The following is a 56,683-nucleotide window of genomic DNA, read 5'->3' on the forward strand; positions in this document are numbered from 1 at the left end:
GGGTCAGTGCCAGAACGCCGCCGAACGGATCAAGCAACAGAACAAGCCCCGCAAGCGCGTTCAGAACACCGATGGCCAACAGCCAGAAGAACCCTTTCCACGCCTTTTCCGCAAATGCCTGAATCGCTGTGACGATGCCTCCGCCCAGCAGGGCCACGCCGACAAAGGCTTCGACAGCGAGCGTGGACATCAGCGGGAAGGCTACGGCGCACAGCCCTACACAGAGCATGGCGACGCCGAGCACAATCAGCCAGACCGGTCGAGGCTGCCAACCGGCGACCTCTTCCATGAGCGCGGGTTTCGGCACGGTTTCATTAACTGAATCAGTCATGTCGACCTCCAGGATCAGGGTCAGGCGACCGACTTGTCGAGATGATCGCGATAGGCGGCAACGGCGGCGTGCAAGGCTTCCCAATGGTTCTTCGCCTGATCATGCGCGTCCGTCACAGCGTCTTCGCCTTCTTTCTGGATGCGATCGGCAAGGTCAGTGACCTTGTCTTTTGCTTCCTGCAGATCGGATTGCAGCTTTGTCACCTGCTCCTGGGTCCACTTGTCGGTCGCGTCGCCCGCGTCCTTGACCTTCTGTTCGAACGATTTCAGCTCGTCCTCGACACGGGTATAGTCGTCTTTGGCTTTCTGTACGAATTCGGAAAATGTTGTCATGGTTCAGTCCTTTCATGGGTCATATGTTTGCTGGGCTCTTTTGAGCGCCATGGCCCAGACCCTCGCAGATCCACGGCCCGCATCCGAGTGAGTCACGGTTAAACCGCCGGGTTGTCTTGTGACGCGGCCCGTCATCGGACAAAGTTGAGCGACGGAGGGAAACATGCTTGCCGAAGTAAGCTCTGCCATCGATCCAAGCGCTATTCAGGAACAGTTGAAGCGCGTCCTCGTCAGTCCGCATTTCGCGGATACCACGCGCCTGAACCGCTTTCTGTCGCATATTGTCGGCGAAGCGCTGGCCGGCCGGTCCGAGACGCTGAAAGGCTATGCAATCGGCATTGATGTGTTCGACAAGCCCGAGGATTTCGACCCAACAGTCGACACGATCGTCCGGGTTCAGGCAAATAAATTGCGCAGCCGGCTGGATCTCTACTACGCTCAGGAAGGGCGCGAAGACCCGGTTCGAATTCATATTCCCAAGGGGTCCTACGCGCCGGTTTTTGAGATCGCATTTGACCCCGAACGCCGGACCGATGCCGAAACGCCCCCGGTAGCAACCGGCCGGGTTGCTGTTGCGGTGATGCCCTTTGACAACCTGAGCGGAGACCCGTCTCAGGAGTATCTGGCGGATGGCTTTACCGAAGAGGTCATCTCGGCGATCGCCCGGTTTCGCGAGGTGAGCGTGCTGTCTCGGCACGTCACCTTTCGCTTTCGCGGGCGCGGCCGCGATCCGCGCGCAGTCGGAAGCGAACTGGATGTGCAGTATCTGGTTGAAGGCAGCGTGCGTCATTGGGGCAATAAGCTTCGCGTGACCGCCCAGCTGACTGACGCGGAAACCGGCCAACAGGTTTCCGCCGACACCTATGACCGCGACCTGAGCGCGGACAGCCTGTTTGAAATTCAGGACGACATCGCCGCCCGGATCGCCACGGAAATCGCGGAACCCCACGGAGTGATCCATCGAACAGGTGCAGTGCAGCGCAGGGCACAGACGCACACGCTGGATGCTTATCAGTGCAGGTTGCTGGCCAGCGAATATTGGCGTGAACCCACGGCCGAAAAACACAAGAAGGTTCGCGACCTGCTGGAGCGCGCGGTTGAGATCGATCCCGAATATGCCGGGGCCTGGGGGATGCTTGCGATTGTCTACGGGGACGAAGTGCGCGGCGGTTTCAATTTTCACAAGTCCCCCCCGCCCTTTGATCGCGCGCTGGAGGCCGCACAGCGGTCGGTCGCTCTGGATCCGCTGAACGCAACCGGCCAGCACGCGTTGTTTTTGACCCATTTTCATCGTGGAGAGTTCGAAAGCTTTGAAGAAGCGGCCGCTAAAGCATTGCGGGCCAATCCGAATTATCCAGACATGTTGGCCGATCTGGCGGCCTGCTTTGCGTTGCGCGGCGATCTGGAACAGGCCGCGAGACTGAGCGCCCGGGCGATCGAGCTGAGCCCCAACCCGCCCGGCTGGTACCACGCAAGCACGTTCCTGATCTGTTTCATGAAAGATGATTACAGCGGCGCGCGTTCAGCGGCGCGCAAAGTCGGTGGTGGCATGTGGAATGGTTCTGAAGTGCTTGAGCTTATGTGCATCCCTTACACGGAACCGGAGGGACTGTTGCGTTAATCGCCCAATCTGGCCAAGGTCGATCTTTTGAGGTCGATCATGCGCCGGAAATCACCATTCAAGCATCACCGTTTTCCAAGCGAAATCATCCTTTGCGCGGTGCGGTGGTATCTGCGCTACCCGCTATCCTATCAGGATGTCGTTGATTTGCTCGCAGAGCGCGGGATCACCATTGATCGGTCGACCGTGTATCGCTGGGTTCAGAAGTTTGGTCCGGAGATTACCAAACGGGCCGAGAAACACTTGCGCCGGGCCAGCGTGGACTGGCATGTCGATGAAACCTATGTCCGCGTCGGCGGCAAGTGGCGCTACCTCTGGCGTGCCATCGACGCAAACGGGCAAATGATCGACTTCCGTCTGACCGCACGACGGGATGCGAAGGCGGCAAAGGCCTTTCTGAACAAGGCGATTGAGCGGGTGCGCCTGCATCGACCGGTCGTCATTGTGACAGACAAAGCCCCGACCTACGCCCGGGTCATTCGCGAGATCAACCATCGCTACGATCCGCATTTCGACAGCATCCGGCACATCGACAGAAAGTGGCGCAACAATCTGATCGAGAGCGATCATGCGGCCATGAAACGCCTCCTTGGCTATCGTCAGAGCTTTCGATCCTTGCGATCGGCCAAGGCAACCCTGAGCGGGATCGAGACGATTCGGACCATAAAACGCGGCCACGTCCATCACAAACAAGCAGGGGTCATAGGCGAGATCCAGTTCATCAGCCAACTTTTCGCGGCCGCGTGATAAACTACCCTTGCGCGGCTTAAACCGGGCTAAGCAGATTAACGCAACAGTCCCCTCTATCGTATCCTGAGCAAATTGGCGCACACCATCAAAACAAACGGCCCAACTGGGTCGGAACTGTAAGGCCCGCGTGGTGCGCGCGTCATCATAGAAGTTACAGCTGCTCAATGTGCCCCGCGTTTAATGTGCAATATTTATGTCTTTTGCACGTTACTTTTATTGCGCCATCAAAGCTTCTTTATATCTGATAAGCTATTCTTATCATGAGTATTGTGATGAGGTTGTGCGTGCTGAACAACCGTCATGTCACCCGTGTTCTCGCGTCACAAATTGCAGCTGTAATCTCGAGCCGGAATCGAGGCCCCCACCGTGACCTGAACTTACGAACCCGGACAAGACGCCGTGAAGTTGGGCCCCGACAACACTCTGCGAAACCAACTATTCCAGAACCAACGTCAATGACTGACACCACACGCCTCGGCCTCAAGCCCCTGCCCCGCCGGTTACGGGCCACTGTTTCAAGGCAAGAAGACATATGGGCAGGAATCCTCTGCTGAGAACGCCCAGGCTTTTGCGATAAGACAAAGGCGCCGGAGTCGACCGGCGCCTTTTTTCGGACCTTCAGACCAGACCTTACCCGTGGGTAAGATCGTCTTCCTCGGGAAGAGCGTCGATCAAAGCAGCAATCGCCGCCTCAAGTTTGCTGCGATCAACACGCGTGAAGTCCAAATCATATCTCAACTCAATTCGACCACTGGATGCCGAGCACTTGGCGATCCCTGCCCGCCCTGACACCTGAAACGTAGTCTTTGCACGTCGAGGTTTATCAGAGCTTTCAACCGGAGCCTTCTTTGCCACGCTTGTTTCCGGCGCGCCCAGAAAAGTCCTGAGAATAGCAACCTCCCGCGCTCCGTCACGGTCAGGCTCGCTCATGACCGCGGCACTCACCTGGCGCGCCAAACCTGGCGTTGCATCCAGTTTGCGCTTCAGCTCTACGCCCACGTTGCGCGGAATGTCGTTCGGATGTTTCAGAACCTTGTCCAACATCATCAGCAAACTGGCAAATGACCTAATGTAACTCCGCTTTGTGTAACTGGCGGATTTGAACAGCGTGGAAACCGCCTTGTCTACATCCGGGCAATCATTTGCCGGGTCTTCGGCATACGCGCGTGCCAGAGCACCCATTTCCGCAAACGAGATATCCTTGCGGATCAGGTTCTCATCCACCATCCGCCGGTAGCTGCTGTCGAGATCGCCCGCCTCGGAAATACCCGCTGGAATTCCGGCATAGGACTCATCGCCCGTTTCCTCATACAAAGCCCGATAAGCAGACAGGCGTCGCATCCCCTGGATCAATTCAAATCGTCCATCTGAGCGACGCTCAAGACGGATAGGGTTGGACAATCCGATTTCCTGAATTGACGCCTTTAACTCGTCCAGTTCCGGATCCGGTCCTGGCTTGCGATCCCGCGTCAACTTTTCAAACAGAATGTCATCCAATGCCACGCGTTCAGTCACCAGACCTTCGGAACGCAGGCGCACGAGTTCATGCGCAAGACGATCGTTTTCTGCGCGAATGGATTCTTCCGTCGATTGCTGGTCGCGCAGTGCATCGGCATTTTCCGAAATGGCCGCAGCCATCGGGCCCCGCCGCTTTTCAAGAACCTTGTCCGGAACCTTACCGACAGGAATGTCATCCATTGCAGGCAGGTCGATATCAAACATTCTTCGCTTGCGGCTCATGCGTCATCCTCCAGCTTGTCCCAGGCAGACAGCATCACACCTCGGAATTCCTCATAAACATTGTCAAATGTCGAACGGGCCCGACGCCAGGTTTCGCGGGTCATTTCGCGATAATCCATTTCGTACACCGAGCTCAGAAAGCGGCCGGATTGTTCGACCGCGCGGGTCATTTCAACCGGGTGCTGGGCGACGTGGTCTCCGAAGACTTTCTGAAACGCGTCGAACATCGCCAGATGCAACGCGTTTCCCGGCTCGTACCTTGTAAGCAGGAACCGCAGTTCGCAGAAGGTTTTGGGAAGACCAATCTTACCCGTGGGTAAGGTTTTGTCGAACCCGTAGGCCAGGTCCTCTAAAGCTTCTGCCAGCTGGCCGATAAAGGACGTGGTCGAGTCATATTCCCAGTACCCGGGGCCAGACGGAATGTACAACATGTCCGCCGCGAACACCGCGTTCATGGACTGATACCCAATGGCTGGCGGGCAATCGAACAGGATCAGGTCATAAGCGTCGTCGGGGATTTGATCCAGATACCGGGACACTGCGGCAAAGAAAGACCATTCAGGGTTCAGGTGGCGATACTGTGCCGAGGCAAATTCGACGAAGGCCGCGTTCGCACAGGATGGGATCGCATCGATGGTGGACCAAGACGTCCGCCTGATGAAATCGCTGATCCGCAGATCCCCAAGCCCCATATCGGTGATCGCCGGGGGCAATTCCCGACGGGGGAGGGCGGTGCCGGACTCGGCCGCGGCGGGCCGGTTGTTCATGCGCTCGGTCTCGCGGATCAGGTCACGCGCCATGATCCCCCAGACAGTATAATCCTCTGCGACATCGGTCAGGCCCATTGAATGGCTCAGCGTGGCCTGCGGGTCGAAGTCAACGACAAGTACACGGTACCCATCAAGCGCGGCAGCATGCGCAAGATGCAACGCCACCGTTGACTTGCCCGCCCCGCCCTTGAAGTTCGCCACGGCCGCGCGAATGGCCCGCTTGCCCTCGGGACGCGGCGGCATGAGGGACTTGCGATTCACCTTGAGCCGACGGCGCAACTCATTCACTTCCTCCAGGCTGAACCAGCGCTGCCGCCCTTCGGGCTCAACCTCGCCTCCGGGCAGCGACGGATCAGCGGCCAGCTTTCCGCGAAAGGTTGACTGGTTGACCCGGAAGATCAGCTCGGACACCTCCCAGCTCGAAAACCGGCGGAGTGTCTTCTCCATCTCGGGGCTAAAGGTCTGCTGGCGAATCCACCCCTGGAGTTTGAGAGATTGATTGCGCAATGCATTCAGGTCTTCGTGCGTGTACATGCCTCATGTCTCTTTGTTTGGAACGTAAATTTCTGTTCGTTTCTTATTTACGCCCGATTTGCGCTTTACGCAAAAGAAAATATGATGAAACTCAAATCTTACCCACGGGTAAGAAAACAAGGCCCTGCAAGGCCATCGCCGATTCGGCGGCGGGCAAGATGAAGGGCGACGATTCGCAACACGCCCTCAACCGTATTTAGGGGGGCATTCTTCCTGGATCTGCGATATATAGGGGGACATAACAAGCCAATAAGGGGTCATCCAAGACGTCCCCCTTCACCAATACTTCACCAGATTTCTTTTATTTTTTGATCTGGATTGGCGCAATTTTCTGACCTGTTTCAGACTCTTCTTGACAGAATCGAAGCTTTGGACGCTAATTAGGCCAAGATGACGAAAAGCGTTGGCAAACAGCGCGAGATCGGCGGGACACACCCGTCTGAGGCAGACAGAGCGGTGAGAACGGGTATGCAGCTGGCTAAACCGGTCGGGCGAAATGCGGCGGCCTTAAAATACGATATACTATCTGCGCTCACCATATATGCGTTGTCAGGCGACAAGCATCGGCAACGCAGCGTACTGCGTATCATCGCATTGATTACGACACGATATAACTGGCGAAACAACGAATTATCGATTGGACGCGAAGAAATTTCGCGTCTTTGGTCAGTGAATGAAAGGACTGTAAAGCGCGAAATGGCCAGATTTCGCGCATTAGGTTGGGTAACGGTCAAACGGCCTGCTGCACGGGGTCGGGTCGCGGTCTATGAAATCGACCTCAAACAGATCATGATCGATACGCAAGAGGTCTGGCCGATCATAGGTTCCGATTTCCAGGCCCGGATGAGCGAGGATTCCGAACCCATTACAAATGTCGTGCCTTTCGCGGCCAAACCCCCGGGGCCAGAAATCGACACCCCCGAAGCAAAGCCCGAGGATGTCTGGTCGCAGGTTCAATCAATTCTTCACGGGCGCGATCCCGAGTTGTGGGCAAGTTGGTTCCAGCATCTGTCCGAGTCGGAAAGGGCAGGGGGGCGCGTCATTCTGGTTGCCCCCTCGCGGTTCATGGCTGATTACATTGCACAGAAATGGACGGCACGATTGCTGGCCGCCTATAGCCGCGTCGATCCCAGTATCAGAACGGTTCACGTAAACGCAGCCGATTGAGGCTGTCAGGTGCGCAGCACGGCCGAGCAAAGGATGCATCATGATCAACCGAAATTTTCAACCATTTCGGGTCGAACAGTTCCTGTCCGAAACGGAACACGGAGTGGTCTTCAATTTCTCGGAAAGCGGTGTTCATCCCATGTCGTTGCAGGGGTTGATAGAGCTGGCCGGGATTGATCTCGACGCTCTGCTGACAACGATGATCGACTATCCGCAAGTCAATGGAAAGCAATCCCTGCGCGACACCATCGCAGGCTTGTACCCGGGGGCCTCGGCAGATGGGGTATTGGTCACGGTCGGTGCAACCGAAGCGAACACGCTGGTGGCCAACACCTTGTTGGAACCCGGCGACAATGTTGTGTGTTTCCGGCCGACCTATGAACAGATTTCAGGAAATGCCGCCAATCTCGGCAACGAAGTGCGTTGGGTCAACCTGATCGAATCCGCAGGGTGGGGCATTGATGCAGAAGCGCTGGAGAGGGCCGTCGATGACAGGACCCGCATCATCCATGTGGTGAACCCGAACAATCCCACGGGGCGTATTCTGACCGAAGCGGATCGTGCCTTTATCGTATCGGCTGCCGAGCGCGTTGGCGCCTGGATCGTGTCGGACGAGGTTTATGCCGGAACCGAGCGCGAAGGTGACACCGAAACGCCTTCGTTCTGGGGAAGTACGGACAGGGTTCTTGTGGTGAACTCCATGTCCAAGGCCTATGGCCTTCCGGGGCTGAGGTTGGGATGGCTGGTTGGGCCCAAAAAAATCATTCAGCACTGCTGGCGGCGGCACGAATATGCCTCGATCACGGCATCGATGTTGTCGATGGAACTGGCGGACAAGGCGCTTGCCGAACCGGCGCGGTCCAAGTTGAAAGCCCGCGCGCGCCGTCTGATCCGCACGGGGTTTGACGTTCTGACGGAAGAACTGGCGCGGCATCAGGGGGTGTTTTCCGTTGTACCACCTCAGGCGTCGGCCATGTCGTTCGTGCGGTTCAATCTACCGATCACATCCGAGGAGTTCAGCATGCGCCTGTTGCGCGAGAAAGACGTGCTGGTCATTCCGGGGTCGCGGTTCGGGGTCGAGAACCATTTTCGGTTCAGCTCGGCCCTGCCCGAAGATCATCTGCGGGACGGGTTGGCAAAGTTGAATGATCTTACAGGAGACATTCTGAACGGAGGCTGAGAATTTGCCGCCGAACTGGTGCGAGTGGTTCGGTGACATTTCTTTTGCCTTTTTCATACGTGTCGATAGGCTTCGCAAATGGAAGATTCACCTGTGCTTTCCGTCGAAAAACCGCCGCTGGATCACCTGGTCGGGGCCGCGGTGAAAACGCATCGCGCGCTGGCCGGATTGACTCTGGCCGAACTGTCTCAGCGGTCCGGTGTGTCCACGGCGATGATTTCCAAGATCGAGCGCGGTCAGGTGTCTGCCTCACTGGCGACGCTTGAGGCCCTGGCCGGCGGAATCGGCGTTCCGCTGATCAACTTCTTTGCTGGCACGGTCGAACGCACGGATGTGTCATTTGTGGCTGCGGGTGAAGGTGTAACCGTGCAACGGTTGGGCACCGGTTTCGGGCACAGTTACAAGCTGATCGGTCGGGCGGAAGCGAAACATGTCAGTTTCGAGAGTTTCAGCGTTACATTGGAAGGTCCGCTGGACGAACGCCCGCTTTACCAACATCAGGGTGTCGAATTCATCCACGTCACCGCTGGCGAGATGGTCTATGGCTGTGGTGAAGCCGCTTATCACATGCGGCCGGGCGACAGTCTGAGTTTTGATTCAAACGCCACTCATGGGCCGTTGGAGTTGAAAACTGACAAGGTCAGCTTTGTCACCGTGGTTGCCAAGGCCGTTTCAGGAGACAATTGAAAAACGCCCGGCGACCGCGCCGGGCGTTTGGGAATTAAGGTGATCCGAGAAGAGTCAGAGACCCCATTTCTTGCGATTTTCTTCGAAGAACCCTTGTGCCTTTTTGACTTCGATCCAGTTGTTTACATAGTTGATCCACACCTGATCGGCCTGTGGCAGGATCATCGCGATGGGTGACGGCGAACGCGGGCCTGCGTTCTTCACGCGTACCACCGGAAATTTCGCCTCGAGGGTCGAGCCTTCGATGTTGGATGTAATGAAGACATCCGCGCGTCCTGCGATTACTTCCTGAAAACCGCGGGCCGGGGCCTCGACTACCTTGATATCTGCGTTCGGGAACCATTCGCGGACGCGTTTTTCGAATGTTGTGCCCAGGGTGGTCGCGACTTTTACTCCGGGCTGGTTGATCGAGTCATAACCGTCGAACTTGTCGGCCTTGTCCTTGGTCGTATAGGGGAAGAGTTCCACCGAAATATAGCTTTCGGAAAAACCTGCGACCTTCATGCGCGGCGGCGAAATCGATGCCGATCCGGTCAGGTGATACTTGCCTGCCACCACACCGTTGACCAATGTCTTCCAGTCGGTGGGGACATATTCGACCTCGACCCCCAGATCGGCGGCCAGCTCGTTCATGATGTCGATGTCGTACCCTTTGTAGCTGTTGGTTGCAGGGTCGCGGAGCGACATGGGATTCCAATCGCCCGTGGTGCCCACCTTGAGCACGCCGGAATCCAGCACCTCGTTCAGCGCAGATTGCGCCTGCGCAGCGCCTGACAAGACAAGTCCAAGCGCAGCGGCTGCCGCAGCTTTCCAAAAAGTGTTCATCGGTTTCTCCCGTTGGTGGCATTTCGACCTTGTGGCCGTATTCTTCATTGATTTAAGCCCAAAGGGAAAGATAACCTCAAGAAAATATTATACTGGGACTAAAAACAGGGGCAGTTCATCTTATGCCAGACGCCGCAATCGAACTTGTGGGCGTGAACAAGTGGTTCGACACGTTTCACGTACTCAAGGACATCAATCTGACGGTCAACAGCGGCGAAAAGGTGGTGATTTGCGGGCCTTCCGGGTCAGGAAAATCCACCGTTGTGCGATGTATCAACCAATTGGAAAAACATCAGAAAGGCACCATCCGCGTAGATGGGATCGAGTTGACGGATGACGAGAAATCCGTGGCCAGGATCCGGTCCGAGGTTGGAATGGTGTTCCAGCAGTTCAACCTGTTCCCGCATCTTACCGTATTGGAAAACCTGACTTTGGGCCCGATCAAGGCGCGCGGTCTCGGCCGCAAAGAGGCAGAGGAAAAAGCGCGTCACTATCTGGACCGGGTGCACATTCCAGATCAGGCCGACAAAAAGCCCATTCAGTTGTCGGGTGGTCAGCAGCAACGCGTCGCCATCGCCCGGTCGCTGTGCATGGAGCCGCGTGTGCTGTTGTTTGACGAGCCGACCTCGGCACTGGACCCCGAGATGATCTCGGAAGTGTTGGACGTGATGGTCGAGTTGGCCAATGAGGGGATGACCATGGTGGTTGTCACGCATGAGATGGGGTTTGCCCGAAAGGTGGCAGACAAGATGATCTTCATGGATGCCGGTGAAATCGTCGAAGAAGGTAACCCCGAACATTTCTTCACCAATCCTCAGTCCGATCGGTGTCGCAAATTCCTGTCCCAGATCCTGCAACACTGAGAGGGGCCGATGAAAAAAATCCTTCTGATAGCACCTCTGCTTCTGCTGGCAGGCTGTTCGTCGTCACAGACCTGGGGCTGGTACGTCATCAACCCAACGACCGACTCGGGCTGGACGAATGTGAAATTCCTGATTTCGGGCATGGGGTCGACCATTTTGATCTCGTTGATCGCGGCGGTGCTGTCGATCGTGGTCGGTCTGTTGGTGGCGCTGCCGGGCCTGTCGGAAAAGCGCGGCTGGCGACTTGTCAACCGGGTCTATGTGGAGTTCATCCGCGCCATCCCTCTGCTGCCGATGCTGTTTTGGGTGTTCTACGGCTTGCCCATCGTGTTTCAGTCGATGGGTCTGAACATCCCCATCGATCCCTTCTGGGGGGCAATCATTACGCTGGCGATTTCAGACAGCGCCTTTACGGCCGAGATCTATCGCGCAGGCATTCAATCCATTGCTCGTGGTCAGCGCGAGGCGGCGCAGACCATCGGGCTGAACTATGTGCAGACCATGCGCTATGTGATCCTGCCGCAGGCGATCCGGCGCATTCTGCCGCCTTTGGCAAACCAGTTCATCTACATCGTCAAGATGAGCGCCTTTGCCAGTGTCATCGGGATGCAGGAACTGACCCGCCGCGCGAATGAACTGGTGGTGACGGAATACCGCCCGTTGGAAATCTATACCCTGCTGATTTTCGAATACCTGATCCTGGTTTTGATCATCTCAGCCGGGGTGCGCTGGCTGGAGCGTCGCATGGGCGCGGACGAGCGCGGATAAGGAGTGAAGAAATGAACTGGAAAGATTTCATGGCCGAGACCGAGGCCAATATCGGAACCTTCTCGAAAGAAGTGCCGGAAACCGTGCGCGGCTTTGGCATCATGGGCAAGGCGGCCAAGACTGACGGAGCGCTGAGCGAGAAGACCAAGGAGTTCATGGCGCTCGGCATTGCGATCGCGACCCGCTGCGACAGCTGCATCGGATTCCACGTGCGTTCGCTGGTTCGGCTGGGCGCCACCCGCGAAGAAATGTGCGAGGCGTTGGCCATGGCCACCTATATGGGCGGCGGGCCGTCCTATGCCTACAGCGCCAAGGCGCTCAGGGCTTTTGATGAGTTTTCGGAGTAAGAAACATGCGTCCTGATCTGGCCGGAGCAGAGGGGTTTATTCGCAACAGCTGGTACGTCGCCGGACGGTCAGAGGATTTTGGCCGCAGCCTGAGCGCCGTGCGAATGCTGGGTGAAGAGATCGTTATCTATCGTGACACAGCGGGCAAAGCGATCGCGTTGGAGGACGCATGCCCGCATAGAAAGCTGCCGCTGTCTCGGGGCACCATCGAAGGGGATCATGTGGTTTGCGGCTATCACGGTCTGACATTCGGCTGCGACGGTGAATGTGTCAGCGCCCCGACACAGCTGGACAATCCTCCGCGCCGCGCCGCCGTGCATGCGTACCCGGCCGAAGACCGCTGGGGATTTCTTTGGCTCTGGATGGGGGACCCGGACAAAGCCAGCACAGACGATATCATCGACATCCCCAATTTCGACAACCCGTCTTGGGGCAAGACCCGGACCGGCGCGATGGAGATGGCGTGCCACTACCTTTACATTATCGACAACCTGCTGGATCCAAGCCATGTGGCCTGGGTGCATCTGACCTCGTTTGCCGGGGCGGGAACCGACAACCGCCCGCTGGATCTTGAAGAAACCGAAACCGGCGTCATTGTTTCGCGCTGGATCGCGGATGAACCCGCGCCGCCCTACTATGCGCCGATTCTGCCGTTTGGGCCAAGTTGCGACCGTAAACAGCATTACGAATGCCGTCTGCCATCCACTGCGATCAACATGTCCGTTTACACTCCATCAGGAGAAGGCGGGGCGGATCTGTCGATGTCACCCAATGCCTTTGTCAATATTTCGTACAACTTCATCACACCGGTCGATGCGGAAACATCGCGGTATTTCTGGTTCCAGCACCGCAACATGCACGCGGATGACACAGCCATGTCGCAGCGCATGTTCGAAGGCGCGGTCATGGCCTTCAACGAGGACAAAGAGGTTCTGGAACACGTTCAGACCGGCATGGCGCGGCGCAAGACCGGCTATATCAATCTCGGGTTGGACGCAGGCGCGATGCGGTTCCGCGCACGGGTTGCAAAGCTGATCGCGCAGCAGGCCGGCTGATTATCAGGCCGACAAGCGCCCGTTCGCGTCCTGGCCCACGTGTCGGGCCGGGTCGTCGAACACCGCTTTGATGCAGGGATATTGGTCGAGAATTTCAGCCCCACCGGGTAACAGTTCGGCCCGGAGAACACCGGCATCCCAGATTGCAACACCATCCACCCGGATCGTGGGGTCCAGCACGTTCAGCGAAATCTCACCCGGTGCATAATGCCCGCATGTGTGAAAGTGCAGCAGGCGCGGATTGCCAAAGGCCGACCCGCTCCAACGTTCGAAATTGCTTCGGGCCGGAGTCGTGTAGGCGCAGCCCGGGTGGATGCCTGCGTGCCAGGAATGCATGGTCAGGGGATCCAGGTTGAACATCCGACCGACTTTTTCGTAATGCATCTGCGCGCAATGCACGTCCATGGGATGGCCGTCAAAGCCGGTCAGGCGGTTGTTTTCGAACCGTATGGTCAGCGGTTCACGCAGATCACAGCCGTATGGTTCGTAGAATTTCGATCCGGTGCCGACCAGAAACCCGTCCTGAACCAGCACTCCGGAAAATCCCTGCGCGGGAACCGGGGCAAAGACCGACATCGGAAAACGCGCCACGCTGACATCCGCGGCACCTGCTGGAGGGAAGGCGGCGCCGGGGCCAGCGAAGTCGGTGCCCAGTGGGCAGGTTACGTGGATGTGCCGGGCACTGGCCAGCAGCCGGTTGACCGCGTTTTTCAGTTCAACGAACCCGGTGTAGTTGGCGCGCCCGAAACCCGAGGCCAGCATTCCGGCGTCCAGCGCATACGACATGATGGGCCGAACGTCCTGCATTCCCGCGTCGAAACGAATCTGATCGCCGGTGCGGGACAGAAACAAGGTGCGATCCGCCGTTTCCATCGCCGTTTTCAGATCCGCTGGCAGCGATGAACCCATGGGATCGAATTCGAGGGTTCGAACTGCGGTCTTGATCCGGTTCTGTCGGGCGCAGTCCACGATAGCCTCGGAGATCTCGGCATCGTAATACCCGTTGGCCGTATCTTCGCAGACCACAAGCAACTGGTCGCCAGCCGTCAGGCCGCCGCATCTGAACAACAGGTTTTCGGCACCCGCCATAAGCTCTGGACTGTGCATTCGCGTTGATCCTCAAAAAATCCCCCGCGCTGGTATTTTACATCTTTCACGTTTCTGTGATCCAGAAAAAATTTCATCTTAAGAAAAAAATTAACTGACATGCCTGTGGGCTTTGTACATAAGCTGAGCCCGAACAGGACAGGAGACACAGCAATGAGCGCTTGGATCGAGATGATCTCGGACGACAAGGCCAACGGCCGCCTGAAAGAGCTGCTGGACAAGGCCCGCACCCCTCATGGCACCGTGGACACGGTCATGCGTGTGCATTCATTGCGACCCGAAACGATGAACGGGCATGTGACGCTGTACCGTTCGGTCCTGCATTCCGATGACAACCGGTTGCCATTCTGTTTTCTCGAGGTTGTCGCCAGTTATACCTCGATCTTGAACGATTGCACCTATTCACTGACTCATCACTTCATGAACGTGCGCAACCTGCTGAAGGACCAGCCGCGCAGCGACCGGATTTTCGTCGCGCTCAAGGCGCATCGGCCCGAGGATGAATTCGAGGGCAAGGAACTGGCGTTGCTGCGCTATGCCGCAAAGCTGACGACGGATGTTGGCAAAATGGTCAAGTCCGACTTCGAAGCGCTCAAGATTGCAGGCTGTGAAGACGGAGAGATCCTGGAGGTCAATCAGGTCTGCGCCTATTTCAACTATTCAAACCGGTTGCTGAACGGGTTGGGTGCAACGACCGAGAATGATGTGATCGGCTACTATACCGGTGACGATTGACGGGTTGCGCCGGGTTTGGCCCCCCGTGCCGAAGAACATCGTTTCGAGCGGGTCAGCCGATTGTTTCGGGCTGTGGCGGTTTCACGCCCCACGTATTTTCTTCGGCTGTTTTGCGGATGATCGCGCCGATCTTCAACAGGTTTTCGCTGAGCGGGTTGGTCTTTCGCCAGATCAGACCAATCGTCCGTGTCGGCGGAGTGTCCTGAAACCGGGCAATGGACACATCCGCGGATCGGGTTTCCAGCCCGACCGCCATTTCCGGTATCAGGGTCACACCGATGCCGGCGCCGACCATCTGAACCAGTGTGGAAAGCGAACTGCCCTCCATGATGTGCTGCGGTTCGATATTGCGGATCGAACAGAAGGACAGGGCCTGATCCCTGAAGCAATGTCCCTCTTCCAGCAACAGCAGGCGCATGGTTCTGAGCTGCGAGGAACTTGGCATTGGCAGGTTGGCGTCCTGCGCCGGACGAACCAGCAGAAAATCTTCATTGAACAGCGAGAACTCTCGGAGGTTGGGTTCCGAGACGGGCAGGGCAACGACACCGAAGTCCAGTTTCGAATCCAGAATTTCACCGATCAACGTCTTGGTTATCGTTTCCTTGGGTTCGATGGTCAGTTGTGGGAAACGCTGCGACAAAGCTTTGATGATCGAGGGCAGCAAATAGGGTGCGACCGTGGGTATGACCCCGATTCTGATGCGGCCGGACAATGGGCCTGAGGGAGATTGCACCAATTTCCCCAAATCCTCGACCCGGGTCAGGATTTCGCGGCCATGTTTCAGCACGTCTTCGCCAAGCGCAGTCAGGCGGGTTTGCCGGGCCGCGCGTTCGACCAGCGGGCCGCCCATGATTGCCTCCAGCTCTTTGATTTGTATGGAAAGCGCGGGCTGCGATATCGCACTGGCCGCAGCGGCCTTGCCAAAGTGGCCGTGGGTGGCGAGGGCTTCGAAATAGCGCAGATGTTTAAGGGTCAGAGATTTCATAGGAAAAATTAATCACAATGATAGAAATTACAAATTTCCAATTATCGAAGCGGTGGGGTACGAGTCAAGGCATCTACACCCTTAGGTAAATACTCAGGAGATTTACAATGGACGGTAACCCCCATAATCATCAATCCGGCGGCTGCCCTGTCATGCATGGCGGGAACACGGGCACGGGAAATTCTGTCATCAAATGGTGGCCGGATGCGCTGAACCTGGACATTCTGAGCCAGCACGACACCCGCACCAACCCGATGGATGCCGATTACAACCATCGTGAAGCGGTCAAAGAGTTGGATTTCAAAGCCGTCCGCGCCGATGTCGAAGCATTGCTGACCGACAGCCAGGACTGGTGGCCGGCTGACTGGGGTCACTATGGCGGCCTGATGATCCGTCTGGCGTGGCACTCGGCCGGGTCGTACCGTCTGGGCGACGGTCGCGGCGGCGCAGGGTCGGGCAACATCCGGTTCGCGCCGCTGAACTCGTGGCCGGACAATGCCAGCCTGGACAAAGCGCGCCGTCTGCTGTGGCCGGTGAAAAAGAAATATGGCAACGCGCTGTCCTGGGCCGATCTGATCGTTCTGTCGGGCACGGTCGCCTATGAATCCATGGGATTGAAGACCTTTGGTTTCGGTTTTGGTCGCGAAGACATCTGGGGCCCCGAGAAAGATGTTTACTGGGGTTCTGAAAACCAGTGGCTGGCCCCGTCCGAGAACCGCTATGGCGATCTGGAAACCCCTGGCACGCTGGAAAACCCTCTGGGTGCGGTGCATATGGGCCTGATCTATGTGAACCCCGAAGGCGTAAACGGCAATCCGGATCCGGCCAAAACTGCGCTGCATATCCGTGAAACCTTTGCGCGTATGGCGATGAATGACGAAGAGACCGCCGCATTGACCTGCGGTGGCCATACTGTCGGCAAAGCCCATGGTGCGATGCCCGGCGACAATATCGGCGCCGAGCCCGAAGCCTGCCCGGTCTCCGGCCAGGGGCTGGGATGGGACAACCCTGATCAGAACGGTAAAGCGGCCAACGCCTTTACCTCGGGGATCGAAGGGGCGTGGACGAAAGAGCCGTTGAAATTTGACATGGGCTATTTCGACTATCTGTTCGGTTACGAGTGGGAACTGGGCAAATCACCCGCAGGTGCCCATCAGTGGCAGCCCGTCGATATGCCCGAAGACGAAAAGCCGGTCGACCCGACCGACCCCACTGTTCGCCGCATGCCAATGATGACCGATGCGGATATGGCGATGAAGGTCGACCCGACCTACAACGCGATCTGTCAGAAATTCATGGCTGATCCGGACTATTTTGCCGATACATTTGCACGTGCCTGGTTCAAGTTGACTCACCGCGACATGGGTCCGCGCGTCAACTATTATGGCCCGGACGTGCCGTCAGAAGACCTGATCTGGCAGGATCCGATCCCGGCCGGTTCGACAGATTACGGCATAGATGCTGTCAAGGCCAAGATCGCGGACAGTGGCCTGACCATCGCCGAGATGATCACCACCGCCTGGGACAGTGCTCGAACCTTCCGCGGTTCGGACAAGCGCGGCGGCGCAAATGGGGCGCGCATCCGCCTGGCACCGCAAAAGGACTGGGCAGGCAACGAACCCGAGCGTCTGGCAAAAGTTCTGGGGGTGCTGGAGCCGATCGCGGCGGAAACCGGTGCCTCGATTGCCGACGTGATCGTTCTGGCGGGCAATGTCGGTCTGGAACAGGCGATCAAGGCCGCAGGCTTTGACGTGGCGGTTCCGTTCTCGGCCGGTCGCGGTGACGCGTCGATCGAGCAGACCGATGTGGACAGTTTCTCGGTACTTGAGCCACTGGCGGACGGGTTCCGCAACTGGCAGCTGAAGGAATACGCGGTTTCGCCTGAGGCGATGATGCTGGATCGCGCGCAACTGCTGGGTCTGACCGCAGCCGAGATGACGGTTCTGGTCGGTGGTCTGCGTGTGCTGGGTGCCAACCATGGCGGATCGCCGCATGGCGTCTTCACCGACCGGGTGGGCCAGCTGACAACCGACTTTTTCGCCAACCTGACGGATATGTCGTTGAGCTGGCACCCGGTTGACGGAGGCACCTATGAACTGCGCGACCGCGCCTCGGGTGAGGTCAAGTTCACCGCAACCAGCGCTGATCTGGTCTTCGGTTCGAACTCGATCCTGCGCAGTTATGCTGAGGTCTACGCTCAGGACGACAATGCCGAGAAGTTCGTGCGCGACTTTGTGGCGGCATGGACCAAGATCATGAACAACGACCGGTTCGATCTGGTTGCCTGAATTATGTAATGAATCAGGCGGGGACACCCTCGCCTGATTTTCTTTTCAGGGGGCTGCATCTGCTGAACCCCGCTTTGCCGAGACTCGCTCACACGGCCATGAAGAGATCTTTGTATCGGTCACGCAGCACGTTCTTTTGAACCTTGCCCATCGTGTTGCGGGGCAGCTCATCCAGAACGATCAGCTTGCGCGGATGCTTGAACCGGGCCAGACCTGCGCGGACCGCGCCCGTTATCGCATCCGGATCAGGGGTCTGGCCGGGCTCTGCCACGATGACGCCAACTACCGTTTCACCGAAATCGGGATGTGGCACGCCGATCACGGCGCTTTCCAGAACACCGGGTTGATCATCGAGAACCATCTCGATCTCTTTTGGGTAAATGTTGTAGCCGCCCGAAATGATCAGATCCTTGTTGCGACCAACGATATGGACGTAACCATCCTCGTCGATCCGGCCCAGATCACCGGTGATAAAAAAGCCGTTGTCGCGCAGCTCGGCAGCGGTTTTTTCAGGCATCTGCCAATACCCTTTGAAGACGTTGGGCCCGCGCACTTCAATTATGCCGATCTCGCCCGCAGGCAGGGTATTGCCGTCTGAATCACAGATCTTCAGTTCGACCCCGGGCAGCGGGTGTCCGACCGTTCCGGCGCGCCGCTCGCCGTCATATGGGTTTGACGTGTTCATGTTGGTTTCAGTCATGCCATAGCGTTCAAGGATGCGATGACCCGTACGTTTTTCGAACTGCACGTGGGTTTCCGCCCGCAGCGGTGCCGACCCGGAAACGAACAGGCGCATATGGGTGGCCAGTTTCCTGGTGAAACGCGGGTCGTCCAACAGGCGCGTATAAAAGGTTGGGACGCCCATCATCGACGTGGCACAGGGCAAGTTGTCGATGATCTGGTCCAGATCGAATTTGGGCAGCCAGATCATGCATCCACCTGCGGCCAGCATGATATTGGTCGCGACAAACAGCCCGTGCGTGTGGAAGATCGGCAGGGCATGCAGCAGCACATCCTGCGAGGTGAAGCGCCATTCCTTGACCAGTGTCCGTGCATTCGACAGCAGATTGTTCTGGGTCAGCATGGCGCCCTTGGACCGGCCTGTGGTTCCCGATGTGTAAAGGAACGCTGCCAGATCCTCGCCATCGCGGGCGACGGTTTCGAAACGTGTCGGCATGGTCGCGGCCAAATCTGTCAGAGACCCGGTGCCATCCGCGTTCAGCGTCTCTACCCGGGCGCCCAGTTGCGCGCCGACAGGGGAGAGTTTTCCTTCCCTTTCGGTGTCGCAGATAATCAGCGCGGCCCCGCTGTTTTCAATGAAATAGGTCAATTCATCGACCGTGTAGGCGGTATTCAGAGGCAGGAACACCAGACCGGCCTGGGCGCAGGCAGCATAAAGCGCCAGCGCCTCGGGGGATTTTTCAACCTGCGCCGCAACGCGGTCACCGGGGTTCAGGCCCAGATGCGTGGCCACATGCGCAATCTGCGCCGCTTTGCCGAGGAAATCCTGGTGAGAGATCGTTGTCCCGTCCAGCAGCTGCAAAAAAGGTGTGACTTTGCCGGCGTGGATGCCGAACAGGCCGTCATACAGAGGGTTAGCCATCAGGTTTACCTTTCTTGAGATATAAAAAGAGAGGTGGATGCAGCGAGGAACTTGATCTCGAATAAGGCGATCATCTCATGGGTCGTGGCGAATTGGTTATGGTACTGGGCAACACGGGTCACTTCATACAGATAGTTCACCAGACTGCCAACGGATCGGGCCGTGATTGCATTGCCATGAACCGAATGAACAAAAGCACTGTTACTCAAATGAAACTGTGCAATTGGATCCAGAGGCGTGTGCCTCATTCCCCTGACGCTTGGCAGTTACAACCGCCGACACCCTGCTGCGCTTCGTGCTTTCAGAGTATCGGCGGGTGTCGACTGATTTCCCTATGAGAAGTGTTCCGGCAGCAATGCATCCGGCAGGTTCTGATAGCAAACAGGACGCAAGAAACGTCGGATCGACAATGTGCCCACGGATGTGGCACCGAAATTAGTTGAAGCTGGGTAGGGACCGCCATGGACCATGCTGTCACATACCTCGACCCCCGTGGGGAAGCCATTGGCCAATACGCGCCCGGCTTTGCGTTCCAGGATCGGCAGCAGGGACCGGGCCATGCCCATGTCTGCCTCGTCCATATGCAGGGTGCAGGTCAGCTGCCCGTGCAAACCGCGCGCGACGTCGTGCATTTCGTCGGATGTCTCGGCAGTCACGATGATGCCCAGCGGGCCGAACACCTCTTCCGCGAGGGATGTGTTGGCCAGCCAGGTTGCGGCGCTTGTTCGGTACAAGAAAGGGGTCGCATTGCGCTGATCGCATGTCGACGTCAGAACCTCGTGAATGCCGGCGGTTTCAGCAACACGGGCCTGACCTTTGCGATAGGCTTTGGCGATGCCGTCGGTCAGCATGGTCTGCGCCGGAACTTCGGTCAATGCAGCCTGTGCGATCTCGGCGAAACGGTCCGTTGCTTCACCTGCTGGCATCACGACGACGCCCGGGTTGGTGCAGAACTGACCTGCGCCCATCGTCAGCGAGCTGGCCCAGCCTTTGGCGATGTCTTCACCCCGGTTTGCCAGTGCCGCACCCAGAATGAACATGGGATTGACCGATCCAAGCTCGCCAAAAAACGGAATCGGCTCGGGGCGCGCGGCGCACAGGTCGAACAGGGCGCGACCGCCCGCAAGCGATCCGGTGAACCCGACCGCCTTGATCAGAGGGTGCTGCACCAAGGCAGAACCCACAGCCGGGCCGCCGTCCTGGATCAGGCTGAAAACGCCGGGATGAATGTTGCAACGGCGGATAGCCGCGAGGATGGCTTCGGTGATGATCTCGCCGGTGCCCGGATGGGCGCCGTGGCCTTTGACGACAACCGGGCAGCCGGCAGCCAGTGCGGCGGCGGTGTCCCCCCCGGCGGTGGAAAATGCCAGCGGGAAATTTGATGCGCCGAACACAGCGACCGGGCCGATCGGGCGTTGGATCAGTTTCAGATCGGGCCGGGGCAGGGGGGAACGGTCCGGCAGCGCGCTGTCCTGGCGCCGGTCCAGATAGTCGCCGCTAAGGATATGCGTTACAAACAGCCTCAACTGCCCCGACGTGCGGTCCCGCTCACCTTGCAGCCGGGCCTCGGGCAGGCCGGTTTCCCGAGTGCCAATCTCGGTGATTGCATCGGCGCGCGCTTCGATCTCGTCGGCAATGGCGTTCAGAAAGGCGGCACGTTCTTCCCGAGTGGAATAACCATAACTCCAAAACGCTTCTTCTGCCGCCTGCGCAGCGGCATCGACGTCAGAGATGCGACCTTTCGAAAAGTCATGCGATGGCCCATGTGCGGGTTGTGATGCAAAGAAATCGTCACCAGCAAGCCAGTTGCCGGCGATCAGATGCTTGCCATGCGGGGTAAAAGTCATTTGGGCCTCGTATTTCGGGATGTCCAGAATAATGGATAATGTATCCAAAATGACAGGACATGCAAGACCACCCTAGGGTTCGTCTGTCCCGCGCTTCGAGGCGATCATTTCCAGAAGCTGTTCCTTGGTCCGGCGTATATGCTGCGTCAAGACCTCGCAGGCTTTGTCCACATTGCCTTCCCGGGCCAGCCGCAACAGATCACGATGTTCCTTTTTTGCGGGTTCGCGCTGTTTCATCACGCTCAGGTGCATCCTGACATAGCGATCCGATTGCAGGTTGACGCGGTCCAGCAATTCGTTGGTCAGCTTCCGCCGTGACGCCGCATAAAGCGCCGAGTGATACTGATAGTTCAATATCCCCCACTTGCCGACGTCATTTTCATCATATGACGCTTCCATCTGCTTGAGGATTTCGTCGCAACGCGCAAATTCCCTTGGGCCCATATTCGGGATGGCCCGGCGGAACAGATCGACTTCGATCAGGATGCGAAGATCGAAAATTTCACCGATTTCCTCGAGGGAATGCTTGGTCACCGAGCCGCCGCGATTGTTGGCCCATTGCACCAGACCTTCGGCATTCAGGCGTTTCAGCGCCTCGCGGATCGGCATGCGAGAGACATCGTATTCCTCGGCCAGTGCTTCCTGCCGGATCGTCTCGCCTTCGGCGAGTTCGCCGCTCAGGATACGTTCACGCAGATCATTCGCGATGACGTCCGGTAGGCTTTGTTTCGTGATCGCGCGTTTTCCTGCCATTTCCAATATCCCGCCACGGTTTTTTGGATACAATTACCCGTAATCGCCGACTTTTCCAAGCCGAACTTGGATTTCGACCCATGTTCGACCGCTGCCCGAGATTTGAAAAAAGCCTGAATCTGATGATGAAACCGTCAACAGGCCACGTGTCTTCAGGCTTTTCCATTTCCGAAAAACGCGCCTGCTGACATCAAACACCCCAGGTGTCAGACAGGCGATATCCACCGGGCCATGGATCGTCAGGGTCCAACATGTGCTGATGAATTCCGGTGATCCAACCGCGACCGCTGATTTCAGGAATGATCGCCGCGCGGCCACCGACCTGCGCAGTGTCAATGATCCGCCCGGTGAATCGCGATCCGATGATCGAGACAGCCTCGAAGGTCTGGCTAGGTTTCATCAACCCCTTGGCCGCCATCAGCGCCATGCGCGCAGACACTGCGGTACCCGTCGGCGAACGGTCGACCTTACCCGGCTGGATCGCCACGGCGGACTTGCCGCTGAGACCGGTTTCCGTTTCACTTAACGGGCCGCAAAAGGCGCAGAACGATATATGATCCCAGTCCGGGTTCTCGGGATGAGAGAACCCAAGCTGTTCATTGGCGGCGTTTGTGATCTTTACCCCCAGCCGGGCTATGTCGCGGGCTTCGTGGTCGACGATTGCGAACCCAAGCGCCTGCGCATCGACGACCACAAAACTGTCGCCGCCATAAGCGGTGTCTACCGTGATCGTGCCCAGTCCGGGTACCTCGAGCGGGACGGACAGCTTGTCGGCGAAGCTGGGCAGGTTCTGGACAAAAATGTGTTGCGCCTTGCCATCGCGGCATTCCGCACGTACCCGGACCAGCCCACCCGGTGCCTCCAGCACCATATGGGTTTCCGGCTCGTGCATTGGAATGATCCCGCCATCCAGCAACACGGTTGAGACACAAATCGAGTTGGACCCCGACATGGGCGGCGTGTCTTCAGGTTCCATGATGATCCAGGCGGCGTCCGCCTCGGGGTGTTTTGGCGGAACCAGAAGGTTGACATGCCGGAACACACCGCCGCGCGGTTCGTTCAGAACAAAGTTGCGCAGGGTCTGGTCCTGCGCAATGAAGCTTCGCTGATCCCAGAGAGTGTCGCCCGGCGGTGGGGCGACACCCCCGACGATGACATCCCCAACCTCACCTTCGGCATGGGCCGAAATCACATGTACGGTTTTGCTGCTGCGCATGTCTACCTCAGCTGTATTGCGCGACAGGGGCACCCAGCGCGTCGAAGATCGGTGTCACGCCCAGACCGGGACGATCTGCTGCGGTCATCCGGCCATTGACACGCTTTGGCGCGCCTTCGGCGATGTCCACGGTACCATAGGAATTGAAATCGGTGGCCGAGAACGTGAACTCGGACGGTGTCGACCGTGCCAGATGAGCGATGGCGGCGGTGGTGATATCGCCCCCCCACGTGTCTTCGATGGTCATCGGGATACCATGTGCAACGCAAAGATCGCGCATCAGCCTTGCTTTGCTCAAGCCTCCTACTTTGGAGATTTTCAGGTTGATCACGTCCATGGCGTCATCGGCAATGCCGCGGACCAATGTGTTGGGCGTGTCGATGACCTCATCCATCACGAAGGGCAGCGCGGTGCGCCGGCGGATCGACACGCATTCCTCATAGGTCAAACAGGGTTGTTCCACATAGACATCCATGCCCGCGATGGCGCCTACGACACGCGCGGCCTCGTGCCGGGTCCAGCCAGTGTTGGCATCCGCAACCAGCAGATCGGTCTTTTTCAGAACTGCGCGGGTGGCGTGAATGCGGTCGATGTCGTCATTGGCGTCGCCGCCCACTTTCAGTTGAAACTTTGTGTAGCCTTCGGCCGCATAACCTTGGATCTTTTGCGCCATGAGGTCCGGTGCTTCCTGGCTGATCGCGCGATACAGCACCACGTCCTGTTGCGCGTCGCCGCCCAACAGGGTGTAAACGGGTTGCCCGGTCGCCTTGCCCAGCAGATCCCAGCAGGCAATATCAACAGGCGCCTTGGCATAGGGGTGGCCACGTAGGGCTGCATCCATGGTGCGATTGATCTGGCCGATATTCAGCGGATCCTGTCCGATCAGATGTGGCGACAATTCGGCCAGCCCGGCCCGGACACCAAGGGCAAAGGACGGAAGATAAGCCGATCCCAGCGGGCAGCATTCGGCATAACCCTTGAGACCTTCATCCGTGATGATCTCGAGAACGGTGCTGTCGAAGACCTCGACATAGTTGCCATTGGACCAGCTGTAGCGGCCTTCCTTCAGCGGCAGATCCACCTGATATACGTTCAGTGCAGTGATTTTCATGAGGTGTTCTCCTGATCAGAAGCGTGTGGATGCGTAAGGCTTCATGTCGAGCGGGGGCTTTGTGTTCGTGACCAGATCCGCAACCAGTTCCGCCGTGCCTGCGGATTGCGTCAGACCCAGATGGCCATGTCCGAAGGCGTAAAATACCTGTGGCGCACGCGCCGAGCGGTCGATCAGCGGCAAACTGTCGGGCAGCGATGGCCGGAAGCCCATCCATTGCGTGCCGCCTTCCAAATTCAGGCCAGGCATGAAGCGCCCGGCCTTTGCCAGAAGCGCGTCGGCGCGTTTGTAGTTGGGCGGCAGTTCCAGCCCGCCCAACTCGACCGCGCCACCGATGCGCACACCTCCGTTGATCCGCGTCACCACAAAGCCGTGGCCGCCGAATGTCAGATGGGTGCGCAGGTCAAAGGCCCCTTGGGGCAGGGTCGTGTTGTACCCGCGCTCGGTTTCCAGAGGGATGCGATCGCCCAGGGTTTGCGCCAGGTGATGAGACCACGCCCCGGCGGCCACGATCACCTGTCTTGCATCAATTTCACCGATCGAAGTCGTCAGGCGAACGCCCGCATCCATGGGTGTGAGTGCGCTGATTGTCGCGATTTCGACCTGACCGCCACGGGCGGTGAACCGGGTGGCCAAATGTCTTGTCCAGCTGGCCGGATCGACCGTGTTCATCCAGGTGGGCGTAAAACCCGCATGGGTAAATCGTCGGTCAAGCCCGGGCTGGATTTCCGCAATCGCGTCGGGGCTGTCCAGCAGGTCAAAGGGGATGCCGTGATCCTTGCGCCTGTCCCATGTGGGCAGGCTGGCGCGGAATTCGCCTTCACCCTCGAACACCTGCAACTGGCCGTCGCGTTGCATCAGCGCTTCGCCGTCGACATCCGCGATCTGGCGTTCCAGCGCCGCGCGGCTGTGATCCATCAAAGCAGCCTGCGCAGACAAGGCCGCAGCATAGCGATCCTGCCAACTGGCCCGCCAGAACCGCAGCATCCACGGCGCGATGTTCAAAGCGTAAGAGGGGGGGATGGAAAGCGGGCCCAACGGATCAAACAGCCATTTCGGAGCTTTGCGCATGATCCCGGGGGTGGCCAATGGCACGATGTCGGTAAAGGCAAAGGCTCCGGCATTGCCCTTTGACGCCCCGGCTGCAACGCCTTCGCGGTCCAGCACCAGCACGCGCCGGTCGCGTTTTTGCAATTCAAGTGCGGTGCTGATGCCGATGATACCGGCACCGATCACGACGATATCTGTCGGGTTGTCTTGCAGCATGGCCAGATCTTCTCAAACTGTGGCTCTGAGCCGGGGGCGGGATTGCGCCAGTCCCCGATAATTTTGTCAAAGAAGGATCCCACCGCGGAACGGATCGTTCTGCGCGAAAATCAATGTGCCCTCGGCCATGATATGCGCCTGCCCGGTCAGGGTCGGAATGATGCCGCCATTGGGACCGGGCTGATAGCTCAGCCGGTAAGAGCTGCCGATCACGCTTTCCTGCATGATCTCTTGCCCCGGAATCAGAACCCCATCCGCCGCCAGACAGGCCAGACGCGCTGAACTGCCGGTCCCGCACGGGGATCGGTCATATTGATCGTCCGGGCACAGGACGAAATTCCTGCTGTGAACGTCGTTGTCCGGGGATTTGTCCTGCAAGATCACATGGTCCACCGGTTCCCCGTTTTCGCCACGTACATTCTGGTCGATGCAGGCTTTGCGAATTGCAATGGTCAGATCGGTGAGGGCACGGATGTTGCCGGGCTTCACGTCCATCGGGCTGGGATCGACAATGAAGAACCAGTTGCCACCATAGGCCAGATCGCCGGTCACTTTTCCATGGCCTTCGACATAAACCGACACCGAAGCCTTGACCCTGCGGCTTTCGATATTGGTGACGCGCACCGTATTGGCGTCCAACAGGTCAACCGAGATGACGCCGGCCGGCGTTTCGACCCTGTGCGTCCCCGGACCGATCCGGCCCAGATGGGCCAGAGTGACCCCAAGGCCGATGGTGCCATGCCCGCACATGCCCAGAACGGCGTCGGCATCGAAATAGATCACGCCGGTTTCGCAGCCGGACGTTTCCGGGGCGACCAGAAGCGCCCCGACCATGCCGGGTTGACCGCGTGGTTCCAGAAGGACCGATTTGTAGAAAGCCTTGTGCTCGGTGGCCAAGCATCGCGCGCGCTCGGCCAGCGGGCTCGATCCCAGATCGGGGCCGCCGTCCAGGATGACCCGCGTGGGCATGCCTCCGGTATGGCTGTCGATCACATGCATTCAGCGATGACCCCACCCTGGCTGGACCAGTCGGCAAACCAGGTGCGGAACAGTTTGTATTGCTGTTCGCAATAGTTGCGCTGGGCATCCGTCAGCTCGTCGGTTTCGTTGAAGTGCAAGCGGTATTCCTCTTCACCGTTCAGGACCAGCAGGTGCTTGTAATACAGCACCAGATCGGTGCCTTCGTCAAAGCTGGCCAGCACGCCAAAGGCTTCTTCAAGCTCGCGCGCGCGCAGGCGCGCCTCGGCATGACCGGCTGCCGCTTTCTGACACAGGGCCGCCAGCAGAAGCGCCTCTTTGGGCAGGGCGGTGCCGATACCGGTAATCGAACCCGTTGCGCCGCAGTTGACGAAGCCATGATAAACCTCGGTGTCCACCCCCACCATCAGCGTGACCTGATCATCTTTCGAGGTGATGTGTTCCGCGGCGTAGCGCAGGTCGCCTTTGCCTCCGAATTCCTTGAACCCGACAAGGTTCGGATGATCTGCACGCAATTCCAGGAACAAATCAGCACGGGTGGCGAATCCGTAGACGGGGCTGTTGTATATGATGGCCGGGATATCCGGCGCGGCTGACAGGATTGCCTTGAAGTGGTTGCGCTGTGCCGGGATGGACGATCCGCGCGACAGCACACGTGGGATGACCATAAGCCCTGCCGCGCCGACCTTTTGCGCATGTGCGGCCAGCGCCACGGCAGATTTCGAATTTATCGCACCGGTGCCGACGACGACAGGCAGGCCGGCGTCGATCAGGCGTTCGACACCGTGCATACGTTCGGCATCCGACAGCAACGGCCAGTCGCCCATCGAGCCGCAATACACCACGGCCGACATGCCTGCCTCGATCATTTCCTTGCCCTTTTTCACCAGGGCATCGAAATCCGGGGTCCGGTCGGCTTTGCATGGGGTCATCAGGGCTGGCATGGTGCCGGTGAAGATATTCTTGGACATGAAGGTAATCTTCCTCGTTGTTTCAGGGGGCCAGTGCACTCAGCGCACGTTGGCCAGGAATTTACGGGTGTGTTCGGATTGCGCATCACCGAATATCTGCGCGGGCGGACCGATCTCTTCCATCACGCCCTGATGGAAGAAAGCAACCCGGTCCGACACATCGCGTGCGAAACCCATCTCGTGCGTGACACAGATCATGGTCATCCCTTCTTCGGCCAAAAGGCGCATCGTGTCGAGAACCTCGCCCACCAGTTCGGGATCCAGCGCTGAAGTCGCCTCATCAAACAGCATGTATTCCGGCTCCATCGCCAGCGCGCGGGCGATGGCCAGACGCTGTTGCTGGCCGCCAGAAAGGGCCGAGGGGTAGACATCCAGTTTTTCGCCCAGGCCAACATGGGTCAGTTGGCGGGCGGCGATATCGCGGGCTTCTGATCTTGACAGTCCTTTGACGATCTTGGGGGCCAATGCGACGTTTTCCAGTGCGGTCAGATGCGGAAAGCTGTTCCATTGCTGAAACACCATTCCCAGCTTTGTGCGCAGCTTGTTGATGTCGGTGCCTTTGGTATGAACATCTGTGCCATCCACAATAACCGAGCCTTGCTGGATCGGCTCCAGCCCGTTGATGCAATACAGCAGGGTCGATTTGCCGGAGCCCGATGCGCCGATCACCGAAAGAACCTCTCCTTTCTGCACATTCAGATCGATGCCTTTCAGCACATGCAGCGATCCAAAATACTTGTGCAGGTCGCGAATTTCGATCATTGGGCCCACCTTTTTTCTAGCGACGCGGAATAGCGCGAAATCGGATAGCTGAGCGCGAAATAGAACGCGCCAGCGATTGTCAGGATCAGGAAAGGTTCCTGCGTGCGGGTGATCAGGATCTGACTGGCCTTGAGCAGTTCGACATAGCCCAGAACTGAAACCAGTGCGCTGTCCTTCATCACTCCCAGTGCGACCCCGACCCATGCCGGGAACACCGCGCGCCCACCGATCGGGAAGACGACATAGCGCAGATCCTGCCAATAGGTCATGCCCAGACTGCGCGCGGCGCGGCGCATCGGGTCGCCGACGGCTTCAATCCCGCCGCGCGCCACATTCGCAACCAGTGCTGCCGTATAGATGGACAGGATCACCACGCCTGAAGCAAACGGGTCCAGATTGAGCCCGACAATAGGTGCAAAGTTATAAAACAGCACCAGCTGGATGATCAAAGGGACTGAACGGAAAATATCCAGAATCGGAGCCAACGTCAGGGTTGCTGCCAGTTTGCCCTCGTACAGAAGCCATCCGCACACCACTCCAATAACCGTTCCTATGGAAATCGAAAGTATTGAAATCCAGAGGGTTCGCAGCGCGGCTTCGCCCAGAAACCACAGATCGTTGATGTTGAAGCCGCTGAAAAAGCTGACGGTGGGTTCCATCCGAGCGTCCTTCAGTAGCGAAAGAGCCGGGTCGCCAGCAGGCGTGAGGCTCCGAGAATGATTTTGACGATCACGTAGTAGATGACCGCGGTGACGGCGAAATATTCAAAGATGCGGAAGGTGCGCGAGGCAAAGAACTGCGTCTCGCCCGACAGTTCACGGAAGCCGACCAGCATACCCAGCGAGGACATCAAAACAGCCCAGACCATCTGGTTCGTGATCGGATGATAGACAATGCGAAACACCTGCGGGATCACGACGCGTGTGTAGGCCTGCCACGCGGTCATGCCCAGCGATCGCGACGCGCGCAACTGTGTCTCGGGGACGGCCTGAAAGCCGCCACGGAAGTTTTCGGCCAGATAGCCGGCGCAATTGAAGGTCAAACCGGCCAGCACGATGAAGTAAGGCGACAGGTGCAGGCCGAATGCACCAAGCCCGAAGCCGAAAAAGAACAGCTGAAACAGGGCGGGCGTGTTTCGGGCCAGTTCAACCCAGGTCGAGGCGAGCCAGTACAGCGGCCCCTTCAGGTGTAGCCGCGTCAGCGCAAGACACAGGCCGATAAGGATGCCCAGGATCATCGCCAGCACCGCGACTTGCAAGGTCAGCAGCGATGCCTCAAGCAAATCCGGCAGGCTTTTCATGACCGGCCGCCAGTGGAAGTTGTAATCGAACACAGGTTTTTTCCGAATTGACCGGCTCTTTCGCCCGGCCGAGACCCGACGAAAGAGCACTTGGAGGGTGAAATCAGTACATCACGCCGGGGATGCGCAGCTCGGGTGCTTCGCCTCCGACGTATTTGCCCCAAAGTTCCTGATACCGGCCCGAACGCGCCTGATGCGTGACAAAGAGGTTCAGGAAATTCAGCCAGGTGACGTCCTGTCGTTTGCCCACGACCGAGGTGTAGTCGGTTGTCCATGGCATACGGGGGCCGGCCAGCACGGTTTCATACTGCTGGGTGATCGGCAGAACGGCGGTGTTGGTGGTGATGCCGATATCGGCCTTGCCCTGCGCGACCGCCAGAAACACCTCGTTTTCTGACTGATAACCCTGATAATTGCCTTCCTCACCCCATTCGGCAGCAATCTTCAGCCATTCCTGTTCCGGCACGGTGCCAATCGCGGCGGCGACGCGTTTGCCGCGGATGTCTTCGAAGGTTTCGATCCCGCTGTCCGCGTTCACGACGCCCTGCGCGTAGTAGATTGCATAAGGAATGCTGAAGCCCACGGTCCGCGCCCGTTCAAGGCTGTCCGAGGTCGCGCCGAACACGACATCAGCGCGCCCGGTTACGATGACCGGCAGGCGTTCGGCCCAGGTCAAAGGCAGGATTTCCGCCTCAACTTCAAGCGCCGCGGCCAGATCATTGCAGTAATCCACGTCAAAACCCGCCGGTTCGTTGTTGGCGTCGCGATACCCGATCGGCGGAAAGTCCAGAACAACGCCGCAGCGAAGAGTGCCGCGATCCACGACATCGTCGAGCGTGTCTGCCATCGCAGGACCTGTTGTGAAAGTGGTGAAGGCCGCCAAAGCGACGAGTTTTTTGAGCATGTGATCCTCCCTGAATCAAAGATGCGATCACGCATAAAGGATATTGGATCCAACATCCACAAAAATTTGCCACCAGCAACCGACACGCGCCCGTACCCGGCTTCCGGATGGATCAATTGTTCAAGAAACCCCTTTTCGCTGATTGATTGTCTTGGGGGTGAGGGGCAAGCTGATCATCAAATCGTTCAAAACGTTGTGGAAACGCTTTTTACGCAACATCCGCATGAAGAACCGGTCATTCTGATCCGGTCCGCGTGGCGCAGCTTGCACCGGGTCGGGGTAGACAAGACAACTCCAATACGTTCTGGAACCGTCCGCCAGAAGAATGGGTGCCCGAGGTTCACGGAACCGACCTGCACAACCCGGACAGGTGCCACAATTCGCTGTCAGACACCGCGCAGGGAGATTTTCCGTTTCCCGATGCTGCCAATGGCGTTCAGTCTGTTCGGATGACGCCGGTTTCCACCCACGTGTCAAATCGCGACAGAACAGCTTCGCAGAAAGCCGCATCGTTGATGTGAACATCCAGCTCGGTCATCGGCACCCGGCCGGGCATGACCTTGCGCGCCTCGTCCACCATTTCGGCCAGAGCCTCTGGATCATGCGCCTCTTCGCCTTCCCTGTCCCAGGCCTCGACGCCCTGAACGGGTAAAAAGAAATGCACGGGCCCGGTTGCGGCTTCCAGCCGGTTGGCGAGTTCCCGAATCCAGGCGCGCCGTTCAGCGCCGTTGAAGACCGAGCTTTTGATCAGGCGGTTGTGTTCGTGGAACGGGCGATCGGCATATTGTTCGGGGATGTCCTGCCAACCCGCAAAATCCAATAGATCCAGCGCACCGGGCGCCACCATCTGGGGCGTTCCAACGCGCCCGGCATTGGTGACCCGGTCATCGCCGCTGGACACGACAGAGCCCGCCATCAGGTTGCCAAATTCCTGCATGCAGAAGTCCATCACGCAGGCAAACGCGCCTTCTCCCGCCAGTTTTTCATAGGCCATGCCGCCCATGCCGGTAGAGTGGAACACGGCCACTTCAAACCCGCGGTCCTCCAATGCCGGTTTCAGAATTTTCATGTAGCGCAGGCAGGACGAACCAAGGCTGGTCATCCCGATCAGAGGTTTGCTGCGATCGGGGGCGGTCGCCGCTCTGGCTGCGCCCACGACGGCCCCGGCAGCTTGGCCGAGCGACGATTTGCAGATCGAATTCATGCCATACAGGCCGCCGGCCCATAGGATCATCTGAACATCCGGCGCCAACCGATGCGGAGGGATCAGAGGCGAGAAGCTGACCGTTGACACGATATATTTGGGAACGCCCATCGGCAAAGCCTGTGCACAATCCAGCGCAAGGTCTGTGCCCATGGTCCCGCCCGTGGCCAGCATCCCGTCAAATCGACCTTCTGAATAGGCCTGCGCAACGACTTTTGCGGCCCCTGCGGACATTACGCGAAAGGCTTTGTTCTCGTCTCCTTGCGCGATGACCTGTTCTATTGTCATGCCACCGGCAGCGGCAACGTCGTGTTTCGAGATATCCGTCGGTTCGGATGGATCACCCAGAACCGATACATCCATGGTCAGCACGTCGGCGCCCTGCGCTCTGACCGCCTCTTCGATGAACCGCATTTCGGGCTCTTTGGTATCATACGTACCAATCAGCAGGATTGTCTTTTCGGCCATCGGTGCCTCCTGTCTAGGTGTGCTATTGAAGGTATTGGGACATCAACCCACGGGCGGTTTCAATGAACCGCTCGTTGCGTATGTCCGATCCATCTTCGTTCAGGCGGGACGCAACCCATCCCACATAGGTTACCGCGCGCAATGCCATGAACAGGTCGAGTTGGCGGGTGCAGACCGGTCTTTCAGATCGATACCCCGCCAGCAAAGCACCGCGCAGCTGGTTGAAATCAGGTTCGTGCAGGTTCTTGAGAAGCGTCGTTGCGATATCAAACAGGCGAAAACCGAACCCGGCATCGTCGAAATCAATCAGCCACAGTTTGTCACCGTCAACCATGACGTTTTCGCGGACAAGATCGGCGTGGATCAGCCCGTAATCCAACTGATTTTCCACGCGCCGAAGGTCACGATCTGCGATATCCCGGAACGCCAGGAAAAGGGCCCGGTCCGTTTCTCCTAGCGTTGGGTTTTCCCAGAAACAACCCCAGACAGGGGCGTCTCCTAGCAGCCCGCCGCGATCCCATGACCAACGCACAAAGTCCTGAGGACGTGTCCATTGGTCACTGATGTGGTGCAGCCGTGCCATTTCCCGGCCGATTGAGCAAAAAAGGCCTGTTCTGTCCTGATGTGTCAAAGCCTTTCCGGTCGAGCCCAACGGGCGGCCCGGCAACCAGTCGAGCATGTCGACCTGAATGCCGTCCACCAGATGCAGATAGCGCCCATCCGCGGCCGGGACGGGCGTTGGAACCCGGACCCCGTTTTTGCCGAGAACGGCCATCCACTGTAGCTCTGACCGGAGTTCGGCATCCGTTCGCAAGCCTTTGCGATGCAGTCTCAGGGCATAGGCGGTCTGGCCTGACTGAACGCGATAGACGCGGTTTTCCCGAGCAGTCACAAGAGACGCCTGGCCATCTGCCAGCCCCCAAAGGGACAGCGCATGTTCCACGATCTGCTTCATGCGACCCGTGGCGTTTCCGCCAACACGTCGTCCAGCGTGTCGAAAAGTAGATCCGCGTTTTCGACAGAGAATGGCATGGGCGGGCGAATTTTCAGAGTATTCTTGTGACACCCAAGCTTGGAGTGAATGATCCCGCGCCGGCGCATGGCGTTGATGATACGGTCAGTGAATTCACCGGCGGGTTCCTTGCTGTCGCGATCAAGGACCATTTCTGCCCCGAATATCAGCCCCGAACCGCGTATGTCTCCGATGACGTCATGTTTTTCTTTCAAAAGGTTCAGCCGTTTTCGCGCGTGATCACCAACGGATCTGGCATGTGCGACCAGGCTCTGGTCTTCGATCTCTTCCAAAACCGCCATCGCGGCGGCACAGGAAACAGGATTTCCGCCAAACGTGTTGAAGTACCGATATCCCTTGCGGAATGCCGAAATGATCTCGGAACCTGTGACCACGCCGCCCACCGGATGGCCGTTGGCCATGGGTTTGCCCAAGGTCATGACATCCGGCACAACGCCCAACTTCTGATGCGCCCACATGTGGGTGCCGGTTCGGCCAAAGCCTGATTGCACCTCGTCGCAGATCAACAGGCCCCCGGCCTGGCGGACGACCTTGGCCGTGGGTGCCAGCCAACCGTCCGGATTTTCGGGAAACCCCTCGTTCAGAAAATAAGGGCAGAGGATCAATGCGGCAAAACCAGTGCCGGCCTTTTCGTGTTCGGCAATCTGTTCCGCCACCGCATGGGCGAATTTTGACCCGTCCGGGTCGGGATGGCGATAGCTGTCGGGCGCGCTGACAAAGCGGAAATACCGGCCCAGACCGAAGCCGACCGTCGGGATGTTCGATCTGCTCAACTGGCTGACCAGCGCGGTATTGCCGTGATAGGTGGCGTCGGTGGCAATGATCCCTCGTTTTCCGGTCATCGCCTCGGCCATTCGCAGAGCAATGTCATTTGCCTCGGAGCCGGTACATGTGAGGATGGCCGTATCCAGGGATTCGTCCATCGTTCCGGTCAGTTTTTCCACATAGTCCAGAATCCCGTCATGCAGATACCGGGTGTGCGTGTTGAGCGTGCGCGCCTGACGACAGATCGCCTCGACCACGCGTGGGTTGCAATGCCCCACATGAGGCACGTTGTTGTAGCAATCCAGATATTTGCGCCCGTCCGCATCCCACAGCCAGACGCCTTCGCCTTTCACGAAATGAACGGGTTCGTCATAGAAGGTCGATACATTGGGCCCCAGCAACCGGGCCCTGCGTTCAATGAGTTCCGCGGATTTCGCTGAAAGGGTCATGCGGGCGGCCTTTTCTCAGAGTTTTATCCAGGCGGTTTTCAGATCGAAGTATTTCTCGATCGCGTGCAGCGATTTGTCGTGCCCGTTGCCGGATTGGCGAACACCGCCCAGCGGAACGGTCAGGTCGGCACCGCCATATGTATTGACATGCACAACGCCGGCGCGAATGCCAGCCACCATGCGATGCGCGCGGCTGAGGTTCGAGGTCCAGACACCACCGGCCAGCCCATAGACCGTGGCATTGGCAAGGCGCAGCGCTTCGTCTTCGTCGGTAAAGGGCGTGACGGCCAGAACGGGGCCAAAGACCTCATTCTGGAACAGGGTGTCGGTCTCTTTCACGTTGGCCATCACGGTCGGCGCCATGTAATAGCCTCCGGTCTCGGTCAGGATGCGGTTTCCGCCGGTCCGGCGCTCGGCGCCTTCGGACTCGGCCTTCGTGACGAAATCCAGATTGGCCTGAAGCTCTGGCAAGCTGTGGACCGCACCGATCTGGCTGTTCAGATCCAGCGGGTCGCCGACGCGAAAGCCTTCAGCGTGGCGGCTGATCTCGGCAACGAAGTCTTCGTAAATCTCTTGCTGGACCAATAGGCGCGATCCGGCGACGCAGACCTGACCAGAGTTGCGGAAGATACCCGCCGCCGAAACCTTGGCCGCTTCGGCCAGATCAGGGGCGTCGGCAAAAACGATGTTCGGGGATTTGCCGCCCAGTTCAAGATAGCAGCGTTTCAGGTTCGACCGCGCGGAATACTCCAGCAGCCGCCGCCCGGTTGTGCCCGACCCGGTAAACACCATGATGTCGACATCCATCGACAGGGCCAGCGCCTCACCCACGACCGAGCCACGCCCGGTCACGACATTGAACACCCCATCGGGCACTCCGGCTTCCGCGGCAAGCTCGGCAATCTTCAGCAGGCTGAGTGAGGCGCTTTCGGCAGGTTTCAGCACGACGGAATTGCCTGCAGCCAGTGCCGGTGCAATTTTCCAGCTGCCGATCATCAGTGGAAAGTTCCAGGGCACGATGGCCCCGACAACCCCGACCGGAGCGTGATGCACAAGACCCAGAACGTCACCGCTTGTCGGGGCGATTTGTCCGTAGATCTTGTCGATCGCCTCGGCATAATACCGGAAAGTGGCCGCAGCCGAGAGCGCCTCGGCCTTGTAGGCCATGGTGATCTCGGTTCCGTTGTCGCGCACGCCCAGCACGGCCAGTTCAAGCGCGCGGGCTTCGATCAGATCAGCCAGCTTCAGCAGCACTTTCTTGCGGCCGGCAGGGGCCATGCGCGACCATCTCCCGTCCTCGAAAGCACCGCGCGCCGCGCGCACGGCCATGTCGACATCGGCCGGTGTGCCTTCGGCGATCAGCGCCAGAGGCTGACCGTTGATCGGAGACAGAACCTGATGCCGGGCCCCGGTTTCGCCATCCTGAAAGCGGCCGTTTATGAAATGCCCGCGCGGAGCAATGTCCCGCGCACGCAGCGCATCAATCGAGGATTGGTCCATGGGGGTTATCCTTGCTGAGTTGAGTCTTCGTCGAGAACCGGCTGCGGTCTGATACGTTCCTTGTGTTCCTTGATCAGCGAGCGAACGTGCAGCAGAATGATCCCGAGGATCATGATGAACAGTAATGCGGCAATCGGCCGGTCGATGAAATCAAGTGGCGACTTCACCCGCGCCATGGCGCTGCGCAGTTTGACTTCCATGATCCCACCCAGAACCATGCCAAGAATGATCGGAACAATCGGCAGGTTCAGGCGCTTCAGGATCAGCCCGAACACGCCGAACCCGGCGGCAATGGCGCAGTCCGTGACAGAGTTGCGCAGGCTGAATACACCGACAAAGGACAGCGTCAGGATCATGATCCCCAGAAAGCGCGTCGGGATCTGAATGATCTTCAGCAGCAGGTTGGTCGAGAACAAAAGAAAGACCAGAACGATCACATTGAGCAGGATCAGCGACATGTACAGGGCCATGACAAAATCCATCTGGTCGGCGAAAAGCTGCGGTCCGGGGATCACGTTGTGAACATAGAAGACCGACAGCATCATCGCGGTCAGCGCCTCGCCCGGAATACCCAGCGCCAGCAGTGGAATCATCGCAGCCCCGGGAACGGCATTGTTGGCCGCCTCGGACGCCACCAGACCTTCGGGTGACCCATCGCCGAATTTGTCCGGGTCCTCAGAGGTTTTCTGTGCGTATGTGTATGACAGGAACTGTGATGTGAATTCGCCTGTGCCCGGTATCATGCCCATAAGCACACCCAGCGATGACGAAACCATCGCAATGCGTTTCAGGCCCAGCAGCTCTTTGAGGCCCGCGAAGATGCTGCCGCGCACATGGGCTTCGCCCGGCGCGTGTTCTTTGTCGACCAGCAACAGCAGCGCCTGACTGATGGCGAACAGCCCAAGAACGACCACGATCAGATCGACACCTGACGAAAGCCAGGTTTGGTCAAAGGTGAAACGTTTGGTGTATTTGACGGGTTCCAGACCGACTGTGCTGAGGAAGATGCCGAAGAATGCCAGCATAGCGGCCGAGAAGGTTTGTCCGCGATGGGCCAGGATCACCAGAAGGATGCCCATGAGTGCAGCCAGAAATATCTCGCGGCTGCCGAAGTGCGGGGCAACCCAGGCCAATACGGGTGACAGGATGATCAGACAGAGGATCGAGAAGATGCCGCCGAAAAACGACGCCGAATAGGCTAGCGACAGAGCCCGGTGGCCCTCGCCGCGCTTGGTCATGGGATAGCCGTCATAAGTGGTCAGTGCGTTGACGGCGGTACCGGGCGTGTTGATCAGGATGGCGGGGATAGCGCCTCCATACATGGACGACCCGTAAATGCCCAACAGAAGGGTCAGGCCGACGATGGGCTCGAACGCGAAGGTGGCTGGCAGCAGGATGGCAATTGCGACAGCAGCGCCGACGCCGGGCAACGCGCCGATGATGACCCCGCCCACCGATCCGATGACCAGTGCCACGACGACCTGCCACTGCGCCAGAATTGCAAAGCCGGAAATCAGATTGTCCATCTTGGCCTCACAGGTAGGTCAGCGCAAAGGCGCGCAGTCCGTCGGGCAGGTACTCGTATATCCGACCGGCAGGAATGTTCACCTGAAGCAACGCTCGGAAAACGACTGCCACGACCGCGCCGAAGGCAAGTGCAACGCAAAAAGCCCCAGGCAATCGAAACCCCAATCGTATCGTCAGCAGAGCTGCAAAAAGCATGGTCGATGGCAGGTACCCAAGCCACGGAACCGCCACGACATAGACCAGAAAATAGGCAACGTATTCGAGTGACATCAACCAGAACGTCACCTCTCGCAACCGTCCGGGAATGCGCGGGGACAGGAACGAGCTCAGCAAGTGGAGGCCGCTGAACAAAACCATGCCCCAGATCGCGATCTTGGGCCACAGGGCAGGTTGCGCAAACCACTTGGTTCGTTTGACGGCCTGAGTCTCAGCGCCGATCTGGCTGAGAAGGAACAGGGAGAAGCCGAAGAAAAGGAAGGCAAAGACAATATCGCCAGGGCGTCGATACCGTCGGAACATGTCTTGCAGCGTCTTTGCTATCATTTTGGCCTCCTGTTTGAATCAAACAGACCCGGCGTTGTTCGATCTGGCCGGGCCTGTTTCGGATTATTCGCCCAGAATCTCTTCGATCTTGGCGAAAGAGGCTTTGTCCTGCTCGATCTGAGCATTCGAAGCGTCCGGGTCTTGCCAATAGATCAGGGCGCCTGTTTCCTCAGCCAGCTTCTTGGCTTTGTCCGAGGACAGCGCTTTCTGCGCGGCAGCCGTGATCTTTTCACGCGCGTCGGCAGGCGTGTCCTTGTGCACAAACAGCCCGTTCCAAAGGGCCAATGGCAGGTCCGGATTGAGTTCCACGATCGTCGGCGTATCCGGAACCAGTGAAATCCGCTCGCCGCCGATGCTGGCAAGGACGTTCACCTGATCAAGGCAGGGAAGGATAAGCTGTAGCGTCGTATTGATGACATCCACGTCACCTGAGGCCAGGGTGTTGCAATCCAGGGCGTCGAAAGCCGCTTCGCTGGCAAAGTCGAACCCGCTGCTGACCGCAGCTGCAAATGTGACCTGAGTGGGGGGCAGAACCGATCCGAAATGGCCAAGCGCCACGTCATTTTCCTTGCCGTGTTCGGCCAACTCTTCCCAGCTTGAAAACGGCGCGTCTTTGCTGGCCGCGATGACGAAGGGATAAGTCAGGAAGATGCCGATTGGATCGAAAGGATTCGGGTTGAGTTCGGGAATTCCGATTTCAGGACCAATGACAGGTACGCCGATGACGAATGAGCCGATGGTGTAGCCATCCGCCGGGGCGGTTGCCACCTCGACCGCGCCGGGGAATGGGCCGCCTCCGCCGCCGGGTTTGTTCACGACAGCGGCAGGCACACCGTACATGGCCTGGAATTCGTCGGCGATCATCCGGGTAAGGACATCTTCCAGATCACCCGGAGGCCAGGGGACGACAAAACTTACCGGCTTTTCAGGGTATTCAGCCAGTGCGGCAGTGGCCGAAGCCGCAAAAGCGGCGGCTGTTAGAAATTTCTTCATTGACACCTCCCGATAGTGGTTCATTAATTGAACCGCGTTAACAATAATAATGTTGCTTTGTTAAGTTAGTTCTGTCAAGTATTACCTGAGCAAGAGGACGACACGCACATGGGTACAGCCCTTAACGCCCTAAAAATGCTGGACTACTTTTCCAATGCCCGCCCTGAGATCGGGCTGAGTCACCTTGCGCGTTTGTCCGGGCTGAACAAAGCAACGGCATTGCGGCACCTGCGCGCGCTTGAGGCGTTCGGGTTGATCGAACAGAATCCGATGACGAAATCCTATGCGATCGGACCGGCGGCTTTGCGTTTGGCCGCGCTGCGAGAGATCGCCAGACCCGGCATTGAGGGTGCACGCCAAAAAATGCAGGCCGCAATGCGGGTGGTCGGTGAATCCCTGCATCTGTCTTTGCTGGAGAAAACGGGGTTGCAGTCGGCGCTTGTGGTGGAAACAACGCAGCACAGTGTCCGTGTCAGTCTGGATCCCAGCGAGATGCTTCCGCTCAATGCGACGGCTTCAGGTCTTTGCATGCTCAGTTTTGGGCCGGCTCATCTTTTGGAGCAGTTGGATCAGCACGTGCAGGCACGGTTTACGCAAGCCACGCTTACTGATCCGAAGCTTATCAAGGAACGGGTCGCAAAGATCAGAGTTTCAGGCTGGACCGACAGCCGTGGCAGCTACGAAGAAGGTGTTTTTGGATATGCCGCGCCGATCTTCGGCATCGATCAGGTCGCATTGGGAACCATCGCGATAGCTGTCCCGGAGGCCCGGGCAACCAGCGACCGCCTTCCGGCAATACTGTCCACGCTGCATTCACTTTCGGCTGATCTGACTGCCGGTTTTGGCGGCCAGTTGCCCGACTCCTTTCCAACCGGATTCCACCCGTGACCCGGGGCGGTTTCAACACTCGGAGACCCGCGACATGAAAGATTCCAACTTTCTGAAGGAAAACAACGCCCGGTACTTCTGGCACCCGATGGCGCACCCCGCCGACAGCCGGAAGAACCCGCCGACCATTCTCAGTGGCGGCGAGGGGGTCAACATCACTGATGTCGATGGTCACACGGCGCTGGACGCCGTAGGGGGGCTGTGGAACGTCAATCTGGGCTATTCCTGTGAACCGGTGAAACAGGCCATAGCGGATCAGCTGAACGCGCTGCCCTATTACTCGACATTTCGCGGCACCAGCAACGACAAGGCGATCGAGCTGTCTTATGAACTGGCCCAGTTCTTCGAGGCCGACGGGCTGACCCGTTCATTCTTTACGTCGGGTGGGTCGGATTCGGTCGAAATCGCGCTGAAGCTTGCGCGTCAATATCACAAGGTCCGGGGTGAAGCAGGGCGTACCAAGTTCATCAGCCTGAAGCAGGGTTATCACGGCACCCATTTTGCCGCCGCTTCTGTCAACGGCAACCAGAAATTCCGCGCGGTGTATGAGCCGATGATGCCGGGCTGTTTCCACGTGCCGGCGCCGTGGACCTATCGCAACCCGTTTGATGAGACCGACCCCGAGCGTCTGGCGCAGCTTTGCGTCAAGGCGCTTGAGGCCGAGATCGCTTTTCAGGGGGCAAACACTGTTGCCGCCTTCATCATGGAGCCGGTGCTGGGCGCGGGCGGTGTGATCCCGCCACACAAGAGCTTCATGCCCATGGTGCGCGAGGTTTGTTCGAAACACGGTATCCTGCTGATCTCGGACGAGATCATCACCGCTTTTGGTCGCACCGGCAGCGAAAGCGGTGCGCGGCACTGGGGTGTTCAGCCGGATATCATGACGACGGCCAAAGCGATCACCAACGGGTATTTCCCTTTCGGCGCGGCCATGATTTCCGGTGCGGTCGCAGAGGTTTTTGAAAGCGATACCACGGGCCTGGCATCCGTGGATCAGGGGTACACCTATTCTGGCCATCCGGTCGGGGCGGCCGCAGCTTTGGCGGCCCTGTCCGAGATCAACCGGCTGAGGATCTGGGAAAACGCTGCTGCGCGTGGGGATGAGTTGTTTGCCGGGTTGCAAAGGCTGGCCGACAAGCATGACGCGATCGGGGATGTGCGGGGCGGCGAGGGTCTGATGTGTGCATTGGAACTTGTTTCGGACCGGGCGACCAAGGCGCCTGTCGCAAAACACCTGCCGCTTCAGGTTCAGAAAGCCGCATATGAAGATGGCGTGATGGTGCGTGTGTCTGGCAACAACATCATTCTGTCGCCGCCGTTGATCGTCACTTCGGAAGATGTGACCAAAATTCTGTCGGCGCTGGATACCGGTCTTGCCACTTTGTAGGCGGTCAACCGACCCCGTCGGAACTTGGCGGGGTCAGACTTTGATGGCTTGCAGATCCTCGAGCAGGTCCAGCAACTGATCCAGTTTCTCCTTGCCCATCTGTGCTTCGATATTACTGGAGATCGCAAGTGAAGTGGCCAGGTTTTCCCTGAGGATGGTGCGGCCTGCTTCGGTGATCTTGACCATGGTGCGGCGTTTGTCGTCGCTGTCCTGACGGCGGGTGATCTGGCCGTCGGCCTCCATCGTGCGCAAAATGCGAGTCACGCTGGGCAGCAGCAGGCACGCCTCGTGCGCGATGGTGCTTTGTTCCACTTCGCCCAACTCGTCCAGAACGCGCAGGATGCGCCATTTCTGCTCGGTCAGTTGGATGCCTTGCAGCATATCCCGGATCGGAGCCATGACGGTTTCGCGGGCACGCAGCAACGCGATCGGAAGGGACCGGGCAGTGCTTTTGGAATGGCTTTGAGTGTTCATGCGGCCTTCTAGAACGCCGTTCTAGGAATTGCAAAGATTAACAAAGCAATCTCTTGACAGGGGGCGCATTAAAAACTAAACATGTTAACTAATAAAGGAGAGATCATGCCCCACTTCCACGTCGAATATTCCGGCAATCTTGAAGACAGGATCGACATGGATGGCCTGTGCGAGTGCATTCGGTCAACGGCGGCCGGGATCGAGACCTTTCCCATGCCCGGCATTCGTGTGCGCGCGACACGGGTTGATCATTACGCCATAGCGGACGGCAACCCGGCGCATGGGTTCATTGATATCTCGATCCGCCTGCGGGCAGGCCGATCCGCGGATGTCAAAGAAGATGCGACACAGCACATATTCGAGGCGGTCAAAACATATCTGGCACCGGTTTTTTCACGGCATTCCATCGCGCTCTCGCTTGAGATGCGTGACATCGACCCCAAGCTGTCGCCCAAGGCCGGTACGATCCGCGACCACCTGTCGGCGACCACGCAGGAGACCTGACGCATGAGCGCACTGGACACAAACATCGAAAAGCTGAATGGCTTTCTGGCCCGGTTCCGGGAAACGGGCATCCGCAACCGTATTGCGGGTGAAGACCGGGACGGATCTGCCGGAGTGTTTCAGTCGGTCTCGCCGGTCGATAAATCCGTGATCTGTGATGTTGCTCACGGCACGGCTGATGACATTGACGCGGCAGCCAAGGCCGCCCATGCTGCCTTTGCAGAGTGGCGAGACATGCCCGCCACCCAACGCCGTCGCATCTTGTTGAATGTGGCTGATGCCATTGAAGCGCGCGCCGAGGAAATAGCACTGTGCGAGTGCTGGGACACGGGGCAGACCCTGCGCTTCATGTCAAAGGCAGCTTTGCGCGGGGCAGAGAACTTCCGGTATTTCGCGGATCAGGTGATTCAGGCGCGGGATGGGCAGCACCTGAAGTCTCTGACGCTGATGAATGTGACGACCCGTGTGCCGATTGGCCCGGTTGGCGTGATTACCCCGTGGAACACGCCGTTCATGCTGTCGACCTGGAAGATCGCGCCGGCCCTGGCTGCGGGTTGCACGGTTGTTCACAAACCTGCCGAGGATTCCCCTCTGACGGCCCGCCTTCTGGTGGAAATCGCCGAACAGGCAGGGTTGCCCAAAGGTGTGCTAAACACGGTCAACGGGTTTGGACCGGACGCAGGCAAGGCTTTGTGCGAGCATGCGCTGATCAAGGCCATTGCCTTTGTGGGCGAAAGCCGCACCGGCAGTCTGATCGTCAAGCAAGGCGCAGACACTCATAAGCGCAACCATCTGGAACTGGGCGGAAAAAACCCGGTTATCGTGTTTGCTGATGCGGATCTGGACCGTGCTTTGGATGCCGTGATCTTCATGATCTATTCGATCAATGGCGAGCGCTGCACCTCGTCTTCGCGGCTTTTGGTACAGGATACGATCAAGGAAGACTTCGAAGCCAGATTGATTGAGCGTGTCAACAACATCAAGGTGGGCCACCCCTTGGACCCCCAAACCGAGATCGGGCCGTTGGTGACCGAAGAACACTACAACAAGGTCACGAGCTATTTCGACATTGCCAAGGAAGATGGCGCAACTGTCGCCGCTGGCGGCGTCACGGTGGGGGATGCAGGCTATTTTGTCCGACCGACCCTGTTCACCAATGCCACCAACCAGATGCGCATCGCCCGTGAAGAGATATTTGGCCCTGTCCTGACCTCGATCCCGTTCTCGACCGAGGATGAGGCGCTGGAGATCGCCAACGACACGCCCTATGGCCTGACCGGCTATGTCTGGACAAATGATCTGACCCGTGCGCTTCGGTTTACAGACAGGCTGGAGGCTGGAATGATCTGGGTGAATTCCGAAAACGTGCGTCACCTGCCCACGCCGTTCGGTGGGGTCAAGGCGTCCGGCATCGGCCGGGATGGCGGCGACTGGAGCTTTGAATTCTATATGGAACAGAAACATATCGGCTTTGCCACCGGTCAGCACAAGATCATGCAGTTGGGTAAATAGATCACGCAGGCCGACCCCGGCTGGGGCAAACCCATTACACGAGGAGGAATTGCCATGGGAAAGATAGTACAGGCCGCAAAGATAACGCATGTGCCCAGCATCTGGATGTCCCACACGATGCCAAAATACAAAGGCATCCGGCAATCCGCCATCGATGGGTACGCATGCCTGCGTCAGGACGCGATCGACCGCGCGGTCGAGACGTTCATCGTGTTCGACACCCATTGGATCACCAATCAAGGGTTTCACCTGAACACGAAGGAACATCACAAGGGCCGGTTCATAAGTCACGAACTGCCGCATATGTTGGCGGATATGGAGTTCGACTATCGCGGCGATCACGAACTTGGGGAAACCATCCTTGACGTTCTGCGCGAGCGGGGAGAGCGGGCGCTGGGCCATTCGCACCCTGACATGGGCATGGAATACGGCACCCTGCTGCCGATGCATTTCATCAATGATGGTGTGAATGCCCGGGTATTGCCGGTGGCGGTCAATCAATTCTCGTCGATTGCAGAAAACCGGGCCTGGGGCGAGGCCATTGCCGAAGGTATCCGACGTTCAGGCCGCAATGTTTCCATTCTGGCGTCCGGCTCGCTCAGCCACGACTTCACGCCGAATGAACGCTCGGTCGTCGGGCTGAATGCCGTGAATGGCGAGTTCAATCGCCAGATGGACATGCGCGTTCTGGAGCTGTGGCAGCAGGGCCGATTTGAAGAGTTTCTGGAAATGCTGCCGGACTATGCAAAGAAATGCACCGGTGAATGCGCCATGAATGACACCGCTTTGCTGTTTGGTGCGTTGGGTTGGGGAAGCTACAAGGGTGAGATCGACATTTACACCCCGTATTTCGGCAGCTCGGGCACCGGTCAGGCAAATGTCAGCTTTTCAGTGTGACGCAAGCGACGGAACAAAAGGATTTGGCGGTGATCCCGTCACAAAGGAAAGTCAGTAGATGAACTGGGACACGTTTTCGTATTGGGGTCAGCACATCTCGAAATGGGCGGCGGATTATCACAGGACACTCGCTGAACGCCCCGTGCGGGCGCAGACCGCGCCGGGGGAAATCGCGGCCCAGCTTGTTGCAACGCCACCCGAGACAGGCGAGCCGATGGACGCCATCATGGCCGATTTCGAACGGATCGTGATGCCGGGCATCACCCATTGGCAACATCCGCGCTTTTTTGCGTATTTCCCTGCCAACGCAGCACCCCCGTCCATGTTGGCCGAGATGCTGGTGACAACCATCGCAGCCCAATGCATGCTGTGGCAGACCTCGCCTGCCGCGACCGAGGTCGAGGGCGTCATGGTCGACTGGCTGCGGCAGGCCCTTGGATTGCCCGAGGGCATGACCGGCGTCATACAGGACAGCGCCTCTTCGGCCACCTTGTCGGCAGTACTGACCATGCGGGAACGGGCCACCGGCTTTACCGGTAACCGGGAAGGCCTGAACGCCAAGGGGGCGTTGCGGATTTATTGTTCCGATCAGGTGCATTCGTCGATTGACCGGGCATGCTGGGTTGCCGGGATCGGTCAGGACAATCTGGTCAAGTTGCCCACGCAGGGGCCGAATTTCGGGATTGTCCCCTCGGCGCTTGAGGCCGCCATTCAGAATGACATCGCCGCAGGACATATCCCGGCCGGTATCGTTGCAATTACCGGTGGTACAGGTGTGGGGGCCTGCGACGATCTGATGGCCGTGGCTGATATTGCGCAAAAATACGACCTGTACACTCATCTCGACGCCGCCTGGGCGGGATCGGCCATGATCTGCCCCGAATTCCGCAGGGCTCTGTGGCAGGGCGCCGACCGCTATGACAGCATCGTCTTCAACCCGCACAAGTGGATGGGTGCGCAATTCGATTGTGCCATCCAGTTCCTGAGGGACGCCACGCCGCAGCTCGATACGCTGAAAATCGAACCCGAATACCTCAAGACGACCGGAGCCGAGGTGACGAATTACTCGGAGTGGACCATCCCGCTGGGCCGCAGGTTCCGGGCGTTGAAAATCTGGTTCCTGTTGCGGTCATACGGGTTGGAGGGATTGCGCGAACGCATCCGCAACCATGTGGCATGGGCCGGCGAGCTGGCGGAAAAGATTGGTGCGATCGAGGGGTTCGAGATCACAACCGGCCCGATCCTCAGCCTGTTTTCCTTCCGCTGCCCGGGGGACGATGCACAGCAGCAGCGTCTGGTGGACGCGCTGAATGACGATGGCAGGATTTACCTGACGCAGGGCATGTTCGACGGCCGCAAGATTATCCGCTTTCAGGTCGGGCAGTTCGATACCACCCGCGATGACGTGTTGATGGCGGCGGACGTGATCCGGGACGTGTGGGAGGCCATGAAATGAGGTTTGCCACTTTCGTTTCGGGCGAAGAACGTTTCTTCGGGGCGATCACCGACGGTGGTGCAGTTGCCTTGAACCAGGAGTTCCCGGAACACGACAGCCTTTATGAGGTGATTGCTGCCGGGGCGTTCGATCAACTGGCAGAAGCGGCCGGGGGCAAACCTGTCACCCATCCCGATTTCACCTATGACATGGTGATGCCGGATGCGCGACGCATCCTTTGCGTCGGGGTGAACTTTCCCGACCGGAACGCGGAATACAAAGATGGCAGCGCGCAGCCCAAATACATGTCCCTGTTCCCGCGTTTCGCCAGTGGGTTTACCGGCCATGACCGGCCTCTGATCCGCCCACCGGAAAACCACACGCTGGATTACGAAGGCGAAGTGGCCATTGTGATTGGCAAGGCTGGCCGCCGCATTCCGCAGCAGGACGCATATGATCACATCGCCGCGCTGACGTTGTGCAATGAAGGAACCATTCGCGACTGGGTTCGGCACGCCAAGTTCAATGTCACACAAGGTAAGAACTGGGATAGCTCTGGGGCGATCGGCCCGTGGCTGGTTCCGTTCACGGATGCGGCTCAGCTGGATGAGGCGCGTCTTCAAACCCGTGTGAATGGCGAGCTGCGACAGGATGATACGCTGAACCGCATGATGTTCCCGATCCGGCGCGAGATCGAATACATCTCGACTTTCATGACGCTTCAGCCTGGCGATATCATTGTGACCGGTACACCGACCGGGGCGGGCGCGCGGTTTGATCCGCCGAAATACCTGGCACCCGGTGATGTGGTCGAGGTCTCGGTCGACGGTATCGGTACTCTGCGAAACACGGTTGAGGATGAAAAGGTATGACGCCCGAAGACCATGCGCGCGCGGCCACCGACCTGTTGCAGGCAGAACGAACGCATGAACAGATTGGCCTGCTCAGCCTGCGCCACCCCGAGATGGGCATGGATGACGCTTACGAGGTGCAGAACGCCATCCATCGCCAGAAACTGTCCAAAGGGCGCAAGGTGATCGGGTGGAAGATCGGCCTGACTTCGAAAGCCATGCAATACGCGTTGAACATCGACATTCCCGACAGTGGAATTCTGTTTGACGACATGATGTTTGCACAGGGTGCCACCGTTCCGGCCGGGCGTTTCATCCAGCCCCGGATCGAGGCTGAAATTGCCTTTGTCATGAAATCGGCCATAGGCGGGGAAAACGTGTCCCGCGAAGATATCATCGCGGCTACGGATTACGTCGCGCCGTCCATCGAAATTCTGGATACACGGATTCAACGGGTGGATCCTGAAACCGGCAAGGCCCGCACGGTCTTTGACACGATCAGTGACAATGCCGCCAATGCCGGTATCGTTTTGGGCAACGACCGCCACAGGGTGGATGCCTTTGATCTGCGATGGGTTGGGGCGCTGACCTTCCGCAATGGCGAGATCGAGGAAACCGGTCTGGGCGCGGGGGTGCTGGACGATCCGGTCGAAAGCGTCGTGTGGCTGGCGCGTCGCATGGCGCAATACGGTCAGAGCATCGCGCCGGGCCAGGTTGTTCTGTCCGGCAGCTTCATCCGCCCGGTCGAATGCCCCCCGGGAACCGAAATCCACGCGGATTTCGGACCGTTCGGCTCAGTCGATATCAATTTCGCCTGAAAGGAACGCCAATGCCTGCGCCAATCAATACGTTCAAGGCCGCGCTGAAGTCGGGAACCCCTTTGATCGGGTGCTGGATCGGCTTGGCCAATGCGTACACCGCCGAGATCGCCGCAACCGCGCAGTTTGACTGGCTGCTGGTCGACGGAGAGCATGCGCCAAACGATCTGCGCTCGATCCTCGAGCAAGTGAGGGTGATTGAAGGATCTGGCAGTACCCCCGTCGCACGCCTGCCGATTGGCGAGACCTGGATGATCAAGCAATATCTCGATGCCGGTGTGCAGAACATACTGGTGCCGATGGTGGAAAGCGGCGATCAGGCGCGCGAACTGGTGCGGGCCGTGCAGTATCCACCTCGTGGCGTTCGGGGCGTTGGTTCCGCTTTGGCGCGGGCCTCGCGTTTTGCGGCTATCCCGGATTATCTGAAAACGGCGGACGAGCAGATCTGTCTTTTGGTGCAGGTCGAAAACAGGTTGGGACTGGAGGCGCTGGACGACATTCTGGCAACCGACGTCGATGGGGTGTTCGTCGGCCCGTCGGATCTGGCCGCAGATATGGGCCATATCGGCGATGCGGGGCACCCGGACGTGATCGAGGCCGTTCTTGATGCGATCCGGCGCATCGTTGCGGCAGGCAAACCGGCAGGGATATTGTCTCTGGACCCGGTCATGCAGCGAAAATGCCTGGATCTGGGGGCAACATTCGTGGCCACAGACATCGATGTGACTTTGTTCGCCAAGGCAATCCGGGCCGCTGCCGTTGATGGGCTCAGCCTGCTGCCCGATCAGGTGGTTTCGGGAATCGCGCAGACAGGCGCGGCGTCGAAATACCTGCAACAGCTTTGCAAACACTGGTCGCACAAGGCTCAGGTAACATTTGATGAAACGCAAGGCAGCGTGAGCTTTCCGGACGGAAACCGCGTCACCCTTTCGGCAGGCGACACCAGCCTGACCGTAACCGCCGCCACCCGGGCGCGCGGTGATCTGGCCCGATGGCAACAGGTCATCGAGGCTCATCTGGCGCGTTTTGCGTTTCGGGAGGAGTTCCGCATTGACTGGTCAGGATGAGGAAAACACGTTGCGGCCCTGAACCTGCCACTGTGGCAACGGGTCAAAGGCAGGCACACTTGTGTTGGATTTGGAACGGTTTTGCCCGAAAGGCCTCAGTTAGAGCTTTTGGATACCATGGACGGTCAAAGTGCTGACCAGATCGGCATAGTCTTCACGGGCCTTGGGCCCTGCTCCGCTATTCCACATGTAATACCAGTTCAGCATCCCAAAAACTGACATTGTGGTGCCGCGCAGCTTGTCCTTGTCATCGTTGAAGGCTGTCGGGGCCAGCTCTTTCAGGATGTCGCGCACAAAATTCACCAATTCCAGCTGATACCCGCGCAGAAGTTTCTGCTGTTCCTCGGTCAAGGCGCTCATGCCGCTGATCTGCACCCGGTGTTCATCATCTGCGCCTTGATAGGCAAACAGGATTTCGCGCACCGCTTTCCGCAGCTTCTGTTCTGGCGTAAGACCGTTCAGATCCACATTGCAGATGCGGTCGCGAAGCTCGCGCAGGTAGGTTTCAAGGATGTCATACAAGATGGCATCCTTGCTGTCGTAATAGTGGTAGATGTTTGCCTTGGAAATCCCGCACTCGTTCGCCAACAGGGTCATCGAGGCGCGATCAAACCCTTGGTCGGCGAATACTTTGGCGGCCGTTTTCAGGATTTGCTTCCGCTTCTGGTCGTGATCTTTGGCGATTGTACGGGCCACGGCTTATTCCTTATCGCGATTGTCGACGACGCGCTTCGCCTTGCCCTGAGAGCGTTCGACGTCGCCGGGATCACCTACAACAATTTCCGTTGAGACGCCAACGACGTCCTTGATCCGCTTGGTCAGCATCCGTGCCGCGGCCGTCTTGGACAGTTCGTCGGTGGAATCCGGGGACGATTCAACAAAAACCCGCATGGCGTCCATGCGGCCGGATTTGTACAGTTCGATCTGATAATAAGGGGCAAGGCCCCCCGTCGCCATGACCTGTTCTTCAATCTGGCTGGGAAAGACGTTGACGCCGCGCAGGATCATCATGTCGTCGCTGCGACCGGTGATCTTGGCCATCCGGCGCATGGACCGTGCTGTCCCCGGCAGCAGGCAGGTCAGATCGCGCGTACGATAGCGGATCATCGGCAACCCTTCCTTGGTCAGGGTCGTGAACACCAACTCACCGGTTTCGCCATCAGGCAACACCTCTCCGGTCGCGGGATCAATGATTTCAGGCAGGAAGTGATCTTCCCAGATCACCGGGCCATCCTTGGTTTCAACGCATTCATTGGCCACCCCGGGCCCCATGATTTCGGACAGGCCATAGATGTCGACCGCGTGCATATCAAACGCCTCCTCGACTTCGGCGCGCATGGCGTCCGTCCAGGGCTCGGCACCGAACACGCCAACCTTCAGCGAGCTTTCACGCGGGTCGAGCCCGACCTTGTGGAACTGTTCAAGGATATTGAGCATATAGGAAGGCGTAACCATGATCCCGTCGGGCCGGAAATCGTTGATCAGATTGACTTGCTTTTCGGTTTGCCCGCCGGACATGGGGACGACGGTCGCGCCAAGCCGCTCGATCCCGTAATGTGCGCCTAGACCGCCGGTGAACAATCCGTAACCATAGGCATTGTGCACCATGTCACCCTTGCGCAACCCCGATGCGCGCAGGGACCTTGCGCCCAGATCCGCCCAATTGTCGATGTCATTTTTCGTGTAGCCCACCACCGTCGGCTTACCCGTCGTACCGGACGAGGCGTGCAGGCGAATGATCTGGCTGCGTGGAACGGCGAACAGGCCGAACGGATAGTTGTCGCGCAGATCATTCTTGTACGTGAACGGAAACTTCGCCAGATCCGAAAGCTGCTGAAGATCGTCGGGATGCACACCGGATTCGTCAAACCGTTGCTTGTACATCGGAACGTTCTCATAGGCGTGGCGAACGGACCATTTGAGGCGTTCAAGCTGCGTCGCGCGGATTTCATCGATCGAGGCGATCTCGATCGGGTCCAGATCCGCTTTGTTTGGGGAAAGGTCTTCCATCGCGTCACTCCTCCAGTCGCGAAGCTATTCCTGAAAATTCTGCCCGCCGATCGCGCGGGACATTCCGCGAAACTCGGCGATCAGGGTGTTGTCTTGATTGGTGACACGGACGTCATAGATGCCACTGCGGCCGGTAACGGCAACCTCTGTCGCGGTTGCGGTCAGATGGTCCCCTTTTTTTCCGGGTGCGAGGTAGCTCATCATCGTATGCTGGGCGACGGTTGCCACATTGCGGCTGTTGCAAGCGAAGGCGAAGGCGCTGTCGGCAAGGGCATGAGTGACGCCCCCGTGGCAAATGCCGTGCCCGTTGCAGTGATGGTCCCCGACTGTCAGGGTCAGGATTGCACGGCCTTCGTCGACTTCGACCAGATCCATCCCGAACCATTTGCTGGCTTGGTCCTTCGCCCACATCGCTTCAGCGGATTTCGTGGCACGTTCTTTGGGTGTCATCATCAGCGTCCCTGGAAATTCGGTGCCCGCTTTTCAAGAAAACTGGATACGCCTTCGGCGTAATCTGCGCTTTCCCCGCAGGTCTTCATTGCGTCCGCTTCGATCTCAAGCTGATCCGAGAGCGATGTGGTGGCAGCAGTTTGAATGCACTGTTTGGTCAGCCCGAGCCCGAGGGTGGGGCCGTTTGCCAATTGCGCGGCAAGCGCGCGCGCTTCGGTCATCAATTGATCATCGGCCACTGCCTTCCAGATCAGTCCCCAATCTTCGGCTTGCTTGGCCGGAAGGGGTTGGGCTGTCAGCGCCAGCCCCTTGGCGCGCGCCTCGCCCAACAGGCGCGGCAAGTGCCAACTGCCGCCCGTGTCGGGAATCAGGCCCACCTTGGAAAAGCTCTGAATGAATTTCGCACTTTCCGCGGCCAGAACCATATCACAGGCCAGCGCCAGATTTGCACCCGCGCCGGCGGCCACTCCGTTCACGGCGCAGATCACCGGGATATTCATCGACCGGATCAAACGGACAAGAGGGGCATAGAACGTGCGTACCGTTTTGCTTAAATCCGGTGGGCCATCCATCTCCGACGGATCGCGGTCGCCGAGGTCCTGACCGGCACAAAAGCCTCGCCCGGCACCGGTCAGCAGCATCGCGCGGGCCCCACCGTCGCGCGCGGCCTTCAGCGCATCCTGAAGCGCCAGGTGCATTTCTTCATTGAACGAGTTCAGCTTGTCCGGGCGGTTCAGGGTGATTTCGGCCCAGTTCCCGTTGTCTTGTACAAGAATCGTATCGCTCATGACTGTCTCATCTAATCTCGTTTCAACTTAACCATTGCATTAACCGAACGGTTGGTCAATATATAAACCCGAACCGAATCTGAGCCGATCAAAGGGATTGCAAATGTCGCAGTCGTCGCTGGTGAGCGTTGAATTTAAGGGCGACGTGGCGTGGGTCATCATTGACAACCCACCGGTAAACGCGACGTCGACAGGTGTTCGGCAAGGGCTGTCTGACGCGGTTGATGCGGTCAAGGGCGCGCGCGTGGCGGTGCTGTGTTGCGCCGGAAAAACCTTTGTCGCGGGTGGCGACATGTCCGAATTCGATGCGCCGCCGGTCGCGCCACATTTGCCCGACGTGGTTCAGAAAATCGAAGACAGCGAGGTTCCGTTCATTGCCTACATGCATGGCAACGTGCTGGGTGGCGGGTTCGAAATCGCCATGGCCTGTGCGTGGCGGATCGCAGCGCCGGGAACGGGTTTTGGCCTGCCGGAAGTCAATGTGGGCTTGATTCCCGGGGCAGGGGGCACACAACGATTGCCGCGTCTGGTCGGGATGCAGGCAGCAATTGACATGGCCTGTTCGGGCAAAATTCTCAAGGCAGAGACACTGGCCAAGCTTGGCGGCGTCGACCGCGTCGCCGAAGACCCCAAGGCTGCTGTTCTGGAATTGGTTGCCGACCTGCCCGAACGCCCAATACCTGTCAGCCAGCGTGCTGCGCCGGAATTTGCGCCGGATCTGTTGGTGACGAGCCACCAGGCTTTGAAGAAGCGCGCCAAGGGTCAGAAATCGCTCTTGGAAAACCTGACGGCGCTTGGTTGGTCGGTTGAGCCATTTGCCACCGCACAACCGAAAGAGCGCGCGCGCCATCTGGAGTTGCGCCAGAGCCCGGAAAGCCGCGCTTTGCGCTACGCGTTTTTTGCTGAACGTGCCGTGTCCAAACCGTCGTTGATCAAAGACGTGGCCGCCCGTGACATAACACAGATTGCCGTTGTCGGAGGAGGGTTGATGGGGGCAGGGATCGCAACTGCGGCCCTGAACGGCGGGCTTTCCGTGACGTTGATCGAGCGAGACGCTGACGCCGCGGCCGCAGCACACAATCGGGTTGCGGGTCTGCTGCAAGGCGCGGTCAAGAGAGGCAAGATGTCCGAGGCGCAGCTTCGGGATCGCCTTGCTGCGTTTCGTGCGGTGAACAGCTATGCGGACGCTGCGGATGCCGAGCTCGCGATCGAGGCCGTCTTTGAAGATCTTTCCGTCAAGCAGCAGGTGTTTGACGAGCTGGCCACGCATATGAGCAGCGATGCGATTTTGGCCACCAATACGTCCTATCTGGACCCGCGCGAGATTTTCGCGGGCGTCGGCAATCAGGCCCGATGCATCGGGCTGCATTTCTTTAGCCCGGCCCATGTCATGAAGTTGCTCGAGGTCGTAGTTGCTCCGCAAACGTCTGCTGAAGTTGTCGCAACCGCGGTCGCGCTTGGCAAAAAGCTTCGCAAGGTTTCGGTGCTGTCGGGTATCTGCGACGGGTTCATTGGTAATCGCATGTTGGCAGCCTATCGGCGCGAGGCCGATTATCTGCTGGCAGATGGGGCGCTTCCCTATCAGGTGGACCGTGCGATGCGGGTGTTCGGGATGCCCATGGGGCCTTACGAGCTTCAGGATCTGACCGGTCTTCAAATTGCCTGGGCGAACCGCAAACGCAATGCGGTCAACCGCGACCCGAACGAACGTTACGTCACCATCGCGGACCAGCTTTGTCAGCGCGAGCGTTTCGGCCAGCGTGTCGGCAAAGGGTGGTACCGTTACGAAGAGGGCAGTCGCGATCCGGTTCGGGATTCCGAAGTTGAGGCATTGATCAAATCCTATTCTGACCAGCAGGGCATCACCCGCAGGGATTTTACGGACGAGGAAATCTGTTCACGGTTACTAGCGGTGCTGGCCAACGAGGGCGCTTTGATCATTGAAGAGGGGATCGCGGAAAACGCCGAAGCTGTCGATATGGTTCAAATCCATGGATACGGCTTTCCCCGCTGGAGAGGAGGCCCGATGAACTATTGCAACGAAATCGGCATCAGCCGGTGCACCGCAAATATGCAAACCGTGGCGGAAGAAAGCCCCGGTTCCTGGCGCCTCGCGGGCCAATTGGAAAACAATTAACATGTTGATGGTTACAAAAGTGACCATTAACGCATTCTTGAGTCATGTTTCACAGGGAGGAGACAAAACCATGAAGTTCACCAAGTTGAGCACTCTTTTGGCCTCAGCCGCGCTGGCCGTTTCGGGCACAGTGGCGCTGGCGGCGGATTATACGCTGACGATTTCCAGCTGGGCACCGCCGACCCACGGCATCAACGCGAAGATGTGGCCGAAATTCGTGGAAATGGTCGAAGAAGCCACCGACGGCAAAGTCACTGCTGAACTGAAGCTGGGAATTGCTCCGCCGCCGGCGCAGATGGACCTGATCATGGATGGCGCGGCGGATGCGTCGATCATCTTCCACGGATACCAGCCCGGTCGTTTCGTCACCACCAAGATGATTGAGCTGCCCGGATATGAGGGCTCGGCCGAAGCGGCCTCGGTCGCGTATTGGCGTACATACGATCAGTATCTCAAGGCGGCGGACGAACATCGCGGTGTGAAAGTGATCGCCCTGCACACCCATGGCCCGGCGCAGCTTCATTCCAGCAGCCCCGTGATTAAGCTTGACGAGGTATCAGGCCTCAAAGTCCGTATCCCGGGCGGCGTTGGCGGAGATGTCGGCACGGCGCTGGGCGCAACCGGAATTCAGGTTCCTGCGCCGAAAGTATATGAGACACTCGCGTCGAAAGCCGCTGATGGTGTGGTCATGCCATTTGAATCCCGCAAAGGTTTCAAGCTGACCGAAGTGGCGCAAAACGTGTATGAAGTTCCGGGTGGCCTGTATCGCGGGTCATTTGCATTCATCATGAACGAAGACACTTTTGCGGATCTTCCCGCCGATGTGCAGGCCGCTTTGGAAGAGAAGGTGTTCGGTGAACCGCTGAGCCGCGAAATCGGTAAAATCTGGGATGAGATCGACGCGATCGGCCGTGAGGCGACCGAACAGACCGAAGGCAATGCGATCAATGCAGCCTCTGCTGAAGATCTGGAAAAGTTCAATGCGGTCGCTGCCGATGTGCGCGCCAAGGTCATCGAAGAGGTCAATGGAACCGGTGTTGATGCGCAAGCCGCTTATGACATGATCGTAAACGAAATGGCTGCCCAGTAACGCAGCCCGGCTGGCGGGGTCGACCCGCCAGCCATCTTCACCCGTTGGGGGCCAATCATGCAATCTATCGTGACCTTCGCGCGTCGCGTCAGTATCGTTCCGACGGTGCTGGCCTGTGTGGCGCTGTTCATCCTAATGGTGATGACCTTTTTTGACGTCATCCTGCGCTCAGTCTTCAATGCTCCGATCGAGGCGGCGACCGAACTGACGCGGATTCTGATGGCGATCCTTGTGTTCTCGGTCCTGCCGATGATTTCGGCCGGGAAAGGGCAAATTGCCGTTGATCTGACCGATGGAATTTTTTCCCGCCTGCGGCTGAGCAGGGCGCGCGATGCGATTGTCTATCTGGTGTCCGGCATCATGCTGATCTGGCCGATTCAGCGCGTTTGGGTTCTGGCTGAACGTGCACGGGATTACGGGGACGTCACCGAATACCTGTCGATCCCTGTCTTCTATGTCGGCTGGTTCATCGCCGCCTTCACCGCAATAACGGCCGTTGCGATGGTCATCACCGGTCTTTTGCACATTTTTGCCCCCCAAACCTTGTCGGAGCACGCCTGATGACTGCCGCACTGATCGGTTTCGCCCTTGTCCTGGTTCTTGTGTTGGTACGCTTGCCCATCGTGTTTGCGATGGGCCTCGTGGGGACGCTTGGGTTCGCATATGAACGCGGTGGCAGTATCCTGTCCGAGCGCGGGCTGAAGGCCGCCATGTCGATGGTGGGTCGCCAGATTACGGACACGGCTCAGGACTATGGCCTTTCGGTCGTGCCACTGTTCATCCTCATGGGCCTGTTCGTGAACAAAGGCGGGCTTGCGCGCGAATTATACGCGGTTTCAAACGCCTTCCTGGGCCATTTCCGAGGCGGTATCGCCATGGCGACGGTTGCCGCGTGCGGCGGCTTTTCGGCCATTTGCGGTTCCTCGCTGGCAACGGCTGCGACCATGTCCAAAGTTGCGATGCCGGAAATGCGCCGCTATGGGTACGCGGATGAGCTGTCGACCGCGTCGATTGCCGCCGGTGGCACGCTGGGTATCCTGATCCCGCCGTCGGTCATTTTGGTGATCTATGGCCTGCTGACCGAAACATCGATTGGC

The 56,683-nt window shown here is 58.4% G+C and carries 56 protein-coding genes (1 of these 56 cut by a window edge); 24 read left to right on the forward strand and 32 right to left on the reverse strand.

Annotation, left to right across the window (positions count from 1 at the left end; genetic code table 11):
* Both AC2FNN_RS03740 and AC2FNN_RS03745 read right to left on the reverse strand, forming a co-directional pair.
* Positions 1-331, reverse strand: a 331-nt coding sequence (locus tag AC2FNN_RS03740) for an HdeD family acid-resistance protein (RefSeq protein ID WP_496756676.1), incomplete at its 3' end; no start/stop codon positions are given.
* Between the two features lie 20 nt (positions 332-351).
* Positions 352-663, reverse strand: coding sequence for a hypothetical protein (locus tag AC2FNN_RS03745; protein WP_170451072.1), 312 nt, complete (start codon positions 661-663; stop codon positions 352-354).
* Positions 664-826: 163 nt separating this feature from the next.
* Between AC2FNN_RS03745 and AC2FNN_RS03750 the strand changes: the two genes are divergently transcribed.
* Together AC2FNN_RS03750 and AC2FNN_RS03755 are read left to right on the forward strand one after the other, a co-directional pair.
* Positions 827-2,284 carry a tetratricopeptide repeat protein gene (locus AC2FNN_RS03750; protein WP_496756677.1) on the forward strand — a complete coding sequence of 486 codons (1,458 nt, stop codon included), beginning with the start codon at positions 827-829 and terminating at the stop codon, positions 2,282-2,284.
* A gap of 39 nt (positions 2,285-2,323) precedes the next feature.
* Positions 2,324-3,031, forward strand: a complete 708-nt coding sequence (locus AC2FNN_RS03755) for an IS6 family transposase (RefSeq protein WP_496756679.1) — start codon at positions 2,324-2,326, stop codon at positions 3,029-3,031.
* Positions 3,032-3,664: 633 nt separating this feature from the next.
* On the opposite strand, the gene AC2FNN_RS03760 is transcribed toward AC2FNN_RS03755, so the two are convergent.
* Positions 3,665-4,774, reverse strand: coding sequence for a ParB/RepB/Spo0J family partition protein (locus tag AC2FNN_RS03760; RefSeq protein ID WP_496756680.1), 1,110 nt, complete (start codon positions 4,772-4,774; stop codon positions 3,665-3,667).
* Positions 4,771-6,078, reverse strand: a complete 1,308-nt coding sequence (locus tag AC2FNN_RS03765; RefSeq protein ID WP_171118234.1) for an AAA family ATPase — start codon at positions 6,076-6,078, stop codon at positions 4,771-4,773. Before AC2FNN_RS03765 ends, AC2FNN_RS03760 begins: the two co-directional genes overlap by 4 nt.
* Positions 6,079-6,774: 696 nt before the next feature.
* Between AC2FNN_RS03765 and AC2FNN_RS03770 the strand changes: the two genes are divergently transcribed.
* The 3 genes from AC2FNN_RS03770 (at position 6,775) to AC2FNN_RS03780 (ending at position 9,112) form a co-directional block, all read left to right on the forward strand.
* Positions 6,775-7,245, forward strand: a complete 471-nt coding sequence (locus AC2FNN_RS03770; protein WP_496756682.1) for a DnaA N-terminal domain-containing protein — start codon at positions 6,775-6,777, stop codon at positions 7,243-7,245.
* A 40-nt stretch (positions 7,246-7,285) separates the two neighbouring features.
* Entirely contained in the window at positions 7,286-8,425 is a 1,140-nt protein-coding gene (locus AC2FNN_RS03775) for an aminotransferase class I/II-fold pyridoxal phosphate-dependent enzyme (protein WP_496756684.1), read from the forward strand.
* 78 nt (positions 8,426-8,503) lie between these two features.
* On the forward strand, positions 8,504-9,112 hold the full coding sequence (locus AC2FNN_RS03780; RefSeq protein WP_496756686.1) for a helix-turn-helix domain-containing protein: 609 nt from the start codon (positions 8,504-8,506) through the stop codon (positions 9,110-9,112).
* 54 nt (positions 9,113-9,166) lie between these two features.
* Here AC2FNN_RS03780 and AC2FNN_RS03785 read toward each other — a convergent pair whose 3' ends face one another.
* Positions 9,167-9,937, reverse strand: a complete 771-nt coding sequence (locus AC2FNN_RS03785; protein WP_496756688.1) for a transporter substrate-binding domain-containing protein — start codon at positions 9,935-9,937, stop codon at positions 9,167-9,169.
* Between the two features lie 122 nt (positions 9,938-10,059).
* On the opposite strand from AC2FNN_RS03785, the gene AC2FNN_RS03790 reads away from it, so the two are divergent.
* The 4 genes from AC2FNN_RS03790 to AC2FNN_RS03805 are packed head-to-tail and all read left to right on the forward strand — an operon-like array spanning position 10,060 to position 12,970.
* The gene (locus AC2FNN_RS03790) at positions 10,060-10,800 is read left to right on the forward strand and encodes an amino acid ABC transporter ATP-binding protein (RefSeq protein WP_171614720.1); all 741 of its coding nucleotides are present in this window, start codon (positions 10,060-10,062) and stop codon (positions 10,798-10,800) included.
* Positions 10,801-10,809: 9 nt separating this feature from the next.
* The gene (locus tag AC2FNN_RS03795) at positions 10,810-11,568 is read left to right on the forward strand and encodes an amino acid ABC transporter permease (RefSeq protein WP_496756690.1); all 759 of its coding nucleotides are present in this window, start codon (positions 10,810-10,812) and stop codon (positions 11,566-11,568) included.
* An 11-nt stretch (positions 11,569-11,579) separates the two neighbouring features.
* The gene (locus tag AC2FNN_RS03800) at positions 11,580-11,915 is read left to right on the forward strand and encodes a carboxymuconolactone decarboxylase family protein (RefSeq protein ID WP_496756692.1); all 336 of its coding nucleotides are present in this window, start codon (positions 11,580-11,582) and stop codon (positions 11,913-11,915) included.
* Positions 11,916-11,920: 5 nt separating this feature from the next.
* Complete coding sequence (locus AC2FNN_RS03805; protein ID WP_496756693.1) at positions 11,921-12,970, forward strand: aromatic ring-hydroxylating dioxygenase subunit alpha; 1,050 nt, start codon at positions 11,921-11,923, stop codon at positions 12,968-12,970.
* A 3-nt stretch (positions 12,971-12,973) separates the two neighbouring features.
* Here the strand turns inward: AC2FNN_RS03805 and AC2FNN_RS03810 are convergent, their stop codons facing one another.
* Positions 12,974-14,077, reverse strand: coding sequence for a hypothetical protein (locus AC2FNN_RS03810; RefSeq protein ID WP_496756695.1), 1,104 nt, complete (start codon positions 14,075-14,077; stop codon positions 12,974-12,976).
* 153 nt (positions 14,078-14,230) lie between these two features.
* Here AC2FNN_RS03810 and AC2FNN_RS03815 point away from each other — a divergent pair, with 153 nt between their 5' ends.
* Positions 14,231-14,812, forward strand: coding sequence for a carboxymuconolactone decarboxylase family protein (locus AC2FNN_RS03815; RefSeq protein WP_496756697.1), 582 nt, complete (start codon positions 14,231-14,233; stop codon positions 14,810-14,812).
* Between the two features lie 52 nt (positions 14,813-14,864).
* On the opposite strand, the gene AC2FNN_RS03820 is transcribed toward AC2FNN_RS03815, so the two are convergent.
* Positions 14,865-15,797 carry a hydrogen peroxide-inducible genes activator gene (locus tag AC2FNN_RS03820; protein ID WP_496756699.1) on the reverse strand — a complete coding sequence of 311 codons (933 nt, stop codon included), beginning with the start codon at positions 15,795-15,797 and terminating at the stop codon, positions 14,865-14,867.
* Positions 15,798-15,904: 107 nt separating this feature from the next.
* Here AC2FNN_RS03820 and katG point away from each other — a divergent pair, with 107 nt between their 5' ends.
* A complete protein-coding gene (katG, locus tag AC2FNN_RS03825) occupies positions 15,905-18,085 on the forward strand; it encodes a catalase/peroxidase HPI (protein WP_496756700.1) in 2,181 nt (726 codons plus the stop codon).
* An 88-nt stretch (positions 18,086-18,173) separates the two neighbouring features.
* Here the strand turns inward: katG and AC2FNN_RS03830 are convergent, their stop codons facing one another.
* From AC2FNN_RS03830 to AC2FNN_RS03925, 20 genes are all read right to left on the reverse strand, one after another.
* Positions 18,174-19,688 (reverse strand): malonate--CoA ligase, encoded by a 1,515-nt coding sequence (locus AC2FNN_RS03830; RefSeq protein ID WP_496756702.1) that lies wholly within the window; start codon positions 19,686-19,688, stop codon positions 18,174-18,176.
* A 5-nt stretch (positions 19,689-19,693) separates the two neighbouring features.
* Positions 19,694-19,936, reverse strand: a complete 243-nt coding sequence (locus AC2FNN_RS03835; RefSeq protein WP_496756704.1) for a malonyl-CoA decarboxylase domain-containing protein — start codon at positions 19,934-19,936, stop codon at positions 19,694-19,696.
* A gap of 84 nt (positions 19,937-20,020) precedes the next feature.
* Positions 20,021-21,535, reverse strand: coding sequence for an aldehyde dehydrogenase (NADP(+)) (locus tag AC2FNN_RS03840; RefSeq protein WP_496756706.1), 1,515 nt, complete (start codon positions 21,533-21,535; stop codon positions 20,021-20,023).
* Between the two features lie 72 nt (positions 21,536-21,607).
* Positions 21,608-22,288, reverse strand: coding sequence for a GntR family transcriptional regulator (locus AC2FNN_RS03845; protein ID WP_496756708.1), 681 nt, complete (start codon positions 22,286-22,288; stop codon positions 21,608-21,610).
* A gap of 190 nt (positions 22,289-22,478) precedes the next feature.
* The gene (locus AC2FNN_RS03850) at positions 22,479-23,504 is read right to left on the reverse strand and encodes a trans-3-hydroxy-L-proline dehydratase (RefSeq protein WP_496756710.1); all 1,026 of its coding nucleotides are present in this window, start codon (positions 23,502-23,504) and stop codon (positions 22,479-22,481) included.
* A 7-nt stretch (positions 23,505-23,511) separates the two neighbouring features.
* Positions 23,512-24,615, reverse strand: a complete 1,104-nt coding sequence (locus AC2FNN_RS03855) for a cis-3-hydroxy-L-proline dehydratase (protein WP_496756712.1) — start codon at positions 24,613-24,615, stop codon at positions 23,512-23,514.
* Positions 24,616-24,630: 15 nt separating this feature from the next.
* A complete protein-coding gene (locus tag AC2FNN_RS03860) occupies positions 24,631-25,881 on the reverse strand; it encodes an NAD(P)/FAD-dependent oxidoreductase (RefSeq protein WP_496756713.1) in 1,251 nt (416 codons plus the stop codon).
* Between the two features lie 66 nt (positions 25,882-25,947).
* Positions 25,948-26,880 carry a 4-hydroxyproline epimerase gene (locus tag AC2FNN_RS03865; RefSeq protein WP_496756715.1) on the reverse strand — a complete coding sequence of 311 codons (933 nt, stop codon included), beginning with the start codon at positions 26,878-26,880 and terminating at the stop codon, positions 25,948-25,950.
* Positions 26,871-27,830 (reverse strand): dihydrodipicolinate synthase family protein, encoded by a 960-nt coding sequence (locus tag AC2FNN_RS03870; protein WP_496756717.1) that lies wholly within the window; start codon positions 27,828-27,830, stop codon positions 26,871-26,873. The genes AC2FNN_RS03865 and AC2FNN_RS03870 overlap by 10 nt, the downstream gene beginning before the upstream one ends.
* Before the next feature lie 39 nt (positions 27,831-27,869).
* A complete protein-coding gene (locus AC2FNN_RS03875; RefSeq protein ID WP_496756719.1) occupies positions 27,870-28,592 on the reverse strand; it encodes an amino acid ABC transporter ATP-binding protein in 723 nt (240 codons plus the stop codon).
* Positions 28,589-29,251 (reverse strand): amino acid ABC transporter permease, encoded by a 663-nt coding sequence (locus tag AC2FNN_RS03880; protein WP_496756721.1) that lies wholly within the window; start codon positions 29,249-29,251, stop codon positions 28,589-28,591. The genes AC2FNN_RS03875 and AC2FNN_RS03880 overlap by 4 nt, the downstream gene beginning before the upstream one ends.
* 11 nt (positions 29,252-29,262) lie before the next feature.
* Complete coding sequence (locus AC2FNN_RS03885) at positions 29,263-29,925, reverse strand: amino acid ABC transporter permease (protein WP_496756723.1); 663 nt, start codon at positions 29,923-29,925, stop codon at positions 29,263-29,265.
* Between the two features lie 70 nt (positions 29,926-29,995).
* Entirely contained in the window at positions 29,996-30,796 is an 801-nt protein-coding gene (locus AC2FNN_RS03890; protein WP_496756724.1) for a transporter substrate-binding domain-containing protein, read from the reverse strand.
* 436 nt (positions 30,797-31,232) lie between these two features.
* On the reverse strand, positions 31,233-32,468 hold the full coding sequence (locus AC2FNN_RS03895; protein ID WP_496756726.1) for a Tm-1-like ATP-binding domain-containing protein: 1,236 nt from the start codon (positions 32,466-32,468) through the stop codon (positions 31,233-31,235).
* 22 nt (positions 32,469-32,490) lie between these two features.
* Complete coding sequence (locus tag AC2FNN_RS03900) at positions 32,491-33,423, reverse strand: phosphotransferase enzyme family protein (protein WP_496756728.1); 933 nt, start codon at positions 33,421-33,423, stop codon at positions 32,491-32,493.
* Complete coding sequence (locus AC2FNN_RS03905; protein WP_496756731.1) at positions 33,420-34,715, reverse strand: aspartate aminotransferase family protein; 1,296 nt, start codon at positions 34,713-34,715, stop codon at positions 33,420-33,422. The genes AC2FNN_RS03900 and AC2FNN_RS03905 overlap by 4 nt, the downstream gene beginning before the upstream one ends.
* Positions 34,716-34,730: 15 nt before the next feature.
* A complete protein-coding gene (locus AC2FNN_RS03910) occupies positions 34,731-36,215 on the reverse strand; it encodes an aldehyde dehydrogenase (protein ID WP_496756732.1) in 1,485 nt (494 codons plus the stop codon).
* A 5-nt stretch (positions 36,216-36,220) separates the two neighbouring features.
* The gene (locus AC2FNN_RS03915) at positions 36,221-37,741 is read right to left on the reverse strand and encodes a tripartite tricarboxylate transporter permease (RefSeq protein ID WP_496756734.1); all 1,521 of its coding nucleotides are present in this window, start codon (positions 37,739-37,741) and stop codon (positions 36,221-36,223) included.
* Between the two features lie 7 nt (positions 37,742-37,748).
* Positions 37,749-38,285 (reverse strand): tripartite tricarboxylate transporter TctB family protein, encoded by a 537-nt coding sequence (locus tag AC2FNN_RS03920; RefSeq protein ID WP_496756736.1) that lies wholly within the window; start codon positions 38,283-38,285, stop codon positions 37,749-37,751.
* Between the two features lie 63 nt (positions 38,286-38,348).
* On the reverse strand, positions 38,349-39,278 hold the full coding sequence (locus tag AC2FNN_RS03925; RefSeq protein WP_496756738.1) for a tripartite tricarboxylate transporter substrate binding protein: 930 nt from the start codon (positions 39,276-39,278) through the stop codon (positions 38,349-38,351).
* Between the two features lie 108 nt (positions 39,279-39,386).
* On the opposite strand from AC2FNN_RS03925, the gene AC2FNN_RS03930 reads away from it, so the two are divergent.
* Both AC2FNN_RS03930 and AC2FNN_RS03935 read left to right on the forward strand, forming a co-directional pair.
* Positions 39,387-40,166, forward strand: coding sequence for an IclR family transcriptional regulator (locus tag AC2FNN_RS03930; RefSeq protein WP_496756740.1), 780 nt, complete (start codon positions 39,387-39,389; stop codon positions 40,164-40,166).
* A gap of 34 nt (positions 40,167-40,200) precedes the next feature.
* On the forward strand, positions 40,201-41,553 hold the full coding sequence (locus AC2FNN_RS03935) for an aminotransferase class III-fold pyridoxal phosphate-dependent enzyme (RefSeq protein ID WP_496756742.1): 1,353 nt from the start codon (positions 40,201-40,203) through the stop codon (positions 41,551-41,553).
* A gap of 33 nt (positions 41,554-41,586) precedes the next feature.
* Here AC2FNN_RS03935 and hpaR read toward each other — a convergent pair whose 3' ends face one another.
* Positions 41,587-42,027, reverse strand: coding sequence for a homoprotocatechuate degradation operon regulator HpaR (hpaR, locus tag AC2FNN_RS03940; RefSeq protein ID WP_496756743.1), 441 nt, complete (start codon positions 42,025-42,027; stop codon positions 41,587-41,589).
* A gap of 105 nt (positions 42,028-42,132) precedes the next feature.
* On the opposite strand from hpaR, the gene AC2FNN_RS03945 reads away from it, so the two are divergent.
* From AC2FNN_RS03945 to AC2FNN_RS03975, 7 genes are read left to right on the forward strand one after another with little or no spacing between them, the layout of a single operon-like run.
* Entirely contained in the window at positions 42,133-42,531 is a 399-nt protein-coding gene (locus AC2FNN_RS03945) for a 5-carboxymethyl-2-hydroxymuconate Delta-isomerase (RefSeq protein ID WP_496756745.1), read from the forward strand.
* Between the two features lie 3 nt (positions 42,532-42,534).
* Positions 42,535-44,043: a 5-carboxymethyl-2-hydroxymuconate semialdehyde dehydrogenase gene (gene hpaE, locus AC2FNN_RS03950; protein ID WP_496756747.1), complete on the forward strand. Its 1,509-nt coding sequence runs from the start codon at positions 42,535-42,537 to the stop codon at positions 44,041-44,043.
* A 54-nt stretch (positions 44,044-44,097) separates the two neighbouring features.
* Entirely contained in the window at positions 44,098-44,940 is an 843-nt protein-coding gene (gene hpaD, locus AC2FNN_RS03955; RefSeq protein WP_496756749.1) for a 3,4-dihydroxyphenylacetate 2,3-dioxygenase, read from the forward strand.
* Between the two features lie 58 nt (positions 44,941-44,998).
* A complete protein-coding gene (locus AC2FNN_RS03960; protein ID WP_496756751.1) occupies positions 44,999-46,396 on the forward strand; it encodes a pyridoxal phosphate-dependent decarboxylase family protein in 1,398 nt (465 codons plus the stop codon).
* A complete protein-coding gene (locus tag AC2FNN_RS03965; protein WP_496756753.1) occupies positions 46,393-47,247 on the forward strand; it encodes a fumarylacetoacetate hydrolase family protein in 855 nt (284 codons plus the stop codon). Before AC2FNN_RS03960 ends, AC2FNN_RS03965 begins: the two co-directional genes overlap by 4 nt.
* A complete protein-coding gene (hpaH, locus tag AC2FNN_RS03970) occupies positions 47,244-48,044 on the forward strand; it encodes a 2-oxo-hept-4-ene-1,7-dioate hydratase (protein WP_496756754.1) in 801 nt (266 codons plus the stop codon). Before AC2FNN_RS03965 ends, hpaH begins: the two co-directional genes overlap by 4 nt.
* A gap of 11 nt (positions 48,045-48,055) precedes the next feature.
* Positions 48,056-49,111, forward strand: a complete 1,056-nt coding sequence (locus AC2FNN_RS03975) for an aldolase/citrate lyase family protein (RefSeq protein ID WP_496756755.1) — start codon at positions 48,056-48,058, stop codon at positions 49,109-49,111.
* 99 nt (positions 49,112-49,210) lie between these two features.
* Here the strand turns inward: AC2FNN_RS03975 and AC2FNN_RS03980 are convergent, their stop codons facing one another.
* From AC2FNN_RS03980 to paaG, 4 genes are read right to left on the reverse strand one after another with little or no spacing between them, the layout of a single operon-like run.
* On the reverse strand, positions 49,211-49,807 hold the full coding sequence (locus AC2FNN_RS03980) for a TetR/AcrR family transcriptional regulator (RefSeq protein ID WP_496756757.1): 597 nt from the start codon (positions 49,805-49,807) through the stop codon (positions 49,211-49,213).
* A 3-nt stretch (positions 49,808-49,810) separates the two neighbouring features.
* Positions 49,811-51,121 (reverse strand): phenylacetate--CoA ligase PaaK, encoded by a 1,311-nt coding sequence (paaK, locus tag AC2FNN_RS03985; RefSeq protein ID WP_496756759.1) that lies wholly within the window; start codon positions 51,119-51,121, stop codon positions 49,811-49,813.
* Positions 51,122-51,145: 24 nt separating this feature from the next.
* A complete protein-coding gene (gene paaI, locus AC2FNN_RS03990; RefSeq protein WP_496756760.1) occupies positions 51,146-51,571 on the reverse strand; it encodes a hydroxyphenylacetyl-CoA thioesterase PaaI in 426 nt (141 codons plus the stop codon).
* Between the two features lie 2 nt (positions 51,572-51,573).
* Entirely contained in the window at positions 51,574-52,359 is a 786-nt protein-coding gene (paaG, locus tag AC2FNN_RS03995; RefSeq protein ID WP_496756761.1) for a 2-(1,2-epoxy-1,2-dihydrophenyl)acetyl-CoA isomerase PaaG, read from the reverse strand.
* 103 nt (positions 52,360-52,462) lie between these two features.
* Between paaG and AC2FNN_RS04000 the strand changes: the two genes are divergently transcribed.
* From AC2FNN_RS04000 to AC2FNN_RS04015, 4 genes are all read left to right on the forward strand, one after another.
* The gene (locus AC2FNN_RS04000; RefSeq protein WP_496756763.1) at positions 52,463-54,496 is read left to right on the forward strand and encodes an FAD-dependent oxidoreductase; all 2,034 of its coding nucleotides are present in this window, start codon (positions 52,463-52,465) and stop codon (positions 54,494-54,496) included.
* A gap of 70 nt (positions 54,497-54,566) precedes the next feature.
* The gene (locus tag AC2FNN_RS04005; protein ID WP_496756764.1) at positions 54,567-55,586 is read left to right on the forward strand and encodes a TRAP transporter substrate-binding protein; all 1,020 of its coding nucleotides are present in this window, start codon (positions 54,567-54,569) and stop codon (positions 55,584-55,586) included.
* A gap of 57 nt (positions 55,587-55,643) precedes the next feature.
* Positions 55,644-56,147: a TRAP transporter small permease gene (locus tag AC2FNN_RS04010; protein ID WP_496756766.1), complete on the forward strand. Its 504-nt coding sequence runs from the start codon at positions 55,644-55,646 to the stop codon at positions 56,145-56,147.
* On the forward strand, positions 56,147-56,683 hold the 5' end (the start) of the coding sequence (locus AC2FNN_RS04015; protein ID WP_496756768.1) for a TRAP transporter large permease. It continues 816 nt past the right edge of the window; only the first 537 of its 1,353 coding nucleotides appear in the window; it begins with the start codon at positions 56,147-56,149; its stop codon lies beyond the right edge, outside the window. Before AC2FNN_RS04010 ends, AC2FNN_RS04015 begins: the two co-directional genes overlap by 1 nt.

This window comes from Ruegeria sp. BHSA118 (assembly GCF_059613405.1).

Coding starts and splice junctions, on each gene's coding strand:
- AC2FNN_RS03920 (WP_496756736.1), bottom strand. CDS start 38,285: ATGATAGCAAAGACGCTGCAAGACATGTTCCGACGGTATCGACGCCCT.
- paaG (WP_496756761.1), bottom strand. CDS start 52,359: ATGAGCGATACGATTCTTGTACAAGACAACGGGAACTGGGCCGAAATC.
- AC2FNN_RS03870 (WP_496756717.1), bottom strand. CDS start 27,830: ATGTCCAAGAATATCTTCACCGGCACCATGCCAGCCCTGATGACCCCA.
- AC2FNN_RS03765 (WP_171118234.1), bottom strand. CDS start 6,078: ATGTACACGCACGAAGACCTGAATGCATTGCGCAATCAATCTCTCAAA.
- AC2FNN_RS03830 (WP_496756702.1), bottom strand. CDS start 19,688: ATGGCTAACCCTCTGTATGACGGCCTGTTCGGCATCCACGCCGGCAAA.
- AC2FNN_RS03840 (WP_496756706.1), bottom strand. CDS start 21,535: ATGACTTTTACCCCGCATGGCAAGCATCTGATCGCCGGCAACTGGCTT.
- AC2FNN_RS03810 (WP_496756695.1), bottom strand. CDS start 14,077: ATGCACAGTCCAGAGCTTATGGCGGGTGCCGAAAACCTGTTGTTCAGA.
- AC2FNN_RS03745 (WP_170451072.1), bottom strand. CDS start 663: ATGACAACATTTTCCGAATTCGTACAGAAAGCCAAAGACGACTATACC.
- AC2FNN_RS03800 (WP_496756692.1), top strand. CDS start 11,580: ATGAACTGGAAAGATTTCATGGCCGAGACCGAGGCCAATATCGGAACC.
- AC2FNN_RS04005 (WP_496756764.1), top strand. CDS start 54,567: ATGAAGTTCACCAAGTTGAGCACTCTTTTGGCCTCAGCCGCGCTGGCC.
- paaK (WP_496756759.1), bottom strand. CDS start 51,121: ATGGAAGACCTTTCCCCAAACAAAGCGGATCTGGACCCGATCGAGATC.
- AC2FNN_RS03945 (WP_496756745.1), top strand. CDS start 42,133: ATGCCCCACTTCCACGTCGAATATTCCGGCAATCTTGAAGACAGGATC.
- AC2FNN_RS03930 (WP_496756740.1), top strand. CDS start 39,387: ATGGGTACAGCCCTTAACGCCCTAAAAATGCTGGACTACTTTTCCAAT.
- hpaH (WP_496756754.1), top strand. CDS start 47,244: ATGACGCCCGAAGACCATGCGCGCGCGGCCACCGACCTGTTGCAGGCA.
- AC2FNN_RS03750 (WP_496756677.1), top strand. CDS start 827: ATGCTTGCCGAAGTAAGCTCTGCCATCGATCCAAGCGCTATTCAGGAA.
- AC2FNN_RS04000 (WP_496756763.1), top strand. CDS start 52,463: ATGTCGCAGTCGTCGCTGGTGAGCGTTGAATTTAAGGGCGACGTGGCG.
- AC2FNN_RS03855 (WP_496756712.1), bottom strand. CDS start 24,615: ATGAAAATCACTGCACTGAACGTATATCAGGTGGATCTGCCGCTGAAG.
- hpaD (WP_496756749.1), top strand. CDS start 44,098: ATGGGAAAGATAGTACAGGCCGCAAAGATAACGCATGTGCCCAGCATC.
- AC2FNN_RS03835 (WP_496756704.1), bottom strand. CDS start 19,936: ATGAGGCACACGCCTCTGGATCCAATTGCACAGTTTCATTTGAGTAAC.
- AC2FNN_RS03975 (WP_496756755.1), top strand. CDS start 48,056: ATGCCTGCGCCAATCAATACGTTCAAGGCCGCGCTGAAGTCGGGAACC.
- AC2FNN_RS03850 (WP_496756710.1), bottom strand. CDS start 23,504: ATGCGCAGCAGCAAAACCGTACATGTGATTTCGGCCCATGCCGAAGGT.
- AC2FNN_RS03760 (WP_496756680.1), bottom strand. CDS start 4,774: ATGAGCCGCAAGCGAAGAATGTTTGATATCGACCTGCCTGCAATGGAT.
- AC2FNN_RS03780 (WP_496756686.1), top strand. CDS start 8,504: ATGGAAGATTCACCTGTGCTTTCCGTCGAAAAACCGCCGCTGGATCAC.
- AC2FNN_RS03815 (WP_496756697.1), top strand. CDS start 14,231: ATGAGCGCTTGGATCGAGATGATCTCGGACGACAAGGCCAACGGCCGC.
- AC2FNN_RS03900 (WP_496756728.1), bottom strand. CDS start 33,423: ATGAAGCAGATCGTGGAACATGCGCTGTCCCTTTGGGGGCTGGCAGAT.
- AC2FNN_RS03860 (WP_496756713.1), bottom strand. CDS start 25,881: ATGCTGCAAGACAACCCGACAGATATCGTCGTGATCGGTGCCGGTATC.
- AC2FNN_RS03880 (WP_496756721.1), bottom strand. CDS start 29,251: ATGGAACCCACCGTCAGCTTTTTCAGCGGCTTCAACATCAACGATCTG.
- AC2FNN_RS03795 (WP_496756690.1), top strand. CDS start 10,810: ATGAAAAAAATCCTTCTGATAGCACCTCTGCTTCTGCTGGCAGGCTGT.
- AC2FNN_RS03845 (WP_496756708.1), bottom strand. CDS start 22,288: ATGGCAGGAAAACGCGCGATCACGAAACAAAGCCTACCGGACGTCATC.
- AC2FNN_RS03820 (WP_496756699.1), bottom strand. CDS start 15,797: ATGAAATCTCTGACCCTTAAACATCTGCGCTATTTCGAAGCCCTCGCC.
- AC2FNN_RS03775 (WP_496756684.1), top strand. CDS start 7,286: ATGATCAACCGAAATTTTCAACCATTTCGGGTCGAACAGTTCCTGTCC.
- AC2FNN_RS03790 (WP_171614720.1), top strand. CDS start 10,060: ATGCCAGACGCCGCAATCGAACTTGTGGGCGTGAACAAGTGGTTCGAC.
- AC2FNN_RS03895 (WP_496756726.1), bottom strand. CDS start 32,468: ATGGCCGAAAAGACAATCCTGCTGATTGGTACGTATGATACCAAAGAG.
- katG (WP_496756700.1), top strand. CDS start 15,905: ATGGACGGTAACCCCCATAATCATCAATCCGGCGGCTGCCCTGTCATG.
- AC2FNN_RS03770 (WP_496756682.1), top strand. CDS start 6,775: ATGGCCAGATTTCGCGCATTAGGTTGGGTAACGGTCAAACGGCCTGCT.
- hpaE (WP_496756747.1), top strand. CDS start 42,535: ATGAGCGCACTGGACACAAACATCGAAAAGCTGAATGGCTTTCTGGCC.
- AC2FNN_RS03965 (WP_496756753.1), top strand. CDS start 46,393: ATGAGGTTTGCCACTTTCGTTTCGGGCGAAGAACGTTTCTTCGGGGCG.
- AC2FNN_RS03875 (WP_496756719.1), bottom strand. CDS start 28,592: ATGATCGAAATTCGCGACCTGCACAAGTATTTTGGATCGCTGCATGTG.
- AC2FNN_RS03925 (WP_496756738.1), bottom strand. CDS start 39,278: ATGAAGAAATTTCTAACAGCCGCCGCTTTTGCGGCTTCGGCCACTGCC.
- AC2FNN_RS03905 (WP_496756731.1), bottom strand. CDS start 34,715: ATGACCCTTTCAGCGAAATCCGCGGAACTCATTGAACGCAGGGCCCGG.
- AC2FNN_RS04010 (WP_496756766.1), top strand. CDS start 55,644: ATGCAATCTATCGTGACCTTCGCGCGTCGCGTCAGTATCGTTCCGACG.
- AC2FNN_RS03915 (WP_496756734.1), bottom strand. CDS start 37,741: ATGGACAATCTGATTTCCGGCTTTGCAATTCTGGCGCAGTGGCAGGTC.
- AC2FNN_RS03910 (WP_496756732.1), bottom strand. CDS start 36,215: ATGGACCAATCCTCGATTGATGCGCTGCGTGCGCGGGACATTGCTCCG.
- AC2FNN_RS03785 (WP_496756688.1), bottom strand. CDS start 9,937: ATGAACACTTTTTGGAAAGCTGCGGCAGCCGCTGCGCTTGGACTTGTC.
- AC2FNN_RS03890 (WP_496756724.1), bottom strand. CDS start 30,796: ATGCTCAAAAAACTCGTCGCTTTGGCGGCCTTCACCACTTTCACAACA.
- AC2FNN_RS03805 (WP_496756693.1), top strand. CDS start 11,921: ATGCGTCCTGATCTGGCCGGAGCAGAGGGGTTTATTCGCAACAGCTGG.
- paaI (WP_496756760.1), bottom strand. CDS start 51,571: ATGACACCCAAAGAACGTGCCACGAAATCCGCTGAAGCGATGTGGGCG.
- AC2FNN_RS03935 (WP_496756742.1), top strand. CDS start 40,201: ATGAAAGATTCCAACTTTCTGAAGGAAAACAACGCCCGGTACTTCTGG.
- AC2FNN_RS03755 (WP_496756679.1), top strand. CDS start 2,324: ATGCGCCGGAAATCACCATTCAAGCATCACCGTTTTCCAAGCGAAATC.
- hpaR (WP_496756743.1), bottom strand. CDS start 42,027: ATGAACACTCAAAGCCATTCCAAAAGCACTGCCCGGTCCCTTCCGATC.
- AC2FNN_RS03865 (WP_496756715.1), bottom strand. CDS start 26,880: ATGCATGTGATCGACAGCCATACCGGAGGCATGCCCACGCGGGTCATC.
- AC2FNN_RS03960 (WP_496756751.1), top strand. CDS start 44,999: ATGAACTGGGACACGTTTTCGTATTGGGGTCAGCACATCTCGAAATGG.